Consider the following 54,795-nt stretch of genomic DNA (forward strand, 5'->3'; position numbering starts at 1 on the left):
TGAGCGACATCGAGGGGTGGGCGAACACGACCGACGGCGTCGAACTCCTCGACCAAGACGAGACCGAGGAGGGCGGCGAGTCGGTCTTCAAGCACTACGTGCGCAAGACCCAGTAAGATGAGTACGGACACTCCACAGGGTCCCGACCCCGCGGCGAACGCCGAGGAGGTCGCGGACCTGCAAGCCCGAATCGACGAGTTGGAGGACGAGCTGTCGGCGGTCAAGTCCGACGTGGGCGACGACCAGAAAAAGATGACCATCATCGCCACGAAGGGCACCTTCGACATGGCGTACCCGCCGCTCATCCTCGCCAGCACCGCGGCCGCGTTCGGCTGGGACGTGGTGGTCTTCCACACGTTCTGGGGACTGGACATCCTCCACGAGGAGAAGTCCAAGAACCTCAAGATGAGCGCGGTCGGCAACCCCAGCATGCCGATGCCCAACGCGGTCGCCTCGCTCCCGTTCATGGACTCGATGGCGACCAAGATGATGGAGAAGAAGATAGACGAGCAGGGCACCGCGACCATCGAGGAACTCATCGAGATGTCGCTGGACACGGGCGTAGACTTGCAGGCGTGCCAGATGACGATGGAGTTGATGGAGTACGAGGAAGCCGAGATGTACGACGACGTGACCACCGGCGTCGGGGCGGCCACCGCGCTCGAACACATGGCCGACGCCGACATCCAGTTGCTCATCTGAGCTTGCGGCACGTCTTTTCTCCGGCGACGATGGCGGCGTAGTCTTGCACTGTATTTACACTGGCAACCAGTATTAAGGGCGCGGCGACCCGAGTCAGAGCCATGCCAGCGAACGTGACTCCGCGACGGTTGGCGGACATGCTCGATTCCCGCGAGAAATTCGTTCTCCTCGACACGCGCGGCGAGGAGAGCTACGAGTCGTGGCACGTCCGAGGAGCGAAACACTTCCCCTTCGACGCCGACGAGGAGTTGACCGACGACCGGAAGGCGGACCTCGACGCTATGCTCGACGGCCAGCGCCGGATTCTGACCATCTGCGCGAAGGGCATCACCTCCGACCACTTCGCCGACGAGTTGGCCGACGCGGGCTACGACGACGTGGCGGTCGTCACCGGCGGGATGGAAGCGTGGAGCCAAGTCTACGACGCGGTCCCCGTACCGACCGACGGTGATGCGGAAATCGTCCAAGTCCAGCGTCGCGCGAAGGGGTGTCTGGGGTACGTCGTCGCCGACCCCGCGACCGGGGAGGCCGCGGTCGTGGACCCGACGCGCCACACCTCGGAGTTCCGCGCGGTGGCCGACGACCACGACTGGGACATTACCCGAGTCTTCGATACGCACGTCCACGCCGACCACGTCTCGGGCGGCCGGGACCTCGCCGACGAGGTAGACGCGCCCTACCACCTGAGCGAGGCCGCCGACGAGCGCGACGTGGCCGACGAGTTCACGCCCTTGGCCCGGAACGAAGTAGTCGAGGTCGGCGACGTGCAACTCAAGGCGATTCGCGTGCCGGGCCACACCACCGAGATGGTCAATATTCTGGTGAACGACGAAGCCGTGCTGACCGCCGACACCCTCCACGTCGGCTCCGTCGGTCGGACGGAACTGGAGTTCGGCGACGACGAGGCCGGGAAGGGCGCGACGATGCAGTACGAGTCGCTCCACCGGACCTTGCTGGCGGAACCCGACGACGTGACCGTCCTGCCGGGCCACGTCGATGTCACCAGCGAGGGCGAGTTCGAGCGCGGCGACCCCGGCGAACCGATCTCCTCGACTATCGGCGAGGCGCGAACGCGCTACGAGTTGTTGCAACTGGACGAAGACGCGTTCGTGGACCGACTGACCTCCGGCGACCGCGAGAAACCGCCGAACTTCGAGGAGGTCATCGCCATCAACCGCGGCGCGGACGAGGCGTCGATGGAGGAGGCGACTCGGCTGGAGCTGGGTCCGAACAACTGCTCGGCCTGAGTCGGGACGAGAAGGACGCTCGCTGTTTTCGCGGGTTCGACAGTGCCCGGTACGCCCTCATAAATCTATTATCGCTATACAGAATTTCTTCGCTTCCGTTCTCCGTCGTACTCATCGAACCGCGGATAGAGCGCCCGAGACGGCGGAGAACCGCTTCGGGACGGCTATCGAACTAGCAAATCGAGTTGGTGGGCGCAGTAGACCAGTTCCGCGTCGGCGATCTGCTCGCGCCGTCGGTCGGCCCACGCCGCGACGCGCTCGGCGTCGAGGTTGCCTTCTTTTCGTACTGCTCCGGCGACCATCTCCACGATGCAATCGAGGAAGTACGCCTCGTCGGCGGGGTAGGTACCGTCTTCGGGGTGGACCACCCAGTCGGACCCCGCCGCCGCGAGGAGGTCGCCGGTCGCGCTCGCTTCCGCGAGGAGGTGGCGTCCGGCGCGGCTGTCGCCCCCGTCGTCCAGATGCCGGTGGAACGAGTCGAGCAGTCGCTCCTCGAACTCGGGGTCGGGTACCGGCTCGAAGCTCGTCGCGCCGTCGAAAGTGATGGGACAGTACGCTAGTCCGTCGGGCGCGAGGGCGCGCCGGAACGCCGCGAGCGCCTCGGCGAGGTCCACGAGGTCTACGAAGGCGTGGGCGACCACGAGGTCGAACTCGCGGTCGGTCGCCGCGAGGTAGTCGAAGGCGTCGGCGGTCCGGAATCGGACCTCGGCCCGGCGTTGCCCCCGCGAGAGGACGAACCGGCCGTCCGCGTCCGCGCCACCGGCTCGACTCGCTCGTCGGCTCGCGTCCGCGCGCCGGACTGCGAACCCGCGCGGGGCGGCCCACGCGGGCAGGCGCTCGCGCGCGGCCGCGACGTTGCTCTCCTCGATGTCGAGTGCGGTGTACTCAACTCGGTCGGGGAACCACGGCCGGTCGAGGAGCCTCGTGACCGTCGAGCCGATTCCCGCGCCGACCTCCACGACGCGCAGGGTTCCCTCGCGGTCGCGCAACTCCTCGGCGAGTCGGGCTTCGACGCGCCGGTCGAGCGCGCGGTCGTCCACGCTTCGCTTGGCCGAGAGGTACCGCTGGAAGTTCACGGCGCGACCTCCGTCTGCGGAGCGGACTGCTCGTCGGCGACCGCTTCGAGGAAGCGCCGGGCGGTCGCCATCGACTCGTCCCAGCCGGGGTGGCGCTCGAAGCGTCGGCGGGCGGCGAGGCTCATCGCTCGCAGGGTTGCGCGGTCGTCCCGGAGCGTCCGGACCGACTCGGCCACGGCGGCGGCGTCGCCCGGCACGACGAGGAAGCCCTCCTCGCCGTCCGTGACGAGTTCCGGCGCACCCCCCGCACTGGACGCGAGCGCGGGCAGTCCGAAGCCCATCCCCTCCAAGTAGACGATGCCGTAGCCCTCGAACTGTGAGGGGACCGCGAGGAGGTGGCTCGCCGCGAGGCGGTCGGCGAGCGCGCTATCCGAGAGGCGGCCCTCGAACCGGATTCGGTCGGCGACGCCGCGGTTTCGGGCCTGCTCGCGGACGCGCTCGGCGTAGTCCCGGTCGGTCGCGCTCCCCACGACCGAGAGTCGCCAGTCGCCCGCGACGCGGGCCAGTCCCTCGACGAGGACGTGGAGCCCCTTCCGCGGAATCAGATTCCCGACGAAGACGACCTCGAAGGGGTCGCGCTCGGCGCGCGCGGCGATGGCGTCGTCGGTGAGGTCGGGGTCGAAGCGGTCGCCCGCGGGTCTGGCGACGGTCGCGGGGCGTTCTCCGGCGAGTCGTTCGGCCGCCCGGCGGGTCGCCGCGCTTGCGTAGACGGCGGCGTCGGTCGATTCGAGATAGCGCCGTTCTATCGCGCGGTAGATTCGGTTCTGCCACGCGGGCCACTCCTCGCTCGCGCGGAGGTGGTGGACGACCGCGACTATCGGCGTCTCGACTGCGCGGTTGTGCCCGACCAGCGAGGGGTGACAGAGTTCGTCCTGCACGAGGAGGTCGAACTCGTCGCGGTCGCCGGGGCCGCCGCGGCCACGGTCGCCCCGGAGCGTTCGCCGGACGCGCGGGTCGAGAGCGTCGGCGAGCGCGCGCGGGTAGTCGCGCCACGGCAGGGAGACGACGCTGACGCGGTGGCCCTCCTCGCGGAGCGCGCTCGCCAACTTCCGGTCGTAGAGGAACCCGCCGGTTGTAGCGTCGAGGTCGCCGTACACGACCAGTCCGACGTGCATCGTCAGACCTCGCGGCGGTGAGACGCCCACGCGATGTCGTCCTCCCGTAGCTTCACCGTCACGGCGTCGATTTTGGGCGCGTCGAGGTCCCGCCGAAACCGCTCGCCGAAGATTCGAGCGAAGTGTTCGAGGCTCGGATTCAGTCCCTCGAACGCGGGCCGGTCGTTCAGCGTGGCGTCGCGAAACCGGGCGACCGTGGCGTCGATGCGCTCGTTCAGCGCGTCGATGTCCGCGAGGTAGCCGTGTTCGTTTAGCTCCTCGCCAGCCAACTCGACTTTCGCAGTGTAGTGGTGGGAGTGCAGGTCGCCCTCGGGTCCGGGGTCGGGGACCGTCAGGAAGTGCTGTGCCACGAACTCGCGCTGGACCGTGACGGTGTACATCTACGTAGCGCACGACGGCGACGAGTATGAAAGTCGGGGGCCGGACGGCGGGACGGGGACTCGCTCGAAGAATGCTCTGGGTGTGTTTACATATGATATACAATTCTGTAACGTTGGCAGGGATTTCTCGCCAGCATTGTTCGACAGACCGCGTGGCGCGTGCGGGCGCGGTCGTCGTGAGCGGATGCGAACGACGGCTCGTCGGACGCGGGTTGTCCGACGGTGCCGCCGGGCCGCGCCCATCCGCGCGAGGGACGAGTATCGGAGCGGAACGCAGTGGAGCGAGAAACGCAGTCGGTTGGGGAGGGTGTGGCCTGCCGTCGCGGTGCGGAGCGGTGCGGTGCGAAGCGGTGCCGTGCAGTAACTCCTTTTTATCGGCGATAGTTCGCTGTGCGGTGCTGTCCGGGGGAGTCGGTGCTGTACGGAGTAGCTGGTGCTGGACTGGACACTCCGAAAGCCGTCCGGGACGGTTCCGGTGCCGAGCAGGCCGCCCGCGGTGACTTTCCCTCCTCGTCCCGGCTGGCACACGACTCCGCGAACTCCTCGATTCCCCCCATCGAAATTCTCGATTCCCTCCACCGAACTCCTCGCTTCAGTACTCGAACACCACGCCGAGCGCGTCGCCCGGATTCTCGTCCAGCAGGTCGTACGACTCGCTCGCCTCACCGATTCCGAACTCGTGGGTCACGAACCGCTCGGGGTCCACCTCGCGCAACCAGTCCCACGCCACGTCCATCCGGCGGTCTTTCGACCACCGACCCCGGAGGTCCGGCGCGATGGTGCTGACCTGACTGCTCTCGACGCTGACCCGACTCCGGTGGAACCGCCCGCCGAGGTCCAACTCGGCCGGTTTCGTCCCGTACCACGACCCGACCACGACGCGGCCGTCGTAGCCCGTCGCGGCGATGGCCGAGTCGAGCGCGTCGGGACAGCCCGAGAGTTCGTAGGTCAGGTCCGCGCCCGCGATGTCGTCGTACGGGTCGCTGTCGGTGGTCTCGTCGTTGTCGGTGGTCTCGTCGCTGGCGGCTTCCGTGGCTTCGCTATCGGCGTCCGTGACCTCGCTGTCGGCGTTCGCCCCTCCACCCGCCAACTCGTCGCGGACGCGCTCGCCAGCGTCGCCCTCGGGGTCGAGGGCGGCGTCGGCTCCGAGTTCCCGCGACCGCTCGCGCCGGTCGGGGTAGTAGTCCAGCGTCACCAACTCCGCGAGCGGGAACCGCCCGAGGAGTGCCGTCGTCAGCAACCCGACCACGCCCTGTCCGAAGACGACCGCGCGCTCCCCGAGGCGGGGCGCGCCGTCCTGCACGAGGTTGACCGCCGTCTCGACGTTCGGCAGGAAGGTGGCCTCGGTGGCCGAGCAGTCGTCGGGCACGGCCAGTAGCTCCGCGACGGGCGCGCAGAAGTGGCTCTCGTGGGGGTTGAACCCGAACACGCGCCGGTCGAGCCACGCCGACTCGACGCCCGGCCCGACCGCCTCCACCCGGCCGACCGCGGCGTAGCCGTACTGGAGCGGGAACTCGAAGGTGCCAGCGAGCGCGTCGATGGTCGCGTCGGCGGCCATCCCGGTCGGGACCTCGCCCCGGTAGACCAGTAGCTCCGTGCCGGGGCTGACCGCCGACCGCTCGACCCGGACGCGGACCTCGCCCTCGTCGGGGTCGCGTCGCTCGCGCTCGCGCACCTCCACCGCTCGCGGCTCCGTGAAGTAGAGTGACCGTGGCATGTTCCCCCTGACGGCGCTCGGCCGCCCGACAGTCGTACGGCAGGGTGGATTATCGTTCTTTGGCCCCGCGTCGGCGTTAGGGTCGGGTAATCGGTATTACGACGCGCGGGCGGACGCGTCGTCATCGCAGATTGAACCGCGGTTCGAGTCCCGTTACCACTTTAAGTACTCGTCGCGGAGCCGCCGAAGCTCCCCGCAGAGTCGTTCAAGCAGTGGTTTCGCCACCGGATTCGCGCCGACGCCGAGGTACGCCCGCTGTGGCGAAAACGCCCCCGAGCGCATCCGGAGCGCCAGCGCCACCGCGCGGTGGTTCCCGTCGGCGACGTAGCGCGGGACACACCCCTCCCGCGTCGAGACGACCAGCGGTCCGGCTGGCATCTCATCTACGAAGTCGAGTACCTGTTGTACGTCCACGCCCGTCTCTGCGGCCAGTTCCTCGGGCTTCTCGTTGGCGATGCGGTCGGCCGCGCCGTGGACCGTGCCGTCGGGCGAGAGGTCGCGCCAGCGGAGGTTCGGTGGCCCCTCGACCAGTCTGAGGTCCGCGAACTCCGCCCGGTCGAGGGTCGTCTCGTACCACGTCACCGGCGCGTCGCGCCAGACGAACGCGGCCGCACCGGGTTTCCGGTCCAAGAGTTCGTCCAGCGCCGCCCGCTCGGACAGCGAGTCGATGGGGAACCACTCGACCTCGGGGTGGGTGCGCTCGACTCTGAGCCACTCCCGGAGGACTTCGACCTGCGAGACGCGATGCACCGACGGAGCTACGTGCCGAACACACTCAGTTGTTCTCCTCGTTCGACCGGCGGTCGCGGGTAAGCCCCGATTGTCATCGCGGCAGACGCCGAGACGCACGTTCTCGCGTCACCGGTCGAATCCGATTCTCGACAGCTGGAATTAATAGCGAATTGACGAGAGGGCGCGACGCTCTGCCAACAGACTTTTAGGTCGTTTCGAGCCATGTAACCCACTCGACGGGTGTTAGACGGTCTCTGGGTATTAAGTCGGGAAAATCCTAAGCCTCGCTCCGGTATGGTTTCACCCGACCAATTCGACGCGCTGACGTACTGGACGCTCTGGATAACCGCCGCCGCGATGGCCGTCGGCACCATCATCCTCTACATCAAAGGCCGCGGGATGGACTCCGAGGAGGGCCGCGAACACGCGGTCGTCTCCATCTTCATCCCCGCGATAGCGGCCACGATGTACCTCGCGATGGCGCTGGGCTTCGGCGTCTCCCGAATCACGCTCGTGGACGGTGCGGACCAACTCGTGTTCTGGGGCCGGTACGCCGACTGGATGATAACGACACCGTTGTTGTTGCTCGACCTCGCGCTGTTCGCGGGCGCGGACCGCGAGACAATCGGGACCCTGTTGGGACTCGACGTGTTCATGATAGCGACCGGCTTCTTCGCCGCGAGTTCGGCCCAACCCGTCAACCGCTACGTCTGGTGGGCCGTGAGTTCGGGCGCGTTCGTCGTCATCCTGTACGTCATTTTCGCCAAACTCCCGTCGTTCGCCAACAGCTACGGCACCGACCGCGCGAGCAGTTTCGGCAACCTCCGGAACCTGCTGGCGGTGCTGTGGTTCGTCTACCCTCTGCTGTGGCTGGTCGGCACCGAGGGCGCGAGCGTCGTCCCGCTGGGGGTCGAGACCGTCGGCTACGCCGTCCTCGACATCACCGCGAAGGTCGTGTTCGGCTACGCCTTGCTGAGTAGCGTCGCCAGCCTCGCTCCTCGCCGAACCGAGGCCGAGGCGGGCGCTGGCGTCACGGCGGACGACTGAACTCACCGCGGACGACTGAACTCACCGCGGACGACCGAACTGGGTGGTCACCCGACGAGTCGCGTCTCGCCGCCCGAGTCGTCTTCTGTCGAGCGAGTCGCCGATGGCCCGCCGCCCGTCGGTCGTCGGACCGCCGACCGATAGCTCGCCGCGACCGAACGGCCTTTGAACACCTATTACCAACTCCCGGAAACGAACACGGAACGGACAAGTCGAACTCCGGACCACCCCACCGACATCTATGCCCGATTCGCTCACGTACGTCGAGTTCCTGTCGGTCTTCCTCGCGGTGCCAGTCGCGGCGTTGGCGGTCGCGGTAGCCCGGAAAACCGACGACCCCCGGCGCGTCCTCGCGGGTCTCGCCGCGCTGGTCTGTATCGCGGTCGGCTACACCGCGCCGTGGGACAGTTACCTCGTCGGCCGAGGAGTCTGGACGTACGGCGAGGGCGTCGTCGCGGTCCGGTTCGCCCGCGTCCCCCTCGGCGAGTGGCTCTTCTTCGTCCTCCAGACGACCGCGACCGGCCTGTGGTATCACTTACTCTCGTCGGGCATCGACCCCGCGCTCCCCGGTCGGGACGCGCTCGGCGACTCCGACGGGCAACCCGTGCGAGTGAACGCGACGGAAGTGAACGCGACGGGAGCGACCACCGCGGCGACGCGAACTGCGAGTGCGCGGACCGCGGGTGCGACCGCGTGGCTCGCGCTCGCCGCAGTCGGCGCGCTCCTCGTCGTCGGCCCGCCCCGGACCTACTACCTCGGGATGATTCTGGCGTGGGCCGCGCCGGTCCTCGCCTTTCTCTGGGCGGTCGGCGGGCCGGTCCTCTGGCGGGAGCGCCGCCTCGTCGCCGCCGCGGTCGCGGCCCCCTCGCTGTACCTCTGGGTCGCCGACTGGTACGCCATCCGGACCGGCCTGTGGGCCATCGCGCCGGAGTACAGCACGGGACTGCTCGCGTTCGGGTTGCCGATAGAGGAGGCCGCCTTCTTCCTGCTGACGAACCTCCTCGTCGTGCAGGGACTCGTCCTGTTCGACTGGGTGGTCGCCCGCGCGACAGAGCGCGACCCCCGCTACGCCGTCGCGGGACTCGTGCCGGGCGGCGTCTCCCGGCGCGTGCCCGATTCGGTCGTGCGAGTCGCGGGGTCGCTCGCGGGCAGACTGCCCGGTGTCGCGGAGGTACGCCGCCGATGGTAGTGACCGACGACGGCGAGGCGGCCGGGTCCGAGTCTGCGAGTCCCGAGGCGATGGACTCCGAATCGGCGGATTCGCCCGTGACCGAATCCGCCTCGCCCGAGACGGAGGGAGGCGATACCGAGTTCGCCCGCGCGCTCGTGCGCGTCGCGGGCGCGCCAGCGTGGGCCGCGCTCGCGCTCGTCGCCGCGGTCTTCGGCGTCGGATTAGGGGCCGACCTCCCGGCGAGCGTGCGCTACCTCCCGTTTCTGGCCAGCCTCGTCGTCTTCGGCCTGCCCCACGGCGCGGCCGACCACCTCGCGGTCGCGCGACTGGGCGGGAACCGCCCGCTCGTCGCGGTCGGGGCGACCTACCTCGTCGGCGGCGCGCTCTATCTCGCGGTCTGGTTAGTCGCGCCCCTCCTCGGGTTCGCCTCCTTCGTCCTACTGACGTGGTACCACTGGGGACAGGGCGACTGCTACGTCCTGTTGGCGGTCGGCGACCACCTCCGGACGCGCGGTCAGCGCGCGCTGGCGATAGCGGTCCGCGGCGGGATTCCGATGGTGGTCCCGCTGGTCGCGTTCCCCGAGGTCTACCGGGCGGTCGCGGACGCGACGATTCGGCTGTTCGAGCCCGGTTTCGGACCGTCTCTCGGCATCTTTCGTCCGGAGGTTCGGCTCGCGGCCGGGGCCGGACTCGCGGCGCTCTCGCTCGCGGCGCTCTCGCTCGGAGCGATTCGCGGCGACTGGACCGCTCGCGGCTGGCGCGTGGACGCGCTCGAAACGACCCTGTTGTGGGCGTACTTTTGGGTCGTGCCGCCGATTCTCGCGGTCGGGCTGTACTTCTGTCTCTGGCACTCGGTGCGCCACGTCGTCCGGTTGCTCGCGGTCGAGGAGCGCGCGAGAACTGGCGGCGCGGCGCTCGCGCGCGGCCGACTCGGGAGGGAACTCGCCGGGTTCGCTCGCGACGCGCTCCCGAACACGGTCGGCGCGCTGGTCGTCCTCGGCGGTCTCGCGCTGGTCGCGCCTCCCGACGGGGAACTACTGTCGCTCCTCGGGTTGTATCTGGTGCTGTTGGCGGTGCTGACGCTCCCCCACACCGCCGTCGTGACGTGGATGGACTACCGCGAGGGCGTCTGGTCGGTTCGACCGGCCGCGACCCGCGACTAGCTCGCGGCCTCCTCGTCGCCGACTCCCTCGTCGTCTTTCTGGAGCAACTCGTGGATGTCCTCCTCGTCCAAGAGGTCAACCAGACTCTCGCCGGATTCCCACTGGGCTAGCTCCTCGGCGGTCAGCCAGTTCGACGGTTCGCGGCCCTTCGCGTCCATCAGTTGCGATAGCTTCTCGTCTAAGTCGTCGGGGTCGTACCCTCCCACAGGCATACGTCCACACACGGGGCGCGGTTCCTTGGCTGTTCGGGCGCGGGCGGTCTCGTCGGTACGCCGCCGAGAGCGCCTCTAGGGGCCAAAACCGGCGATTCGGCCGTTTCAAGTCGAGTTTCGGCGACACGCCGCGCGCTCCCTCGACCGTCCGGAGTCGGCCCGCGAATTCTCGCGCTGAGGAGAATTTACTATAGCGATAGGAGATTTATCAGCCCGAGGCGAAACCGACAAACGCCCGGACTCGAAAACGATAGGCGATGGACTGCGACAAATGCGGCCGCGAGTCGGTCATGCACGCGGCGTACTCGGGGTTGCACCTCTGCGAGGAGCACTTCGTCGCCTCCGTGGACAAGCGCGTCCGGCGGCGCATCCGCGAGGACGACCTCGTCCCGAGCGACGCCACGCCGGAGAACCCCCAGACGTGGGTTATCGGTCTCTCGGGCGGGAAAGACAGCGTCGTCCTGACCGACATCCTCCACCGGACCTTCGAGAAGGACCCGCGCATCGAGTTGGTCGCGCTGACGATTCACGAGGGCATCGAGGGCTACCGCGACGAGAGCGTGGACGCCTGCGAGGAGTTGACCGACGAGTTGGGCATCCGCCACGAACTGGTGACCTACGAGGACGAGTTCGACGTGCGGATGGACGACGTGGTGGAGAAAGACCCCGAGGGGATGGCCGCCTGCGCGTACTGCGGCGTGTTCCGCCGGGACCTGCTGTCGAAGTACGCCGAGAAGTTCGAGGCCGACAAACTCCTGACCGGCCACAATCTGGACGACGAGGCCGAGACCGCGCTGATGAACTTCTTGGAGGGCGACGTGTCCCAAATCGCCAAGCACTTCGACGCGAGTCTGGGTAACTTCGAAGAACGCGGCGAACAGGACGACTTCGTACCCCGCGCCAAACCGCTCCGGGACGTGCCCGAGAAGGAGGTCGCGCTCTACGCGCACGTCGAGGACCTCCCGGCTCACATCACGGAGTGTCCCCACGCCGACGAGGCCTACCGCGGCGAGATTCAGGAACTCCTCTATCAACTCGAAGAGAATCATCCGGGCACGCGCCACTCCATCATGTCCGGCTACGAGGAGTTGGCGGCACTCGCGGCCGACGAGTTCGGCGCGCGCGAGGGCGGTTCGACCGACCTCGGCGAGTGCGAGCAGTGCGGTGCCTCGACGACGCGAGATATCTGTCGGAAGTGTTCCCTGCTGGAATCTATCCACGCGGTTTGATTCCCGGCCTCCGACGCCGAAGACCGCGCAGTCGAGACACGAAATAGAACGTCGAAAAACGCGATTCAGTCCCGATTCGGCGGGCGAAACGCCGCTATCGGATTACGTCGAGACCGTTGCTCTTCTCTACCGGGTCCTGTCCGCCGTCGCTCTGGGCACCCCACGAATCCGACGACTGGCCGGTCGCTTCGTGAGACGAGCCGCCGGAGTCGCCGAGGCCGTCGAGACCCTCGACGTTCTGGCTGGCGTCGAACGACTGGGCGTCCACGTCCCGCATCTCTTGGCGGGACTTGTCGGCCTGCTTCTGGGTCGAGGGACCGAGGACCTGCGCGCTCTGGACGCCGGTCATGATGGCCATGACTCGGACCTTGCCCTTGTAGTTGTCCTGAATCCGCGCGCCCCAGATGACGTTCGCGCTGGCTTCGAGGCGTTCGGTGATGTTGCTCGCGATGGACTCGGCCTCCTTGAGCGTGAGGTCCGGGCCGCCCGTGATGTGGACCAGTCCGCCCGACGCGCCCCTGTAGTCCACGTCGAGTAGCGGGTGGTTCATCGCGTCGCGAACGACCTCCTCGGTCTTGTTCTTGTCTTGGGTCTCGCCGACGAGCATCACCGCGACGCCGCCCTGATTCATGATGGATGTCATGTCGGCGTAGTCGAGGTTGATGAGCGACGGCTGGGTGATGGTCTCGCTGATGCCCTTGACCGTCTCGGCGATGATCTGGTCCATCACCGAGAACGCCTTGCCGATGGGCAGGTTCGGGACGTAGTCGAGCAGTCGGTTGTTGTCCAACACGATGATGGAGTCCGCTTCGTTGCGGAGCTTTTCGAGGCCCTCCTCGGCTTTCACCGTGCGGGCGCGCTCGACGTTGAACGGCGTCGAGACCATCCCGACGACGATTGCGCCTTGCTCTTTGGCGATTTTCGAGACGACGGGTGCCGCGCCGGTCCCGGTCCCGCCGCCCATGCCTGCGGTGACGAACACGAGGTCGGCGTCGCCCAGCACCTCCTTGATGGTTCCCTGCGCCATCTCGGTGGCGCGCTCGCCCATCGAGGGGTCGCCGCCAGCGCCGAGACCGTTGGTCAGGCTCTTGCCGACCAGAATCTTCGTGTCGGCCTCGATCATCTTGAGGTGCTGTTTGTCGGTGTTGATGGCCACGGTGTCCGCGCCCTCGACGCCGATGTTGTACAGGCGGTTGACCGTGTTGTTCCCGGCACCGCCACAGCCGACGATGACGATTCGGGGGTCGCCGAACTCGTCGCCCTCGACCGAGGCGTCCATCTCGCGGCTCTCCTCTTCGGCGTTCTCCAACGCGTCCTGAACGATGTCCTGCATTGTCTACACCTTAGCCCACGAGCGTTTGTTGGTCGTCTGCTCGGTCTGGCCGTCTTCGTGTTCGTTCAACATGTCTCGAACCGCGGCCCGAATCGCCTCGCTCCGGTTCGGGAACTCCCCGGTCTCGACCATCTGTTCGACCTCCTCGATCTGCTGTTTCGGAATGCGAAGTGTCACACGCTCCATATTTTGTGATCCCCTGTTGTAGAGTAAGACGGCGCGCAGTTTCTTGCACGTCTTGTCTTACACCGTGTAACCGGTTAACGCGGGCGAGACGCCCGCTTTGCGGTAGAGTGTAAGACGACCGTCTTACGCGGCCATACCCACAAAGTCAAAAGTTAAATAGTTAACGGCCAGTGTAAAACGGCGTCTTACGACCGGTCGAGTACGTCGGCCGCGGGCGTTCGGCGGCCACAGCCGGGGCAAAAGCCCCAGTCCGACCGCACTTCGTCGCCACATTCGCAGAAGACGCGTCGGGACGCCTTCTCGCCGCAGTTGGGACAGTACACGTGGTCGTCCGACAGGTCCTCGCCGCACTGCCCGCAGGCGTTTTCGCGGTCGTCCGCTGGCAGGTCGGCGCGTCCGTCTGACGGTCGAGCGGCGTCGGCCGCGGTCTCATCGGACGTGGGACGAGACTCCTCTCCGTCGGACACGCCGTCGGACGGACCCGCGGACCGTTTCACGTTCGCCCGTCCGGCGTCCGCGTCTGTCCGCGCGGGCGCGTCGCCTTCGAGCGTCACGTTGACGTTCACGTCCTGTGCGCGCTCGGTGGCACGGTTGCGGGCCTCCCACGCGGCGAGTCGCTCGGCGACGAGTTCGTCCACGCGCTCGGCGAGGAGGGCGTCGAGACTGTCGTCGCGGCGGGCGTCGGGTCGGCCGGTGTCGGGCCGAGGTGCGCGCTCCTCGTGAGAGTCGCGCCGGTCGCTCGCGTCGAGGTACTCCCGAAGCGCCTCGCGCATGATCTCGCTCTTGGAGGCGTCGCGGGCCTCGATGCGCTCGACCAACTCCTCGTCCGCGCGGAAGGTTATCTTGCTCATCTGCCGGTTCGGCTCTGACTATCACAGCCATCGTATTTTAATGTTCGGCCACCCGTCTGACATAGAGAAGACAGGTATCGTGGCTGTCTCGTATTACGGCTTATTCGTCGTATTGGGTCCCGAAACGGCGTTTCGTCGGACGGGGTTCGCTCGGCCGACGGCCGCCGCTCGACCAGCGACCCCTGCGGCGTGTCGGACACGTCAACGACACCCTCGCGTTCGAGGAGATACGCGACGACGAACGCGGCGGCTTGGTCAGACCGCGCGCGCTCCTCGCCGCGGTCGGCTTTTCACTCGTCGTAGAGGTCTCGACTGCTTCGCGGTCGGCCCGGAGGTGTCGGTCGTCGACTTCGCGACGTACTCCTCGGGTTCGGTCGCGGTCGGCGTGGCTCTCAGAGAGGACTCCTCGTTCGCCGGTCGGTGTCACGGCCTCGCCGAATAATAACCCTTAAGTCCGGCAGGGCTCCTACGTGAAACTGCGTGCCCGCCCTTAGCTCAGACTGGTAGAGCAGTCGACTGTAGATCGACTTGCCCCCCGTTCAAATCGGGGAGGGCGGACTACTTCTTTCGACGCAACACGAGGGAGCGGAGCGACCGAACTGCGTCGAAAGAATAGCAATCCCCGAGCCGATTTGAGCAGACGAGTCGCAGGCCCGGAACGGGGCGGAGCCCCGCACGCCCGGAACGCCTCGGCGAGTTCAAATCGGGGAGGGCGGACTTCTTCCTCGGTCGTTTCGTAGCTGATAGTTCTTTCTTTGTTCATGGCCTTCTTAGCGGCCAGCGCGCCGTTTTCCGGGTTCGCCGAACACCCCCGAAATTCTGAGTACAACTGGAGTCCAGCCGCGGGTCCGCGCCGTCTCCCGAATTTCATAGCTGAGGTGGTCCACTGATGTCGGTGGACCTCACCGGCTATCGAAGTTACCGGTGCCATCGTCTCGACTGTCGTCACCAATGTCTCCGTCCCGCTGACTCCGAGGAAGTTCTCCGCAAATCTGTGTCAACTGTCTACGAGGGCCCGACGATTCGGAGTCAGGCGTCTTCGACCCGGAGCTATTTACCGAACCTGTCCGTAGCGTGTCGTATGGACTACCAGCAGAACGTCGGCGGCATCGACCGCATCGTCCGGGGCGTCCTCGGCATCTGGCTCGTCGCCGTCGCCATCAGCGCACTCTTCGACGAGAAGCGCGTGACCGCGGCGACTGCGGCCATCGCGGGCGCGGGACTCCTCCGGAACGCCCAAGCACAGCACTGCGGCGGCAACGCGCTGTTGGGCATCGACACGACTTCCGACGAATCGGCGAAGTGAACCGCCGCGGGCGGGTAGTCGAGCGACCCGCCCGTCGGTCAGGGATTTCGGTCCTGAACTTCGACAATCTCGGCGTTGTCCACGTACTCCTCGCCGCCGCCCTTCCGGACCTGAATCGTCTTGCCCGGCAGGTCCTCGTGGCTCTGCTCTCGGGGTCGCGGTCCGGGGACACGTCGCCCTCCGACCGCACCTCGTCGGTGGCCTCGTCGTGCGGGTACTGCTCGAAGTGGACAAGCATGGTCCGGGTTCGGGACGAGTGTGGTTAACTGGCACGGCCGGGGGATTCGATTTTTCCAGTCCGACCCGGCGTCTCACACGCCCCAAATCGCCGCGATGCCGAGCGTCGTGACAACCGTCAACAGGAGTTGCAGGGGCGCGCCGACCCGCACGTAGTCGGTGAACCGGTAGCCGCCGGGGCTGTAGACCATCAGGTTCGTCTGGTAGCCCATCGGCGTCATGAACGCCGTCGAGGCCGCGAACGTCACCCCGAGGGCAAACGCGAAGGCGCTTGCGCCGATGTCGCCCGCCGTGCTGACCGCGATGGGCAGGACCAGCGCCACGCTGGCGACCGGCGTGATGAGGTTCGCGAGGAGTCCCGTCAGCAGGTAGAACAGCGCGAGCGTCGCAATCGGCGGGAGCGCCGTCGAGAGTCCGGTCACGTACGACGCCAGCAGGGCGGCGGCCCCGGTCTGCTCCATCGCGAGTCCGAGCGGGATGACCCCCGCCAGCAGGAAGATGACCTCCCAGTTCACCGCGTCGTAGGCGTCGGCGGGCCGGACGACGTTCCCGACGACCATCGCCACGACGCCGCCGAGCGCCGCGATGGCGATGGGCAGGAGGTCGGCGGCCGCGACGGCGACCACCGAGACGACGATGCCGACCGCGAGACCGACCTCCCGGCGGTCCACGGGGTCGGGTTCGAGGTCGAACTCCCCGCCGACGCGCTCGGTGACCAGCAGGTCGCCGGTGTCTTCGAGGTGGTCGAGACCGGTCTGGGTCGCGTGGACCAGCAGGCCGTCGCCCTCGCTCAGCACCTCGTCGGCCACGTCCTCGACGACGAGTTCGCTCCCGCGCCGGACCGCCAGCACGGTCGCGTCGAAGCGCTCGCCCATCCGCGTCTCGGCGATGGCCTGCCCGAGGAGTCCCGACCCCTCGGGGACGACGACCTCCGCGAGCGTCCCCCGGCCGCTCCCGAGCGCGAGTTCGGCCTCCGTCACCTCCGCGCGGGGGAGTCGGCGCAGTCCCGTCGCGTCCACGAATCGGCGGACCGCCTCGTCGTCGGCCCGGACCGTCAGCACGTCGCCCGCCTCGACCTCGCGGTCGGTCCGGGAGGCGACCAGCGTCTCGTCGCCGCGGACGATTTGCAGAACTTTCACGCCGTTCGTGCGCGCCTCGGCTATCGTCTGGCCCACGAGCGGCGAGGCTGGCGGGACGTAGACTCTGGCGAGCCGTCCCTTCAGGCCGAACTCCTCGGTCAGGTCGTGGGGCGCGATGCGGGCGGGCAGGAGCCACTGGCCGACCGTCAGCAGGTACGCCGACCCGACGAGAAGCACTAGCACGCCGAGGGGCGTGAACTGGAACATCGAGAAGGGCGCGCCCTCGACGTTCAGGTTCGCGGCGACCGAACTCGCCACCAGATTCGTCGCGGTGCCGACCAGCGTCAGCGTCCCGCCGAGCATCGCGGCGTACGAGAGGGGCAACAGTAACTTCGACGGCGAGGTGTGGGTCCGGTCGGCGAGGTCGGTCACCATCGGGATGAACAGCGCGACGACCGGCGTGTTGTTGACGACGCCCGCCAGCGGGCCGGTGATGCCCACCGTCGCGGTCAGGAGTCGCCGGGGGTCCCCGCGAGTCAACCGCGCGACGACGGCCTCCAACTGCCCGACAGCGCCGGTCTCCTCGACGCCCGCGCTCAGGATGTACATCGCCAGAATCGTCACGGTCGCGGGACTGGCGAACCCCGAGATGGCCTCGTCGGCCGAGACGTGGGTGAACTGCTGGAAGACGACCAGCGAGACCAGCACCGCGATAGCGGTCGTGTCGGTCGGAATCGCCTCGGTGACGAACAGCGCCACCGCGGCCGCGACGATGGCGAAGACGACGAGAACGTCGGGCGTCAGCGCCGCGCCTGTCTGAATCATTACGGTGGCTATCGGAGAACAGTCACGTTAGCGTTGCGGTGGTCCGAATTCGCGGGCGAAGTGTCCCTACGCGAAGCCGAAACTCTCGGTCTCGGGGCGACCCAGCACGTCCATCACGGTCTCGTAGAGGTCCCGGACCTGCGGGCGGACCCGGCCGGTCCGGTTCCGGTCGCCGACCCAGCGGTACCGAACCGTCCCGTCGGTGTCCACGAAGAAGCAGGCCGGACGCGCGCGCCGGGCGAAGCCGAACGCCCGGTAGGTGACGCCGTACGACTCGGCGATAGCGAGGTCCCGGTCCGAACAGAAGGGGTAGGTCACGTCGAGATAGTCGGCGAACTCCCGGTTGGTCCGCGGTCTGGCGCGGTTCACGCCGACGACGCGGAGTCGGTCGTCGGCGGTGAACCAGTCGTACTTGCCGAGGGCGTATCGCTCGACGAACGACTCGGGGTCGAAGTCGGTCGGTTGGAAGACGAGCAACACCGCGCCCTCGGCGCGAAGCGACGACAGCGACACCTCCGACACCGACCCGTCGGGGGCCGCCAACGGCGCGGTAAACGCCGGGGCCTGCGAACCGACGGTCGGACCGTCCGAATCTCCCATCGTTCCGAACGATTCGATGAACCGATTTAAATTTTCTTCCGCGCCGCGGGTCGGCGGCGACCGTCCGACTCGCGGACCGCTCTCCGACCCACTTATGTCGTCGGAATCGAAAGGGGGTGGCCGTGAGTTCTCCGCTCGTCGCCGACGCGCTCGTCGTCGTGGCGCTGGTCGGCTTCTACGCAGGTCTGGCGCGGGACCTCGGCGCGACCGCCGATATCGTGGACCCGCGTCTCGGACTGGGCCTGTCGCTCGGCGGCTACGTCGCGGGCGGCGTCGGCGTCCTGTTGGCGGTCGCGACCGTCGCGGTCGAGGCCTCGACCGCGGGGGCGGGCCTCCTCGGCGCGGCCGCGACCGCGGTCGGTCTCGGCCTGCTGTTCGCCGTCGTGTTGGCCCTCTGCGTTCGCTTCGGTGTCGCCGTCTACGCGGTTCTCCTCCGGGCCGGATTCGTGCTGTCGCGGGGGTAGGTCGGCGTCTCCGAACCGCGAGCGCAGCGACGACCGCACCGACGACCACACCAACGACGGCGTGGACGGGTTGCCCCCACGTCAACGTTTAACCCGGCGGATTGCGTGGGTCGGGACATATGCCGACGCGAGTACCCGACAGCGAGTTTCGAGACCGACTCGCCGCCGTGCGCGAGCGAATCGCCGACGCAGACGCCGACGCGGGAGTCTGGTTCGGCGCGACGAGCATCGAGTACCTGACTGGCTTCGGCCACATCCAGACCGAGCGCCCGGTCGTGCTGGCGGTGACCGACGACGGCGTGGCCCTGACGGTGCCGCGCCTCGAAGTCGAGCGGGTCGAGACCAACCCGCGCATCGACGCGGTGCATCACTACTTCGACTACCCCGGCGGGGAGCCAATCGAGACCGCCGCCGGGATGCTCTCGGAGTTGGGCGTCGAGTCGGTCGCGGCCGACGCCGACGGCGCGCCGGGCGTGATGGGCTACGAGGGGCCGAAGCTCTCGAACTTCGTGGACGTGGAGACCCAGAGCTGGGTCGATAGGATGCGGTGGGCCAAGTCCGACGCGGAGGTCGAGTTGGTCCGCGAGTCCGCGCGGTGGGGCAACCTCGCCCACCGCTATCTGGCCGACTACACGGAGGTCGGCGAGCATCCGGCGACCGTGAGCCAGCGCGCCTCGCTGGAGGCCTCGCGCGCGATGCTCGACACCTTGGGCGACGAGTACGTCCCGCGGACCCGCGGCGACGGTCCCGCGATGGCGGGGTTCATCACCGGCGAGCAGACCGCCCTGCCCCACGGCCACACCGCCAACCGGCGCTTGCGGGAGGGCGACGTGCTGGTCACGGGCGCGAGCGCGAACGTGGACGGCTATCGCTCGGAGTTGGAGCGCACGATGCTCCTCGGCGAACCGACCGACGAGCAGGCCCACTACTTCGAACTCATGCTGGAAGCCCAGACCATCGCCATCGACGCGCTCGGGCCGGGCGTCGAGTTGTCCTACGTGGACCAGCAGGTGTGGGACTACTTCGAGGAGCAAGGCGTGACCGACCTCGCCCAACACCACGTCGGGCACAACATCGGGCTGGGCGCGCACGAACCGCCGTACATCGACCGCGGGTGGACGACCCACTGCGCCGAGCAGGACGGCCGCGAGGAGGCCGACGCCGAGATGGAACCGGGCCACATCTACACCATCGAACCGGGCATCTACACCGACGAGTACGGCTATCGCCACTCCGACACCATCGCGGTCACCGAGGAGGGCGTGGACTGGCTGACCTACTTCCCGCGGGACTTGGAGTCGAACACGATTCGCGTGGAGTAGGGTTCTGATTGCTGGTGGATGGGCGTTCTCTGGTTCGCGTGTGCTTCTCTCGACGTTCTTCCCGGCGCGTGCGGGCGCGGCCTCCGGGCCGCGCCCACCGCGCGAGGGATGAGTAGCGCAACGCAGTGAGGCTTGCGAGACGCGAAGCGCCTCGCTGATCTGCGAACGTTGTTCGCAGACAACGCAATCGGATGGGGAGGCGTGTGGCCCGCGGTCGCGGTGCGGGGCGGTGCTGTGCGGAGACTCCGTTTTGTCGCCAACAGTTCGCTGTGCGGTTGCGGTGCGGTTCGCAGTCACGATTGCGGGGCGATTCGCGGTCGCAGTGCGCTTCGCGGTCCGCTTTGTAGCATCGAGAACCGCTCGTCTCGCCGAGTCGCCGGTCGCTCGCCGTCACCGTCACGCCTGCGGTACACCGACGCAGAGATAATTACACATTTCTAAAAAGGATGTCTACATTTTCAAAAGACGTACAGGGGCACTTCACCTCACCTCATCTCACCTCACCCCGAGACCTTCCTTCCACGAACGCAAGCTACGTAAGACATCCCTCCTAATCCGGACACATGACCGACTCGACGCGCCGTCGCTTCCTCCGCCGGGCGACGACGGCCGCCGCGACCGCCTCGCTCGCCAGCCTCGCTGGCTGTTCGGGCCTCCTCGCCGAGGAGTCCGCCCAAACCACGCCGGTAGACTACACGCTCCCCGAGGCGACCCCGAGCGCCGAGGTCCGGATGGGACCGGAGGGCTCGAACCGCTTCGACCCCCTCATCGTCCGCGTCGAGGAGGGCGGCACGGTCACGTGGACCAACGTCTCGCGGAACCACTCGGCGACGGCCTACGCCCCGGCGAACGACTACCCGCGCCGCATTCCCGAGGAGGCCGAGGCGTGGGACACCGGCGTTCTCCTCGGGAGCGACAAATCGGCCTCCCACACCTTCGAGACGCCGGGGGTCTACGACTACTACTGTACGCCTCACGAACCGCTCGGGATGGTCGCCACCGTGGTCGTCGGCGACCCCGACCCGGCGGACCAACCCGGCCTGCGACCGCCGAGCGACGAGCGGTCCGGCAGGGCGGCGTCGGAACTCGAAACGCTGAACGCGAAGGTTCGCTCCGGACTCGAAAAGTAGTGTTTCGGAAGCGCGGTCGGAGACGGGGCGGAGCTATCTTCCGATTCGAGCGATGAAGTCAACCGCACCGCCTCGGCCCGCACCGCGAACTTCCCCGCAACTGCACCGCGAACTTCCCCGCAACTGCACCGCGAACTTCCCCGCAACTGCACCGCGAACTTCCCCGCAACTGCACAGCGGACTATCGCCGACGCCTATCAGACCGCACGGCACCGCCCCGCACCGCGACGGCCACACGCCTCCCCAACCGACTGTGCGTCTCGGTCGTTACTCCCTCCGGTCGTTCTTCCCTGCGATGCTCGTCCCTCGCACGCCACGGCGCGACCACAAGGGTCGCGCCAGCGCGCGCCGAGCGGAAAGCGTATTCTGCTATCGCTTCCACAGCGTATCGACCCACTTCGACCGATTCAAGCCAGTTCGCACGAATCCGGATGCAGTGGCAGTCTCCTTCGACCTCTTCGGGACGCTCGTGGACGCCGACCTCCCCGCCGACCCGGCCAGCGCAATCGCCGAGGAGTTGCGAGCGCGCGACGTGGCGGTCCCCGACGACTGGGCCGCGGCGTATCACGAGACCCACGTCGATGCGCCCGAGGGCGCGGCGGTCCCGCTGATGGCTCACGTCAGCGCCGCCTTGGCGAGTCGCGGCGTCGCGGCACCGGGCAACGCCCCGCGCCGGGCGGTCGTCGCCGCCTTCGACCCCGCGGTCGAGACCCGCGAGGGCGCGGCCGAAGCCGTCGCGGCGGCCAGCGAGCGCGGCCCGGTCGGAATCCTCTCGAACTGCGCGGTGCCCCAACTCGCCCGCAAGACCCTGATTCGCTCGGAACTGGACCGCGAGGAGTTCGACGCTATCGTCACCGGCGTCGCCTGCGGCTGGGAAAAGCCCGACCCGCGGGCGTTCGAGACCTGCGCCGACCGCCTCGGCGCGCCAGTCGCGGACCTCGTTCACGTCGGCGACGACCCGGCGACCGACGGCGGCATCGAGGACTGTGGCGGCGAGGCGGTTCTCCTCGGCGACGTGTCGCTCGCCGAGTTTCCCGCGTGGACCGAGCGTCGCTGAGACCGAGACGGCGACCGCCGACCCCGCGCCGCCCACCGAGCGATTTACGTAGGAGGGCCGAGCGGTAGTAGCCAACCCAACGATGGCTGACGACGAGACCGGCGCGGACCTGCGCTTCGGCGGCAGGCGGATTCGGGCACAGACCGCGGACACGTTCCTCCAGAAGCTGAAGGGCTTGCGGTTCGCCGACTCGGGCCAGATGTTCTTCCGGTTCGGTTCGCCGACCCGGACCACCGTCGATACCATCTTCGTCCGGGACGTGCAGTACCTCTACTTCTTCGACGCCGACCGGACGCTGGTCGAGCAGGCGGAGCTGTCGCCCAACCGGTTCTACCGGCCGGACCACTCGTATCGGTACCTGCTGGAGACGTTCGAGGACCTCGGCGTCGAGACGGGCGACCGACTCGAAATCGTGGACGGGTAGTCCGAAACGGGAGCGAAACAGAAGCGAGAAAAGAGAGAACCGCAAGCGGTGGAGGGCCGAGCGTCGGCGGGGTGGAGAGCCGAGCGTCGGCAGGGTGGAGGGCCGAACGCCAGCGGGGTGGAGGGCCGAGCGTCGGCGGAGAGGAGGGCCGAAGCGTGCGGAGGAAACGGCGGAGACGCCCGCTCAGTCCTGCTGTCCGGCCGGAGCGCCGGTCGGCGACGCGGTCTCCTCGGGCGTCGAGTGGACGTAGCGCGACCAGACCGACAGCAGACTCGGCAGGACGAAGATGCTCACGACGAACGACAGCGACAGCGCGAGGACGACCAGCGCGCCGAAGCTCCGGAGTTGCGGCGAGGGAGCCAACAGGAGCGCGCTGAACGCGCCGGTCGAGGTCAGCGTGCTTCCGAAGAGCGCGCCGCCGGTCCCCGTCACCGCCTCGCGGAGCGCGCGGTAGGCGTCCTTCCCGCGGGACAGTTCGTGGGCGAACCGGTCGCTGACGTGGATGTTGTAGTCGATGCCCAGTCCGATGACCAAGCTCATCAACAGCGACGTGAACAGCGTCAGCGGGATGTCGAGCAGGTACATTCCGCCGACGACGAACGCGGTGACGAGCGCGATGGGGACGACCGTCACCGCGCCGAGCGTGGCGCTCCCCTCCGCGATGCGGTAGACGACCATCAGCATGGCGAACACCGCCAGTAGCGCGACGACCAGCGTCGTCAGGATGCTGTCGGCGGTCTGGGCCGACTCGGCCTCGTTGATGGTCGCGAGGCCGACCGCGGTCGCGGTCAGCGCGTCGCCGTCGCCGCCGTCGCCGCCGACTGCGGCCGCGATGGCGTGCATCTCGTCGGCTTGGGTCTCCAACTTCGCGTCGGGTTGGATGGGGACTATCATCCGGAGCGACCGGAACTCGCCGTCGGTTCGCTCGATAACCCGACTCGCCTGCTGGGGCGCGGCGTCGTAGAGCGCGGCGTACACCGCGTCGAGGTTCCGGTCGGGCACGCCGTCACCGTCGGTGTCGGCCTCGCGGAACGTCTCGGCAAACGCGTCGTTTTGGGCGGCGACCGACTCCATGACTGTCACCGGCGAGACGAACGGCACCGACCCCGACCGCTCGAAGACGGCTCCGCTCTCGGCGGCGCGTTCGCGCCCCGACCGGAGGCGTTCGAGCGTCCGCGGGTCGGTCACGTCGCCCTCCACGAGAACTTGGGAGGTGCGTCGGTCGCTCTCGTCAGGCGACCGATAGCGTTCGTTCACGAACGCGCTGTTGCGGTCGTAGTCGGTGGTCTCCCACGCGAGCGGACCGGGCAAGTCCTGTTTCCACTCGGCGATCTCGTCGTCGCCCTCTTGGAACGCCTTGCGGTCGAGTTCGGTCCACGCGAGACCGCTGGCCGCGCCCGCCACGAGCGCGAGGACGATGACGACCGGCGCGGCCTTGCGCGCGAGGTCGGCACCGCTGGCCAGCAGGGGTTCGAGGAGTCGCGTCTTCCCGAGCGACTGCTTGCGCCGGTCGAACCCGAACCGTTCGAGGAGGCCGTCGGCGCTCACCTTGAGCGCGGGCACGACCGTCACGAAGATGACGAACGCCGAGACGACGCCGAGCGTGATGCCGACCGCGAGGTCCTTGATGAGGTCGAACTCGTTGGTGACGTTCGAGAGGAACCCGACCCCGGTCGTCACCGTGACGAGGCCGACCGCGACCGCCACCGACGACAGCGCGCGGGTCATCGGTTCGCGGATGCCCTCGCCCTCGCCGCGCTCCTCGCGGTAGCGCATGAAGACGTGGAGACCGTAGTCCACGCTCAGGCCGATGATGAGGACCGGGCCGATGACGAGCGTGATTCCGGCCGGAATCTGGAGCCAGCCGAGGATGCCGAACATCCAGACGACCGAGAGGACGACGCCGACGAAGCCGACGATAACGTCCACGAGGTCCCGATAGGAGAACGCGAGGACGGCCAAGATGGCCGCCAGCGCGGCGGGCAGTATCAGCTCGAAGGTGTCCTGCTGGAACTGCTCGTTCGAGACGGTCCGAGCGTGGGGACCGATGGTGAAGTGGGTCCCGTCGTCGGTGGCCTGCTCGTAGAGCGCCCGCGTCGCGGGCGTGCCGTCGAATCGGCGACTGCTCGCGCCGTCACCGTCCTCGCCCGCGGACTGGGGCTGGAACTGGAACACCATCCGGCGACTGGTCGCGCTCGCGGTGCCGGGTTCGTACTCCTTGGGCAGAAGGTCGAGGAGGGCCGACCCCTCCGAGAGCGTCCGGGTCACGGTCGCCTCGACCTCGCTCTCGCTGGCCGATTCGAGCGCCGAAATCTGGTCGTTCAACGACGCCTCGCGGCTCCCGGCCAACTGCGTGCCGACGAGGGTCGAGACGCCGACGACGCCTCCTCGGTCGGGGAGCGCGGCGGCGACCGACTCGTTCTCTCGGACCGCCCGCTGGTAGCGAAGCGAGTCGAGCAGCGACTGCTTCGAGAGGACGTTCCCGTCCGGGTCCCTGACGTAGACCGCCGCTGGCCGCCCGCCGCTGTCGTTCTGCTCGGCGTAGTGGCTCTGGATGTAGCTCTGCTTCTGTGCGACGGTGGTGTCGCCCACGGCGTCGCCGCCGCCCGCCGTACTCCCCATCTGGAGTTGGGTCACGCCCGACCCGACTCCGGCGGTCAGTAGGAGCATGACGAGGACGACGATTCGGTTGTGGTCGGTGACGAACCGGGCCGACTTCTCGAAGAGGTCCTTCATCGTCCTCCTCGCTCGCTCCCGTCGGTCGCGGGTCGATACTCGTCGGTCGCAGGTCGATGTTCGCCGGTCGCGGGTCGATGCGCGTTCCGCCCGCCGTCTCCGCGGGGCGGGTCGGTCTCGCGTCGTTCGCAGTGTCTCATCGGTACACCGAACACTGGAGCCCCACACACCGTATAAAAACACCCACAGTTGCCAGCGGCGCAACTGCGGCGAAGATTTATATACTACGACGAGTCGAACTGCGTCAGATGCTCGACCTCGCTCGGGTCGGTCTCGTCGAAGGCGTCTCTGGCGATGACTCGCTTGTGAACCTCATCCGCGCCGTCGATGATGCGGAACTGCCGGACGTTCTCGTAGAAGTCCGCGAGCGGCAGGTCCTTGCCGATGCCGTTGCCGCCGCAGATCTGGACGGCGGTGTCGATGGCCTCCTGCGTGACGTTCGCGGTGAACGTCTTACTCATCGCCACTTCGACGCGGGCCTCCTCGCCCGCGGCTATCTGCCGGGCGGCGTGTCGCACCATCGACCGCGCGGCGTGCAGGCGAGTCTCGGTCTCGGCGATTTCGAATCGGAGCGCCTGCTTGTCCGCGAGTCGCCCGTCGAACGCTCGGCGCTCGGCGGCGTAGGCCTTCGCCACGTCGAGGGCACGCTCGGCCATCCCCGAGAAGCGCATGCAGTGGGTCAGGCGCGCGGGACCGAGGCGCTGTTGGGCGACGGCGAACCCGGCGTTCTCCTCGCCCAGCAGGTTCTCCTCGGGGACGCGAACGCCGTCGTAGCGAATCTCGGCGTGACTCGTCCCGGCGAGACCGCCGCCGAGGTGCGGGATGTCGCGCACGATTTCGACGCCGGGCGCGTCGGCGGGCACGAGGAGGATGGAACAGCCTCGATACGGGTGGGCCTCGTCGTCGGTCCGGGCCATCACCAGTAGCACGTCGGCCTCGCTCCCCTGCGTGGTCCACCACTTGTGGCCGTCGATGACCCACTCGTCGCCGTCCTTCTCCGCGGTCGTCCGTATCATCTTGGGGTCCGAGCCAGCGCCCGGATTGGGTTCGGTCATCGAGAACCCCGACTTGGCGTCGCCCGCCGCGAGCGGGCGGAGCCACCGCTCTTTCTGCTCGTCGGTGCCCACCAGTTCGAGCGTGTGCATGTTGCCCTCGTCGGGCGCGCCGACGCGGAGGGCCGCCGGACCGAGGAGGCTCCGACCGGCCGCCTCGAAGACCGGAAGCATCTCCCGAAAGTCCAGCCCGAGTCCGCCGTACTCCTCGGAGAGCTGGGGCGCGTACACGTCCCGCTCGCGGGCCAGCTCCTGTAGTTCCCGGACGGTTTCGTCGGGCACCGGTCCCTCGCCGAGGTGGTCGCGTTCGACCGGGACGACCTCCTCGCGAACGAAGGTCTCGACCCGGTCGGCTACCTCCCGGCCCCGCTGGGGGTCGTCGTAGTTCATATCCAAACCTCCGTGCAACGATGTAAAAGTATTTCCCCGATTTTGTTTCGCTCGTAAGTTCTATACGGCAGCTATCCGTACAATCGACGCAGAAGGCGAACGATGCGGCGAACGTGACGGTCTCGCGGCGGTCGAACCACGGTCGCGCGCCGGACCGCCGGTGGCGGACGAATGTGCGAGGACGAACACATGACAGACGACCGAGACTACTTCGAACGACTGGTGGACCGGAACGCGCTCGAAACGTACCTCGCGGACCGACTCGGCGCGGTCGAGGAGTACGCCGTCCGACACCACGCGGCGGGCCACTCGAACGAGACGCTGTTCGTGACGTGGGGAGACCGGGAACTGGTCGTCCGGCGGCCGCCGCCCGGCGAGACGGCCGACACCGCCCACGACGTACTCCGGGAGTACCGGGTGATGGACGCGCTTCAGGACACCGCGGTCCCGCTTCCGGGGACCGTGCTGGCCTGCGAGGACCGCGGCGTCCTCGGGAGCGACTTCTACGTGATGGAGCGGGTCGAAGGCGACGTACTCCGCGAGAGCGAACCCGACCGATTCGGAACCGCCGACGCCCGCCGCTGCGTCGGCGAACAGTTGGTCGATACGCTCGCGGCGATTCACGCCGTCGATTACGAGGCGGTGGGACTCGGGGAGTTCGGCCGCCCGGCGGGGTACACCGAGCGGCAGGTCGAGCGGTGGACCAAGCAACTCGACTGGGCGTTCGGGCGGACCGCCGACGAGCGAGCGGTGCCGGAGCTACGGGAGGTCGGCGACTGGCTCGCCGACGAGTGCCCGAGCGACCACGAACGCGCGCTGGTCCACGGCGACTACAAACTCGACAACGTGTTGTTCGCGCCGGGGACGCCCCCGGAACTGGCCGCGGTGTTCGACTGGGAGATGGCGACGCTCGGCGACCCGCTGGCTGACCTCGGGTGGATGCTGTCGTACTGGCGCGACCCCGACGACCCCGACCCCGCGACGCCCGACCTAACCGCGACGTTCATGGAGGCGGAGGGCTACCCCACCCGGCGGGAACTGGTCGCGCGCTACGAGCGCGCGACCGGCATCGAGTACGAGAACGACCGGTTCTACCGGGCGCTCGCGGTGTACAAACTCGCCGCGCTGGGCGAGATGTTCTACCGCCGGTACCTCGAAGGCAACAGCGACGACCCGCTGTACCCGAAGATGGAGCAACGAGTCCCGGACCTCGCCGAGCGCGCGAAGCGAATCATCGACGGCGACGAACCGCTCTGAGACGCCTCCGTTCGTCGTCTTCCTCTGTCGGGAGTCCGAGGAGAGCTACCCGCTCTCGTACCCGCCGTCCACGACCAGTCCGTGGCCGGTCACGTACGACGCGTGGTCCGACAGGAGGAACGCCACGCAGTCGGCGACCTCCTCGGGGTCGCCCAGTCGCTTGAGGGGGTACTGGTCGGCCATCTCCTCGCGGGCGCGCTCGGGGTCGTCCCGGCCGCCGAAGTACGTCTCGGTCATCGGCGTATCCACGAAGCCCGGACAGACCGCGTTCACCCGGACGCCGTGGGGTCCGGCCTCCTGTGCGGCCGCGCGCGTGAAGTTCAGTACGGCACCCTTCGTCAGCGAGTAGACCGACTGACCGGGGAGTCCGAGTTTGCCCGCGACCGAGGACATGTTCACTATCGAGCCGTGACCCTGCTCTTTCAGGAGCGGCAGGGCGGCGTGACAGCAGTTCCAGACGCCGTTGACGTTCACGTCCATCACGAAGTCCCGGACGCTCTCGTCTACCTCCTCGATGGACTGGCCGGGGTGGCCCACGCCAGCGTTGTTGAACAGTCCGTCCAGCCCGTACTCCTCGTGGGCGGCGTCGACGACGCTGGTCACCTGTGCCGGTTCGGTCACGTCGAGTTCGTGGGCCTCCGCCTCGCCTCCGCCCTCGCGGATTGCTTCGGCGACCTCCTCCGCGCCCGGCTCGTTCACGTCCGTGACGAGTACTCGCGCCCCGTACTCGGCACACCGTTTCGCGGTCGATTCGCCGATTCCCGACGCGGCACCCGTGACGAGGAGCGTCTTGTCATCGAGTCGCATATCTTGCCTACGCACCTCTGCGGTATAAATTTGGAACCCGTCGGCGTCGGCGCTCGGTCGGGCGTCGAGGAGCGAGCTACTCCGAGCGTCGTAAACCGCCCACTCCGAGTCGTCGTGAGTCGGCCTACTCCGGGCCGTCGCCGTTCAATCCCTCGAAAATCTCGGGGTCGGTGCCGAACTTCAACACGTTGTGGACGACCGAGTTGCGGATGTTCGCTATCACGTCGCCGTGTTCCTTGTAACACTCGTGAATCCAGCGCGACTCGGCCTCTCGGGTGGGAAACATCATCACCGTCTTCCACTGGTACTCGCCGTCCGAGAGGAAATAAAAGAGGGTGTGGGGGTCGTCGCGGATGTACTCCATCGCCTCGCGCCACCCCTCCGCGAAGTTCTCGGCGTCGAACTTGAACTCGAACAGCCCGAAGATATAGTACTCCTCGTTGGGGATGATGGCCTCCCGGAAGACGCCCTCCTCGCGCATCTCGCGGACGGACTCGCTCACGGTGACGTGAGAGACCTCGATGTCGTACTCGTCGGCGAGAATGGTCGTGAGGTCCCGCGACGAGAGTTGCGGGTCGCGGGTCAGTTCCCGCAGAATCGCGATGTCGCGGTCCTTGAACTCCCACGTCGGCGAGTCCGTTCGGTCGGTCATGGTGGTGGCTTTCAGCGACCGGGTTATGAGGATTCCCCTTCGGCGAGGAGCGAATCGGGTCGGTCGCCCTCACTCGCGTCGGCGGCCGGGCCGGTCACTCGGCCGCCTCCGTCGTCTCGCGCTCCCGGAGTTCGAACTTCTGGACCTTGCCCGTGGTCGTCCGCGGTAGCTCCTCGACGAACGCGACCTCGCGGGGGTGTTTGTACTCCGCGAGGTTGTCCAGACAGAACTGCCGTAGCTCGTCGGGGGTCACGTCGGCGTCCGGCACCGGCACGACGAACGCCTTCACGGTCTCGCCCCGGCGGTCGTCCGGAATCCCGACCACGGCCACGTCCGCTACGGCCTCGTGTTCGAAGAGGAGTTCCTCGACCTCGCGGGGATAGACGTTGTACCCGGCCGTGTTTATCATGTGTTTCTTGCGGTCCACGACGTAGAAGAAGCCCTCGTCGTCCCAGTAGCCGATGTCGCCGGTGTGGAACCACCGCGTCCCCTCGCGCTCGGTGAACGCCTCCTCGTTGGCCGCGGACAGTCCGGCGTACCCCTTCATCACGTTCGGCCCGGCGACGACCAACTCGCCCGTTATCTCGTCCAAGTCGGTTTCCTCCTCGTCCACCGGTCCCTCCTCGACCGGCGGGCGCTCCTCGAACTCCCCGTCCACGATTTTCGCCTCGACGCCGGGGAGCGTCTTCCCGATACTGCCGACCCGGCGACCCTGTTCGGGGTTGTTGAAGTGGGTCACGGGACTGGTCTCGGTCAGCCCGTACCCCTCGTACACCGTCACCTCGTATAGCTCCTCGAACCGCCGGAGGACTTCGACGGGGATGCCCGACCCGCCCACGCCCGCGAGGCGGAGCGACGAGAGGTCGAACTCCTCGGCGTTCGGTTGGTTGATAACGTCGTTGTACATCGCCGGAACGCCGTGCATCAGCGTGAGCTGTTCGTCTTCTACGAGCGAGACGGCCTCTTGGGCGTCCCACTCCGGGAGCGGGTAGTACGCCCCGCCGTTGAACAGCGTCGAGTTCATCACCACCGTCATACCGTAGATGTGGAACAGCGGGAGGACGCCCAGTTGCTTGTCTTCGGTTCGGATGCCGTCGGGCACGAGGTCCGCCGCCATTTCGGCGTTCGACGCGAGGTTTCGGTGGGTCAACTGCACGCCCTTCGGTCGCCCCGTCGTCCCGCTGGTGTAGGGTTGGACCGCCACGTCGTCGTCCGCGCGGTCCACGACCGCGGAATCGTCGGCGCGGTCAACGAGGGGGAACTCGGGGTCGTCGGCGAGGAACGCCTCGAAGTCGGTTCCGGCGTCGGTCTCGTCGCCGACGGTGACGACGCGTTCGAGGTCGGTGTCCTCGCGGACCTCTTCGACGAACGGCACGAGGTCCGAGAGCGTCACGACGACGCGCGCGCCGCTGTCGGACAGCAGGTGGCTTATCTCCCGCGATTTGTACTGGGGGTTCATCGGAACCACGACGCCGCCCGCCCGGAGCGTCCCGTGGAACGCGGTCACGAACTGGGGCACGTTCGGCAGGTAGACCGCCACGCGGTCGCCCTCGCCGATACCCCGGTCGGCCAGTCCCGCCGCGAACTGACCGGTTCGCGCCCAGAACTCGCCGTACGTTACGTCCCGTCCCCGGAAGGAGAGCGCAACCGCGTCCGGTTGCTCCGCCGCGACCGAGCCAATATTCGTGGCAAGGTTTGCCATGTACTTGGGTATCGTATTTCATCCTCTAAAGAGTTACCCTCGACAAAACCAATGTTTCCATTAGTCGCGGTATTATCTAACAGTCGTTGGCATATCTACCGGAATCCTTACGGTGGAAGGGGAACCGCGCTACCCGCCGACGGACGCGCCGCGGAACGCCGTTTGTTTCGCACGTACAGCTTTTTCACACATCGGGCACAACCCCGATTCGATGGTCGAGGCGTTCGCAGTCGCGAGTGGCAAAGGCGGGACCGGCAAGACCACGACCACGGTGGCGCTCGGGATGGCGCTTGCCGACGAGTACGACGTGACCGTCGTGGACGCCGACACCGGGATGGCGAACCTCCTCTTTCACACCGGCCTGACCGACGCCGACACCACGCTCCACGACCTGCTGGTCGCCGACCGCGACCCGGACGTGAGCGTCGCGGACGCCGTGTACGACCGCTTCGGCATGTCGGTAGTCCCCTGTGGCACCAGCCTCGCCGCGTTCGAGGAGGCCGACCCCGACCGACTCCGGGAGGTCGTCGCCGAACTCGCGGCCGACACCGACGTTCTCCTGTTGGACTCGCCCGCCGCGCTCGGCTCGAAGAGCGCGGTCCTGCCCGTCGTGCTGGCCGACCGCGTGGTCGTCGTCCTCCAACCGACGATTCCCGCGCTCAGCGACGGTCTCAAAGTACAGGAGTACGCCCACTCCTACGGCACCGACACCGCGGGTGTCGTCTTCAACAAGGTCCACGACCCCGACGAGGCCGCCGGGGTCGCCGAGAAGACCGACCGCTACTTCGACGGGCCGACGCTGGCGAGCGTCCCCGACTCGGACGCCGCCCGCGCGGCCCGCCGCGAGGGGGTGCCCCTCCTCGCGCACGCCCCCGACAGCGACGCGGCGCGCGCCTACCGCGAGGCCGCCCGAAAACTGGACGTGCGGTCGGGCGAATCGGACGCCGTGGCCGACCGCTTCCGGAGTGCGGTGATTCCTGACTCGCCATGACGACCGACAGCTCTCTCGATTCGGGCCGGTCCGACCCGCTCGACCGCTCGGATTTGCCGGACGGGACGCTCGTCCGCTCGCGGGTCGAATCGAACCCGGCCGCGCCGCTCGCCGCGGCGCTCGACCGCGAGTTGACGGGCTACGCCGTCTTCGAGCCGCAAGACGCGCTCTTGCTGGACGCCGAGGGGTCGGGCGTGGTCGCCTTCGAGGAGGGCGTGCCGCGCTTCGCGTACCACACCGGCACGGGCCGGGGCGGCCCCGCGGCGCTGGCCGACCTCGCGGTGCCCGGTCCCTACGACGTTGCGCTCCGGGAGACCGAGGAGGTCCCCGTGGCCTTCGCGTCGGCCGACCGGGCGGACGTGCGGGTCCCGCCGGGGCAGGTGGCCGAACGACTCGCTGGCGACCCGGACCTCGCCGAGCGAACGCGAGAGGTCGCGCCGCCGACGCGGGACGCCCCCGACGGCGATAGTGGCGAAGCGGGCGACCGGTCCGATGAGGGCTCGGCGGACGCGGGCGACGCGTCGCCGAGCGCCGTCGAGGAGTTCCTCGAAGACGAGGAGAAGATCGACGCCATCCAGCGGCGCGCCCGCGAGGAGGCCCGAGAGCGGGCCAGCGAGTGGGGGCTGGACGGGGAACTGGAGTGAGAGCGGACGGCCCGCCGGGGACGCTTCTCGTCGAGGCTCCCCGACGACCGGCGACGCCCCGCCAGCACTTCCCTCATCGAATTCGGACGGTCGGCGTGACGAACGACGCGCTAGGCGGGAGAGCCGAACCTCGAACGTCCGAGTGGTAGTTTGGCAGTCTTTCCGGATTGGTCGCCCCGCCGCTTCGTTCGTCGCTCCGTTCAGGACCGTCAAACTATCAGCGAGGAGTCCCGCAACGCGGACACACCGGCGGTCCGTCGTCCGAGAGCGCCAGCCCGCAGGTCGGGCACTCCTCGTCGCCGTCGGGCGCTGTCATCTCCTCGACGACAGCTTCCGTGCCGTCCCGAACCGAGGAGATAGTCCCGACGCCGTCGGGAACCCCCACGGATTGCCCGTCGCCCGCCAGTACGCGTCGCGCGAAGCGTACCCGGTCGGTCGCGAACGACGGGAGTTCGTCGTCCTCCGCGTCGATTTCGGCGAGTTCGGGGATCGCCTCGACGTGAGCGTCCGACTCCCCGACGAGGGCCAGCGCCTCCGCCGCCCGGCCCCTAACGTACGGACTGTCGTCCGCCAGTCGCTCCCGGAGAGCGTCGTCCGCGTCGGCCAGCTTCCGGGGATGCTCACAGCCGACGACGACCAGCGACGTACAGAGGTGATAGCGGACGAGTTCCCGCTCGTCGTCGAGGTGGTCGGCCAGCGACGAGACCTGATGTCGGAGGCGACCGGGGTTCCCGAGTGCGACGAACGCCAGCGCCTTCGCTAACTTCTCTCTGACCTCGGGTTCGTCGAACGAGAGTCCGACGCGGAAGTCCGCCAGAATATCGGGGTCGCCGACCGTCTCGGGGGATTCGAGCGCGACGTAGCCCAGCGCCTCGGCGCACCGCGCCCGGACGTAGTAGAACTCGTCGTCGTCGGCCAGCCTATCGGCGAGGGACGCGACGACCGGGCGGACGACGCCCGGTTCCGCTCGGGCTACCGTGAGCAACAGTTTGGCGGTCGTCAGCCTGACCGCGCGGTCGTCGTCGGCGAGGAACGCCGCGAGCGGGCCAGCGAGTCCGTCGAGGACATTCGGGCGCTCGTCGGCGACGCTCCGGACCGACTGGAGGGCACGCTTACGCGTGGCAGTCTCGGCCGCGCCGAGTCGGTCGAGACACGACGCCGCCTCCTCGTAGCTCGCCGCTTCGAGGAGGTCGGGCAAGCGGTCGGGGGATGGCGACTGGTCGGGGTCCGTCATCGGGGCGTTCGCTACGTGGCTGTCTCTCACTACCAATAGTTCAATCCCGCGGTTCGGTACCGGCGACCGGACCGACACGAAGCCTTCGTACGCTCGTTCGGTATCGAGACGACGGGAAACCCGCGACGACGGAAAATTATTTGGGTTACCGAAGGAAGCAAGCGGTATGGACGCCCCCGAACTCGTCGAGACGCTGGAACGCTACGGGCTATCGCCGTATCAGGCCGCGGCGTACGTCACCGTGGTCGAGCGCGGGACGATGGCCGCCCAAGAGGTCGCCGACGCCAGTTCCGTCCCGCAACCCCGCGTGTACGACATCCTCCGAGACTTGGAGTCGGAGGGGTTCGTCACGACGTTCGAGCAGGACAAACTCTACGTGCAGGCGGTGGACCCCGAGGAGGCCCTCGACAGCCTCCGGGAGCGCGCCGCGGAACTCGAAGCCGCGGCCGACGAAATCACCGACCGGTGGCAACAGCCAGCGGTCAAAGAACACACGGTCAGTCTGGTCCAGCGCGGCCGGACCGTCTTCGAGAAGGCCCGCGACGAACTCGACCGCGCGGCCGACCACGCCCAACTGGTCTGCAAGACCGACCACCTCGAATCGCTCTGGCCGACGCTCGCGGCCGCCCACGAGCGCGGCGTGTTCGTGGACGTGACGCTGTACGACGTGGCCGACGACGAATCGCTGGACGAGTTCGACTTCTCGGAGATCTGCACGCACGCTCGCGTCCTCCGGCGGCCGCTCCGGTCGGAACCGTTCGGCGCGGTCGTGGACCGCCAGCGGGCCTGCTACTCGTGGCACCCCTCGACCGACGACGGCTACGGCATCTACGTCGACGACAGCGCCCACGAGAACATGGTGTGGAACTACATAATGAACCTCCGCCACGCCGCCGACGTTCACTACGTCGCCACGCCCTACGACCCGCCGTTGCGGTTCGGCGCGCTCCGGGACTGTCTCCACGTCGTGGAACCGCTCGTACGGGAGGGACGAACGCTCACCGCCGAAATCGAGGGCACGTGGGTCGAGAGCGGTCGGCGCTGTGAGATTTCGGGTACCGTCCTCTCCATCGACTATCCGGGCTTCGAGGAGGGCGAGTCGGCCACGCCCCTCCAGATGTTCACCGACGCCCGCCTCACCATCGACACCGGCGACGAGACCTACAGCGTCGGCGGGTTCGACGCCATCATCGAGGACGTGGAGGCGACGCGGGTCGTGATTACGGGCATCGAGTGAACAGGTGTCGCCGCTCACCGAACCGTTCGCTCGCTTTTCCGACGGCGGTTTCTCACAGTCGGCGAGCGGAAAGAGCGTCAGAACCAGTCCGGACACGGCCACTCCGACATCCCGAGCCGGGGCCGTCTCACCCGATTTGCCTGACGACCAACGTCAGCGCCATCTCCGCGTCGTCGGTCGTCACGCGCACGTCGAACGCGACCGCCAGCACATGCGTCTCGCCCGCGCGCTCCTGCACGACGACCCCCTGCTTCGCCTCACACGCGCCGAACTGCCGGTTCGGCCCGACGGGACAGTTCGCGTCGCTCCACGACGCCGCGGCCGATTGGTTGTACCCCACCTGATAGACGGTGCCCGACTCGACGCGCGAGGAGCGGAGCGCCGCTACCCTCGGCTCTAACTCGTCGCGCACTGCGGCCGCGGCCGCAGTGCGCTCGTCCCACGCGAACGCGCCGGTCGTCTCGCCCGCGGCGTCGTGGACCGCCCGCGAGAGGAGTCGCTCGGCGTTCCGGTCTGGCGCGTCGAACTCCTCGCTGGCGCTCACGTCCGCGTGGTAGCCCAGTTGCAGGTACGCGACCACGACCGGGGCGAGCGCCACCGCGACCAGCGCGGCGGCCGCGAGGACCAACTGGGCGCGCTCGCGGGGCACGGAATCGCTAGTATCCCGACCAGCGCCCGTCACGCGTACCACACCCAAATCGCCACGTCGCCGTGGCGGGTCGTCACGCTCGCGGCCCCGACGGCCACGCTGGCGGGTTTCCGGAACCCGACCGCGCCGTGGGGCGTCCGAACCCGGAACATGAGGTTGTCCGGGAGGATGCGCTCGACGCGCCGACGCAGGGCGTCGCGCTCGCGGTCGAACGCGTCGGGCGAGCGGACGACCTCCGAGAGCCGCGTCGCGCCGCCGTGGCGCGGCGGTTCACCGGCGAGGACCGTCGCGGCGTCCTCGGCGTAGAGGTCCAACTGCGCGGCCCGCTCGTCCGGCGGGGCGACCCCGAGCGCGAACCCCATCGCGACCGCGAGAATCAACACGACGCCGACGCCCGCCTCGACGACCGACAGCGAGAGTTGTGCCCTCCCGATTTGGTGATTGCTGTTACTCATCGACCGTCACCGCCAGCACCGCCTTGCTCGTCTCGGCGGGGTAGTAGGTCAGTTCGACGCTCCCGGTCGGGAGCGGCCCGTCGGTCTCGAAGGTCAGCGTCGTCGTCTCGAACCGCGAGAGGCGGACCTCGAAGCGCCCTCTCAGTCCGGACTCGTTCCGTAGAACAACCTTTTCATTTGCTTTCACAACCTCTACCTTGCTGTCTGTTGGCGGCGAGAGGTCGATTTCGACCCGCGACGAGCGACGGGGAATCGTCACGGCCGGGTCGTTCGCCGAGAGGTCCGGCATCAGCGTCGCCGCGGTCCGGCTCTCGACCAGCACGATGCGCCGAATCGTCGTCCCGCCGGTCGGGTCGCCCGCGCTCGCAAGCGTCCGGTCGCCGAGTCGGACCGTCACGTCGTAGCCGTCGGTGACGGGGAACAGCGTCCGGAGTCGAGAGGAGTTCAGACTCTCAATCGCGTCGTCGTCGAGGACGTTCGCCCGCGTCGTGACCGGCGACTCGGCCGCGACGAGTCGCTCCGAGAGCGCGACCGCGACCCGGCGCTGGTCGGCGTCGCGGTCGGCGCTCAGGTACGCGCGGTCGGCGAGGCCCAGACTCACGACCGTCACCGAGGTCACGACGAGGAGCGCCACCGCCAGCGCGGGCAGGTTCATCTGGCCGCGGGTCCGCTCGGCGCGGGTCATCGGGTCGGTCCCTCCTCGGCGGACTCCAATCTGACCGCGAGGCCGCCGGTCTCGTCGGTCCCGCGGACGACGACGACCGCTCGCTCGCCGCTCGACCACTCGCCCGACACCGATTCGACCGTCTCGGGGAGCGCGAGCGCGACCCGGCCCCCGACGCGCTCGTCGGGGTGGGCCAACACGAGCGACCGATTGTCGGTCCGGACCGCGTAGCGCGCTCCTTTGATGGTTCTGGGGAGCGACACCTCGGCGCGGACGCGGACCGCCCGAGCGTCGGTCGGCACCGCCTGCTGGACCCGCTCGGCCGACTGGGCCAGCACGCGCTCGCCGACTTCCGCCCCCGCCGCGGTCCGGTACTCCGGGACGACGCCGCCGTAGAGCGTCGCCGACAGGAGACCGACGTAGAGGACGACGATGCTCGCCTCCAGCGCCTTGCCGACGACGGGCGAGACGGCGCGGTCAGAACGACCGCGCCGCCCGCCTTTCGGCGGACGGCGCTCGCTATCCATTCCGCACCTCCACGTCCATCTCGTGGACGACCAGATAGGCCACGCGCTCGCCGGGGTAGGCCGCGACCACGCTCGTCACGCCGTCGCCGTCGAAGTCCCGCGTCGTCACGCTGGCGTTCCGGCGCTCGAAGTGTCGCCGCCACGCCTCGGGCGTCGCGGTCTCGATTGCGACCCGGTAAGTGCCGTTGCCGAGGAGACTCCGGCGGTGGGAGACCTCGGTCCGGAGCGCGACCGACGCGCCCCCCGACCCCGAGACGGCGACCGACCCGTTCAGCGCGGGCGCGCCGACGACGAGGACGCCCGGCGGGTCGGCGTCGTCCGCGTTGCTCGCGTCCGTCGCAGGAGCGTTCCGCGAGAGCGTAATCGGCGGTGGCGTCCGGACCTTGGCGTTGTCCGGCGGCCCGCGGACGATAGCGCCCGCGAGGAACGCGACCCGGCGGTCGCCCGCGGTGAAGACGAGCGCGTCGGTGCGCACCGTCCGGAGCGTGCCGGACTCGTTCAGCACCCGGAGGTCGCGCTCTTTGGTCTGCAACTCGCCGTCGGTAAAGGAGACCCGACCGCGGTGGACGCCGGTCGCCTCCACGGGGTCGAGCGCCGCGTCGAAGTCGGCGGCGACGCGCGCCGAGTCGGCCGCCGCGGCGTTCTCCTCGACTATCACGCCGATGCCCGCGGTCAGCGACCCGAGCGCGACGACGACCACGCCGAGGAGGATGGCGACGCCGACGACGTTCGACTGTGCATAATTAATAAAAATATAATATAATTCAATACACACAAAAGAAAACAAAAAAGTTATGCGCTATTAGCGAGTTTTGGATATATGGATAAATATAGAACCAATATAATAGCCGGAACTGTCATTTCAATTGCCTTGTTCCCTTTTTCGGGTCACGCTTTGATTGCTGCCGCTATATCTGGATATTTGCAAGACGAGAGTCATTCCAAGAGTTTTATTCAAGGATTTATAGTTGGAATAAATACAATAGTTTTTCTTCTCATATCTTCGATAATTGTGGAGTACCTTCAAGGGAGCATTTCTGATTTTTGGCTGATAATACATCCAATATTAAACACTTCTGGGCCAATTCTCGTATTTGGCGGCCTAGGCGGTTCCATTGGAAAATATATTAAAGATAATAAATAATTCCACAAAATAAAACAAAAGATATAAATTTACACAATATAACTTTTTGGTGGATGAGTAAAAATAACTCTACCCAGAGGCGGAAAGTACTCAAATCAATCGGTAGTGGCCTTGCTGTTGCCGGATTTGGTGCGTCAGGAACTGTAACAGCAGAAGAAAAAAGCCTTGAAGAGATATATAAACAGGCAAGAAAAATTCGTCAGAAAACTGGTGAACAGGAACAATTTGTTGAACATCTTCAAAAACATTGCACCGGAGTAGAAGTGACAACAAGCGAATTTACAACGAAGGCCCGTACGTCAGACGATGGGTCGGATGTTTCAACAGATAGAGTAAAAAAGCGACATATGGAAGGCCAATTGGTCTTAGGGGGAGACTATACCCATACAGTTGCTGACTACAGAGTAGACCTTGATGGTGGGTATGGAACAGGAGAAGGAAATGAAGATGCAGTGAGCATTTCGTGGAAGCCGAAAGATTACGACATGAATAACAGTGGAACACACACGGATAATGCATCCAATGTCTTGTTAAAACAATCTGGATTTAACGGAGCACTCTGGACTTTTGACGATTGGAACGCTTGTCACTACGGATGTGACGGTCTTTGGTTCTCTGTCGGTACAAGAATGAAACGACTTACAACGGACACGCCACGAAAGGTTCAGGCAACATATCAATCTGTATGGAGTGATACCACTGCTGTCACTGGAATGTCTGTTAGTGGAGACGGCACTGTCACAATGAGTGTTAGCACTACTTCAGAAGCCGATTACGAGCAAATACACCGAGAGGTAGATAGAGAATCATTCGAGACCAATCTATAAAATCTCGACTAATTCTCGTTCTTTGACGGTGTCCCGACGCGCCCGACGAACCGCGAGAGGGCGGCCGCTTGCAGGTCGCCGCCCCGCGTGGTCAGGTTGGCGTTGAACGCCAAGTCCGCCACGTCGTCGTCCAGCGCACCGAGGTCCACGTCGCTGGCGACGCGCTCTACCGCCTCCGGGAACGGGCGACCGAGGCTGACGTGGCCCGAGACGGCGTGAACGAAGTCCGTTATCTCGCGGTCCTTCGCGTCGTCCAGATTCGCCCGCCGGAGCGCGACGAGACCGACCGGCAAGGCACCCGCGACGTAGCCCAACAGTACGACGTTGACCGGCCGATAGCCGAACGTCCAGAGCGCGGCGGCGAACGCGACCGCCAGCGGCGCGAACACGACCAGCGCGCTCGCGGGATTCCGGAGCGCGCCGGTCAGGACCGCGAGCGCGCCGTCCGGTCGCTCGTAGGTCCGTCCCGACTGGTCGGGCGGCCGGAGCGTCGCCACAACCGCGGCCGCGAGGCCCCCGACGACGAGGATGAACGCCGCGCTCCCGTAGACCAACAGCCCCCGGACCGAAATCGAGCCGAGTGGCGTCCCAATCGTCCGGCTCAGGCCGGGCGCGAGGACGCTCATCACGGTCACGACGATGACCAACAGCGCCGGAAGCACCAGCAGGACGACGAACAGTTCCGCCAGCAGTTCGAGGAAGTCGCTGGCCTGCTCGCGGTCTCTGGCCTGCCGGTTCGAGAGCATCCGACTCTCCATCTGGAGGTACTGGGCGAGCGCGTCCGGTCCCTGCTCGGCGTGTTCGCGGAACTTCACGAGGAAGGGAGCCAGCGCGTCCCGCGAGGGCGTGTCGCGGGCCACGACGCGCAGGCCCTCGCCCAGACTCCCGGTCAGCGTCGCCTTGTTGAGCGCCTTCCGGAACGCCACCGCGGTCTCGCCGTAGGCTTCCTCCCGGTCGGCGACCTTCCGGAGCATCGCCGCGCCCTCCTCGTTGCCCGACGAGAGCGCGTGGAGGTACCGGACCGCGCCCGGTAGGGTTCGCTCGATGTTCGACCGCCGGGCGCTCGCGGTCCACTTCAGGTAGCGCCCGCCCAAGGCGACGGTCCCCCGCTTGCCCGCGAGACCGACGCCGACCCCCGCGGCGGCCGCCGCGCCGGTCCGCGAGACGGCCGGGATTCCGACCGCTTCGAGACCGGGCACCCCGCGCTGGAGGAACTGGGCGGCGGCCGCCAGCGTGGCGTCGGGGAGCGCGACCACGACGACGAACGTCCAACTCGCCAACAACGCGAAGGCGAGCCACGACAGGCCGTAGGTCCGCGAGAGGAGAACGTCGAAGCTCGCGGTCACGCCGGTCGCCCGGTAGTGTTTCCGGTCGGCGTCGTGGCGGGACCGGTCGGCGTGTCGGGAGAACAGCGCGTAGAGCGCCCGGTCGAACACCGAGAGCGTTCGGGTGCCGGTCGCGGTCCCTTTAGCGTCGGTAGTCTCGACGGTCACGCCGGTCGAATCGACTGATTTCGCTCCTTCGGGGTCGATGCCTCCGACCTGCTCGCCCCCGTCAGCGGCTCTCGTCACCGAAGCGTCCTCCTCGAAGCGCGTTCATGGGCGCTCCTCTATTCGTTCTGGTATTTAAACTCTAGTAATACAGTTACTCTCAGCGTGAATCAAACGGACTCGACTGGGGTACTCGTCGGCGGTGTCACCGTTCGTCCCGTCAGGCCTCCCGTTTCACGCGCTCGACAGTCGCGGCCTCGTCGTTGCGCAGGTCTGCGAGGAACGCGAACAGTTCTTGGAAGTCGTCCATCTCCTCGCGGGCCATGTACTGGACGTACCGGTGCTTGCGCTGGAACTCGGCCTCGACCTCCTCGACAGGCCGGTCGGTCCGCTCCGCGAGTCTGTCGAGGAACCGGAAGCGGCGGGCGTCCCCTGCCGCATCTCCGTTCTCCCCCGCATCGTTCGTCCCGCCCGCGAGGTGGAACTCGCCCTCGGTGTCGCGCCACGCGACCGTGTTCCAGTAGACCGTCGTCTCGTCTTTCTCGATTGCACCACACCGCGCTCGTTCGGTGTCGAGGTCGGCGAACTCCGGCTCGGTGAGGAGTTCCACGACTTCGCCCACGTAGCGTTCGCCGTCCACGTTCCGGGGGAAGACCACGAGGTCCAACTCCCGCAGGAGGTAGGGCGGGAGTCCCTGCTCGATGACGCGGTTCACCAACTTCTCCACGTCCTCTGCGTGGGTGGTCCCGATGATGCCGTGACCGGTGTTCAGACTCTCCGCGAAGGTCTGGAAGCTCGCTGGCGTGTTGATTTCGGCGATGACCTCCACGTCCGGATTGAGATAGTTGCACTCGGTCATCAGGTCGGCCATCGTCACGCGCTTGTAGTCGCTCTCGTGGTCCCGCGTCGTCAGCGAGACGCCGGTCTCGTGCGGAAGTCTGACCTCCCGCGACCCCTCGTCGATAGAAATCGGCCTGTCTCGGTACGGAATAAATGGCATATGCGAGTTCATGAGCGTCGTCTTGCCCGTACCGGTCGGCCCGGAGAACAGGACGACGCCGTGATGCTCGTAGGCCTGCCACAGCAACGTCACGATTTCGGTCGAGAGGCTGTCCGAGTCGAGCAAATCGACGGGCGTCATCGCCTCGGGGGCCTGCTTCCGGATGGAGATGTGCGGGCCGTCCTCGCTGATGACCCCGAGCGCGACCGCGGCGCGAATCGTCACCTCGTCGGGGACGCCCTCTGGCTGGAGATTCACCTTCGCGCTCGGGTTCGAGGCGTTCAGTTCCGTGCCGTCGCTGGCGGCCATCTGCGTGACGACGTTGGCGAAGGTCTCCTCGTCCTCGAAGGTGAGATTCGTGGGCGCGCGCTCGCCGTGGCCGATTTCCCGGCCTCTCGGCACCACCTTGATGCGCTCGCCGACCCGATTCGCTTCGATGTCCTCCAGCAGGTCGTCGCGGATGGGAACGGTCAGCTTTCCGTGGCCGACGAAATCCCGCATCACGTAGTACACCAAGTCCGAGAGGCGGTCGGTCGAAAAGCGGTGGTCCACGGGCGGCACCGCCAAGTCGTACTCCGCCAAGGCGGTCCGGACGCGATAAGTGGCGGCGTCGAACCACGCCCGCGTGTTCCGCGCCGTGAGTCGCCGCGAGAGGAACGTTCGGGCGCGCTCGCGGACGAATCCCGCGCGGTCCTCGACCACGCCCTCGACGTTGGTCTCCCAGATGCGGTCCTTGCACTCCTGAATTAGCTCCTCGTCGCCCGGCAGGAGGTCCGGTTCCAGCACGGCGTACTTCGTCGTAAAGGAGTCGTTGGCCAGCAGATGCTCGCGGTAGACGACGACCGGGACCTGAAACTCCCGGAAATCGACGGTGTGGGTCTCGACGCGCTCGCTGGCGAACCGCTCCAGAAACCGGGCGTCGGCCGGGCAGTCGGTGTCGGCGGGCGCGTAGTCGTCGGTGTGGACGACCAGATACTCGCCCGCGGTGTCGGCCACGTCGATGCCCTCGTCCAACGCCAGTGGCGTCAACTCGCCGAGACACCGCAGGTCCCGGAGCGCGTGGTACTCGACGCGCCGCCGGGCCTCGGGCGGCAGGTCGGTCAGGCGGTCCACGATGCGGCGGTACTTCGGGTCGAAGCCCGCGGCCATCCGCTCTTGGGCGGCCTCGCGGGTCAGCGGCCGCGCGAGGTTCGCGTCGGCGAAGTGGTCGAAGATGGCGTCGAGAGCGTCCCCGCCCGCGGGCGAGAGGTCGGGTTCCCGGACGCGGTAGTAGAATCCGGTGTCGGTCTCCTCGATGGTGGCGACGACGCCGGGGTGGAGTTCGTACTGCGAGCGGACCTCGGGCGCGTACCACGCGTCGGAGTCGTCGGGCGGTTTCGGCGACGGGACGCGACCCGACGGAGGGTCGTCGGTCGGCGAGTCGTCGGTCGGCGACTCGGCAGTCAGCGAGTCGTCGGTTGGCGGGTCGCCGGTCCCGTCGCCGTCGGCGGTTCGGCCCTGCGAGTCGGTCATACGACTGCTTCGTCACGCGATATAATTTAAAACTTAGTAATCGGAATACGGAATTTGTTGCGTGGACGACGCATAGGGACTGTGCGCTCCACACCGTAGAACCGTGCAGTCGGTTTCCTCCCAAAATTATCGTATTCCGGCACTTCGACCGTGAAATAGATGGACGAGTCGCTACTCGCCGACTGGGTGCGCCGGTCGCCGTCCCTCGACGCGATTCTCGATTCGAGCGCCCGGACCGCGATTTCCGACGACTTCGTACCCGACGACCTCCTCGCGGAGTGGCGCGACGTATTCGACGCCGACGCCGACTTCCGGGACCGACTCCGATTCGCGGACTGGACTCCCGAGGAGACTTGCGACCGGCCGAACCCTTCCGAAATAATATAAATACTATGGTTCAAAAACTTAAATTCGTTTAAGATATTTCAACAGATATACGTCTCGCGGCGAGCCGAAATACGTTCACAATGCCACGGCAATCCCGCCGTCGATTCGTACGGACCGCGAGCGTATCGCTACTGAGTGCCGCGGGACTCGGCGCGGCGACCGGCGCGAGCGTCGCCCAGTCGGCCAACGGTGAGTTCACCGCCGTCGAGGAGTCCCCGACCGAAAAGACGTTGTTCGGCGCGGTCACGACCGAGGGCGGTCCCGTCGCCGTCGGCGCGGGCGGCGATGTCCTCCTCCGAGGAGAGAACGGGTGGTCGAAAATAGTCGAGTACGGCCCTCAAGCCCGGAGTCGGCCGCTTCGCGGGGTCGCCGTCACCACCGACGGGAAGGGCGTCTGGTTCGTCGGCGGGTCGGGGGTCATCGGCGAGTACCGAATCGATACGCGGACGCTGACGAACTACTCGGCACCGAACGGGAAGACGAGTACGTGGGAGGACGTGGCGGTCGTCGGCGAGGCCGGGTCGAGCGAACGGCTCTACTTCGTCAACGGGTCGGGCGAACTCCTCGTCGGCGTCCGACAGGAGTCGGGCGCGATACAGTACGAGGAGGTGACCAAACCCGGCGGCGGCTCGACCATCCCCGGTATCGACTTCTACGGTCGAACGTCCGGCCACGTCGCCAGCACCAGCCAACTCGTCGCCGAGACGGGAGACGGCGGCACGAACTGGTCTCGAATCGGCATCGACTTCGCGGGCGGCGCGTTCTACGACGTGGCGAGCGTCGCGCCCGACGACGTGAACGTCGCTGGCGGCGACGGCATCGTCTACCGGTACGACGGCGCGCGCTGGACGCCGCACGTCGTGGACGACGACCGGCAGGCGATTCGCGCGCTCGACCGCGACGGCGAGGGCGGCGTCGCGGCCGGAGCCGACGGGAAGGTCTACGAACGCCAGTCCGCCGGAGAGTGGACGCGCTACCAGACGCCGACCGACGCCAAACTCAACGGCGTCGCCAGCGGTCCGAACTACGATGTCGCGGTCGGCAACACCGGTGCCATCGTGGAGCGCGTCGACGGCACCGACGACGGCGGCGACGGTGGCGACGGTGGCGACGGTGGCGACGGTGACGACGGACTGTTCCCCATCCTGACGAGTTCGACGACCGGTTCGCTGGTGACCTCGACGTTCGACACCACGACGACCGACTCGCTTCTGGACGGGGACCTCGACTCCGAGTTCCCCGTCGCCTACGACCCCGAGGCGGTCGAACACGTCGAGGAGGGCGAGTGGCTCGTCGGCGAGTAGTCGGTCCCCGTCTCAGTCCAGCGTCACCCACGCCAGAAAGCCGATGGCCAGCGTCTCCAAGACGTGGAACAGCAACATCGCTTGCCACGCGGGGTCGGGGACCTTCGTGCCGAACCAGACCGACAGGACCGGGTCGAGTTGGTAGAAGTAGAGCGCGAACCCGTTCTCGGCGAACAGGAGCGCGGCGAACACGACCATCCCGAGGGTGTGTTTCGACCGGACGCGCCGGTAGTTTCGAACCCAGACGCTGGCCAGCAGCGCGAGCAACAGCAGATTGAGTCCCGTGGCGACCCGCGCGAGGTCGATCCAGATGCTCATCGGTTCGACCTCCGGGTCGGTCGGGCGGGGCTGTCGTGGTCGCTCGGGTGTCGGGTCATGGTCATTCGAGTTGGGTGATGATGTCCTCGACGGTGTCCCAGTGGTCGCGGGTCGCCTCCGAGGGGAGGTAGACCGCGCCGTAGTCGTCGCCGCTGGACTCCACGAGGTCGTTCTCGACCAGCACGTCGAGGTGGTGTCGAATCGTGTCGTAGTTGAGGTCCAGTTCCTCTGCGAGCTGGTTGGGGTTCCGGGGACGCTCGTCTATCGCCCGGAGGAGCCGCGCGCGGTTGACGCCCCCGCGAGTCCCCGCCAGCACGTACCAGAGGACCTTCTCCATCACGCCTCACAACTCAAACCCGGTACGTAAGGCCACCGAAGCGGACCGACGCTCCTCGGCGGACCCGGCAGACTGACACTCCCGGCGGACCGACGAGACGACCGGCGGGCTACTGTTGGACGATGAACTGTCCGGCGATTTCCTTCACTTCGGCCATCGTCTTCGGTTCGTCCACGGCCTTCGGGAACGGCGACGAGAGGTTCAACTCGTTCAGGAAGCTGGCGTGGCGGGCCTCGACGCTGTGGATGCCGATGGCGGCCGAGAACACCTCGTCGTTCGAGACGGTCGGCGCGGCACCCTTGTACGCGGCGACGCCGGTGTTTTCGAGGGCCTTGGCGACCCCGAGGAATTCGGAGGGCGTCTCGTAGCCGAAGTCGTACTCGGCCTCCTCGACCGGGGTGCCGCCCAACTTCTCGACGGTCGCGGCGAGCGCGTCGACGTGGGCCGCTTCGTGGTCGCCGACGGTCTGCAAGTGACCGGGCACCTTCATCCGCACGTCGTCGGCGAACGACGAGAGGGCGTCGGCACCCATCAGTTCGTCGTCGCTGAACTCCTCCATCCCCTCGCGGTAGAAGGCGTTTTCGAGGTGTTCGAGCGTCAGCGCGTAGTTCAGCACGTCCACGTCGCTGGTGTCGTCGTCGGCCTTCCGGTCGGGCGTCGCGCGCTCCTCGGGCGGGTTCGTCTCGTAGACGCTCGGGTCCACCTCGCTGGTGACGAACTGGCCCGCGATTTCGAGGACCTTCTCGACCGACTTGGCCTCGTCCACCGCGTTCGGGTACGGGGAGTCCGAGTTCACGAAGTTCAGGAAACTGGCGTGGCGGGCCTCGACGCTGTGGATGCCCGCGGCCGCCGCCAGCACGTCGTTGCTCACGACTTTCGGGGCCGCGCCAGCGTACGCCGCGACGCCGGTGTTTTCGAGGGCCTTCGCGGTCGCGAGGAACTCGGAGGGCGTCTCGTAGCCGAAGTCGTACTCGCCTTCCGGCACGGGGTCGCCGCCCAACTCCTCGACGGTGGCGGTGATGGCCTCGACGTGGGCGGCCTCGTGGTCGCCGACCGTCTGCAGGTACGCGGGCACGTCCATCCGGACCTCCTCGCCGAACGACGAGAGGGCGTCGGCACCCATCAGTTCGTCGTCGGCGAACTCGTTCAGGCCCTCGCGGTAGAAGGCGTTTTCGAGGTGTTCGAGCGTCAGCGCGTAGTTCAGGACGGGCACGTCGGGGTCGGTCGGTGCCTCGGTGGTGGTCTCGTCGGTCGTCGTCTCCTCGGCGGTGGTCGTCATCATTTCGGTCATCGTCTCGGTTGCGGTCGTCTCGCTTCCGGTGTCGTCGCCGCCGCCGGTACAGCCAGCGAGCGCGACTGCGCCGAGCGCGGAGGCTCCTCCGAGGAACGCGCGCCGCGAGCGAGTCGAGTCGGTGTCGGACGAGTCGTCGGCCGAGGTCGGGTCGTTTCGGGTCATTGCTTCGCTTACGTCTACCCGCGACACGCTCATGAGTATTTTCGCAACTTTGACATAATTCCGTCCGAGGAGTCCCGGAGGTCCGTCCGAACTCTCTCCCAATTTCGTCCGAAATCGAACGCCGGGAGTCGATTCGGCGGTCGGGACGAGCGCGACGAGTTCGGTTCGACCGATTGCGACGAGGGAAATGTTTGAATAGGGGGAGGGTGAGAGAGGGGTATGCCGGACGAAGCGGCCGCGATAGAACGCTGTGCCTACTGTCGAGGGTACGTCCCCGTGACGCACGTCGATATCCCCGACCGACCGACGGACGCGCCGCTCCGGGCGCGAGTCGCAATCTGCGAAAAATGCCTCGGAGACGGTCTGTAGCGATGGTTCCGACGACCGAGGAGTCCCGGTCGCGGTCCGTCGGAAAATCGGTCCGTCGAAACGTCGCTCCCTCGGGACGCCCGGCCGTGCGGTGGCCGTCCTTCCGCTACTGAACCGCTTCCAACTCGTCGGTCAGGTACTTGCCTTCCCACTCGCGGCGGGCGTCGAGTTCTCGCTCGCCGCGGTTGTTCAGCGCGTAGAAGTTCGTTCGGCGGTCGCGCTGGCCCTTCTCGACGAACCCCTTGTCCACGAGCGTATCGAGGTTCGGGTAGAGGCGGCCGTGATGTATCTCTTTCTCGTAGTACGATTCGAGTTCGTCCTTGATGGCGAGGCCGTGCGGTTCGTCCAATCCGGCGATGACGTACAGGAGGTCGCGCTGGAATCCGGTCAAATCGTGCATAAATCTCTCCCCTCTCCTTCAAAGATATTCCGTAATCTAATAAGTGTTCGGGCGATTATGAAATAATACCGCTCTATTCGGTCCGAAACAAGTGTCAGACAATCGTCTGTGAATCGTCATTTATAGCTTCGAACTGTCCATTCTCGGCGTACGCTCGCGCTCGTCGTCCGGTAATCTCCCCGATAGCGTCTTCTCAAAAATACTATACGGTGTCGTGTCGATGAGCCAACCATGCCAGCAATCGAGACCGAAGGGCTGACCAAGCGCTTCGGGAGCGTCGTCGCGGTCGAGGAGTTGAACCTCACCGTCGAGGAGGGCGAGGTGTTCGGCTTCCTCGGCCCGAACGGTGCGGGCAAGTCCACGACCATCAACGTCCTCCTCGACTACATCAGGCCGACGGAGGGCACCGCGACCGTCTTGGGCCACGACGCCCAAGACGAGACCCGCCAGATTCACGAGCGAATCGGCATCCTTCCGGAGGGGTTCGACCTCTACGACCGCCTCACGGGGCGCAAGCACATCGAGTTCGCGGTGGACTCGAAGGGGACCGACGACGACCCCGCCGAGATTCTCGACCGCGTGGGACTCGAACCGGAGGCCGCCGACCGCAAGGCCGGAGGCTACTCGACCGGGATGAGCCAGCGACTCGCGCTGGGGATGGCGCTGGTCGGGGACCCCGACCTGCTGATTCTGGACGAACCGTCGTCGGGTCTGGACCCCAACGGCGCGCGCCAGATGCGCGAGTTGGTCCGCGACGAGGCGTCGCGCGGGACGACCATCTTCTTCTCCAGCCACATCCTCGGGCAGGTCGAGGCGGTCTGTGACCGTGTGGGCATCATGAACGACGGTCGCCTCGTCGCTGAGGACACCATCGAGGGCCTGCGGGAGTCGGTCGGGTCGGGTTCGACGCTCGAACTCACGGTGGACCGCGTGCCCGACGACCTCGACCTCGGCGGCATCGAGGCGGTCAACGACGTGACCGCCAGCGGGACCTCGATTCGCGTGACGGTCTCGGATTCGAGCGCCAAGTCCGCAATCATCAACCGCGTCGAGGAGCAGGGCGCAACCGTCACCGACATCTCGACCGCGCAGGCCTCGCTAGAGGACCTGTTCGCGGCCTACACAACCGAGGAGGCGACGGCATGAGTTGGCTCGTCGTCGCTCGGAAGGACTTCGAGGACGCGGTGCGCTCGCGGCTGCTGTGGGCCATCACCGCCATCTTCCTGCTGTTCACCGCGGGCGCGGTGTACGTCCGGAAGGCAGTCCTCCCGGACGCGCCCGGTCTCCCGAGCGCCACGCAGTTCCTGACCGCGCCGTCGTCGCTCGTCATCCCGCTGGCCGCGCTCGTCGTGGCCTACCTCGCCATCGCGGGCGAGCGCGAGTCGGGGAGCATCAAGATTCTGCTGGGCCTGCCCCACAGCCGCGCCGACGTGGTGTTGGGCAAGCTAATCGGCCGGACCGCGGTCGTCACCGCGGGCATCGTCGTCGCGTTCGCGGGCGCGGCCGTCACCCTGCTGGCGCTGTTCGGCGAGTTGCCGGTCGTGGACTTCGCGCTGTTGACCCTCGTCACCGTCCTGTTCGGACTCACCTACGTCGGCATCGCCATCGGAGCCTCGTCGTTCGCGGCCACTCGCTCGCGGGCGATGGCGCTTGCCATCAGCGCGTTCTTCCTGTTTCAGGTCCTCTGGGACATCGTACCCTTCGGCGTCTACTATCTCGTCGAGGGGAGCCTCCCGAACCCGACGAGCGCGCTTCCCGCGTGGTACTACTTCGCCCAAATCGTCAACCCGAACACCGCCTACACTCGCGCGGCCGAAATCGTGTTCTCGGGCGTCGGGCCGTACGTCCCGGCGGAGACGCTGGCCGGGTCCGGAACCCCCTTCTACGTCCAGAACTGGTTCGGACTCGTGGTGTTGCTCGTCTGGCTGGTCGTCCCGGTCGCGCTCGGCTACTGGCAGTTCCAGCGAGCAGATATCGGATAGTCGAATCTAAATTTTTCTCTTTCGTCAAAATCATTAAACCGTGCCCCGACCACTGTCGAGTCATCCATGCGCCCGACGCTCCTCGCCGACTGTGCGGCCCGGTCGCGGCCGCTGACCGCGACGCTCGACCCGACCACCGATGGCTCGCTCCCGCCGGAGTTCGACCCCGACGACCTCCTCGCGACGTGGCGCGACATCTTCGACGGGGACGACGAGTTTCGGGAACGACTCGACCTCGCCGACGAGAGCGTCGAGAGCGTCGAGAGTGTCCGCGAGCATCTTCGTGACGCTGGCTCGGGTTCCGGGACGCCCGACTCCGACGACTCGATTCCCGCGGCGCTCCGGACCGCCGAGGAGGTCGCGGACCGTGCGGTCGAACTCGACGCCGAGGCGGTCCGACCGCTCCGCGAGCGCCACGCCGACGCGCCGTTCGTGGACCTCCTCGGGCCGCTGGCCGCCGCGGTGTGCGAGTCGGTGTCGCTCGACGCCGACCACGACCCCGCGGCCGTCGAGTCGCTGGAAGATTGGCTGTTCGAGCGACTGACGACCACGTTCCAGCATCCCCTGTTCATCCTGTTCAAAACTCACCAACAGCGCGAGTACCCCGACACCGACTTCTCGGCGGCGACCGATTTGACCGCGGTCTACGACGAGTTCGTCGCCGACGTTCGGAACGCCGACTACGAACCCGTCTTCGAGGAGTACCCCGTCCTGCTGGAACTGCTCGGGGTCGTCGCCGACCAGTGGCGCGGGATGGTCCGCCGACTCGACGACCGACTCGCGGCCGACCGGGACCTCCTCTCGCGGACGTTCGGCGAGGGCGACGACGATGGCGACGACAGCGACGGCGAACCACTCGGCCGACTGCGCGACGTGGCGACCTTCTCGGACGACCCCCACGGCGAGGGCGAAATCGTCCTCCGACTCGACTTCGAGTCCCGCTCGGTCGTCTACAAGCCCCGGTCGGTCGGCGGCGAGGCGGCCTTCGGCGACCTCCTCGACTGGACGAACCGCCACGCCGACGTTCCGGACCTGTACGCGCCGACCGCGCTCGACCGGGGTGACTACGGCTGGATGGAACACGTCTCCCACCGCCCCTGCGACTCGGCGGCCGCGGTCGGCCGATACTACGAGCGGATGGGCGCGCTGACCGCGCTGGCGTTTCTCCTCGGTTCGACCGACCTGCACCACGACAACCTCGTGGCGATGGGCGAACACCCCGTCATCGTGGACCAAGAGACCGTCCTCTCCCCGCGAGTCGGCTCCTCGAACAAGCCGGTCTCGCCCGCGATGGACTCGCTGTTGGGCGAGTCGGTGCTGAACACCGTCCTCATTCCCTTCACCGGCGAGACTGGCGGCCCGGAGGACGACCAGACGACCGGCGGGCTGACCGACCTCGCCGACGAACAGCGCCGGGAGAAGCGGCCGAACTTCCATCACCCAAACACCGACGCGATGGAGTTGACTTTCGACAAGCCCTACCGACCCGGCGGCCGGAACCTCCCGCGGTTCGACGGCGAGGTCAGAGGAGTCTCCTCGAATCTCGCCGAACTGAAGCGGGGGTTCCGGGCGGTGACCGACGCGATACTCGCCGACCGCGAACGGTTCCTCGCTCCGGACGGACCGCTCGCCGCCTTCGAGGAGTGCCCGATACGCTACCTGCCGCGGCCGACCAGCCACTACGCCTCGAAGCTCTCGGAGAGCCTCTACTCGTCGCAGTTGCGCTCGGGGACCGCCCGGTCGCTCGCGCTGGAGTCGCTGTACGCGATATTCGTCCCGCGCGCCGACGACGAGGCCAATCTCTGGAAGCTCGTCTCGACCGAGAAAGACGCCGTCCGGCGGCTCACGATTCCGCGGTTCACGGTTCCGGCGACCGGCCGCGAACTGCGCGACGGGCGCGGGAACCCGCAGGGCGTGACCGTCGCGGAGTCGCCGCTCGACCACGCTCGCCGCCGCGTCTCGGAGTTGGACGACCACCGCGTCGAAACTCAGCTTCGACTCGTGGACCTCGCGTTCACCGGGGCGACGGTCTCGGACCCCGTGGCCGCGCCCGACGACGACGAGAACTCGATAGTCGCCGCGGACTCGCCCCGAGAGGTCGTCTCGAACGTCGTGGCCCGGATAGACGACGCGACCACGCGCTACCCCGACGGGAGCCTCCGGTGGGCGGAGCTGGCGCGGTCGTCGCCGACCGGTCAGTTCAGCGTCCGGGAACCGACGCTCGACCTCTATCGGGGCCACGTCGGCGTCGGTCTCTTTCTCGCGGCGGTCGCCGCGGTCCGCGACGACGACGACCTCGCCGACCGGAGTCGGCGAATCCTGCGACCGGTCCGGTCGGCGGTCGAGGAGAGCGGCGACGGGACGGACGGGAGCGACGACGATGCCGAGGAGGTCGCCCGGTTGGGCCTCGGCGGGATGGACGGCCGGGGGTCGGTCGCCTACGGTCTCCTCGTCGCGGGCGACCTGCTGGACGACGACGACCTCGTGGCGAGCGCCCGGACTGCCGCGGGGCTGACGACCCGCGAGGAGATAGCCGACGACCGAACGCTCGACGTGATGGCCGGGTCCGCGGGCGAACTGCTGGCGCAGTTGGCGGTCCACGAGCGAACCGGCGACGAGGCCGCCCTCGACCGCGCGCGGTGGTGTGGCGACCACCTGCTGGACGCCGCCGTCGAGACCGACGCGGGCTACCGCGTGCCGACTGCCGGGGACGGCGACGACGCCGACCGTCGGTTCGCCTTCGCGCACGGCGTCGGCGGCGTCGGCTACGCGCTCGTGAAACTCGCAGAAGTCACCGGCGAGGAGACCTACGCCGAGGTCGGACGCGACGCGCTCGCACTCGACGCCGAGTTGTGGCGACGCGACGGGAATCGCGCCGGGAGCGACGAGAATGCGACGATTTGGGGCTGGTGCAACGGCGCGGTCGGCGTCGGTACCGGTCGCGTGGCAGTGGCCGACGCGATGGCCGACGAGGACGGTGCTGTCGGCGAGGAGGACGCGGTTGGCGAAGGGGGCGCGGTCGGCGACTTGGGAGACCTCTCGGTCGTCCGCGAGGACCTGCGACCCGACCCGAGCCGCGAGGACTCGCTGTGCTGTGGGTCGGCGGGTCGGGCGCTGTTCCTGCTGGACGCGGGCGAGGTAGTCGGCGACTCGTCGCTCGCGGCCCGCGGCGAAGCCCTGTTCCGGCGGACCTTGGACCGCGGCCAGCGCGAGGGTCGGCTCCGACTGTCGAACCACCTGCCGATGCTCCCCCGCCTCGGACTGTTCACGGGTATCGCGGGCGTCGGCTACGTCGCGCTTCAGTTGGAAGCGCGCGAGGCGGACGTAGACGTGCGACTGCCGAACGTGACGCGACTGGAGTGAGAAACGGCTTCGTCGTGGTCTCGGCGAGTCGAGGGGGAGCGAACCGAGGAGAACTCCTCGGCGGTTCGACCGCGGCTCAGAACTCCATCTCGTCGTCTTCGCCCGAACTGCCACAGATGGGGTCGGTCGAGAGGTAGCAGTTGGTCTCGCCGATGACGGCGCGGTCGTCGGTTTCGGTGTGGGACGGTTCGTACTGCGATTCGAGCGACTGGCTGATGTCTCGTGCCATTGCGTCTCAATATTGAGGTATGTTATCAATAAAAGTTTTTGCTAGCTATCTAGATTAAAATATCTTGTCGAGGGAGAGAACCCATCCGCGTCGCTCGCACGGACTCCGATTTCCCCCGCGGCGTCGCCCCCGCCGATTCGGACTACCGCAAACACCAGTTATTACCGCGTGTAGCGCCACTCGAACCGCATGAACGACCGACGAGACTACCGTTCTCCGGGAGGCCACCGACCGTGACCGACCGAATCCGCGTCGGCGCGGACGTGGGCGGCACCTTCACCGACGTTGCGTTGTTGACCGCCGACGAGCGCCTCGTCACCGCGAAAGTCCCCTCGACCGACGACCAGAGCGAGGGCGTCCTCGACGGCATCCGGAAGGCCTGCGAGACGGCCGACCTCGACCCCGCCGCCATCGACGACTTCTCGCACGCGATGACGGTCTCGACCAACGCGCTGCTGGAGTCCGACGGCGCGCGGACCGCGCTCGTCACGACCGAGGGATTCCGCGATGTGCTGGAAATCGGCCGACAGGACCGCCCCGCCCTCTACGATTTGGACGCCGAGAAGCCCGACCCGCTGGTCCCGCGCCGCCGACGCTTCGAGGTCGAGGAGCGCGCGACGCCCGAGGGAATCGACCGCGTTCCCGACCCGCAGGACGTGCGCGACCTCGCGGACCGAATCCGCGAGACCGACGCCGAGAGCGTCGCGGTCTCCCTGCTCCACGCCTACGCCGACCCCGGCAACGAGGAGACCGTCGCCCGAATCCTGCGCGACGAGTTGGACGCGCCGGTCTCGGCCTCCCACGAACTCCTCGCGGCGTTCCGGGAGTACGAGCGCACCGCGACGACCGTCGTGGACGCCTACGTGACGCCGAAAATCGACGCCTACCTCGGTCGATTGGTCGAGCGCGCCGAGTCGGCGGGTCTCCCCGCACCGCTCGTGATGCAGTCGAACGGCGGCATCGCCGACGCCGCGACCGTCCGCGAACACGCCGTGACGACCTGTCTGTCGGGTCCCGCCGCGGGCGTGGTTGGCGCGGACGTAACCGCGAGGCGAGCGGCCGCGAGAGACGACAG

At 67.4% G+C, this 54,795-nt stretch carries 56 protein-coding genes, 1 tRNA gene and 1 pseudogene (2 of these 58 cut by a window edge); 27 read left to right on the plus strand and 31 right to left on the minus strand.

All coding sequences use genetic code 11. The features are described 5' to 3' along the window. The 3 genes from EPL00_RS02180 to EPL00_RS02190 all read left to right on the plus strand — a co-directional run. On the plus strand, positions 1-116 hold the 3' portion of the coding sequence (locus tag EPL00_RS02180; protein WP_135852047.1) for a sulfurtransferase TusA family protein. Its footprint begins 142 nt before the window's first position; 116 of the gene's 258 nt are visible here — the last part of the coding sequence; its start codon lies off the left edge, out of view; the stop codon is at positions 114-116. A gap of 1 nt (position 117) precedes the next feature. Continuing rightward, a complete protein-coding gene (locus EPL00_RS02185) occupies positions 118-702 on the plus strand; it encodes a DsrE/DsrF/DrsH-like family protein (protein WP_135852046.1) in 585 nt (194 codons plus the stop codon). A 101-nt stretch (positions 703-803) separates the two neighbouring features. Then, positions 804-1,949 (plus strand): MBL fold metallo-hydrolase, encoded by a 1,146-nt coding sequence (locus tag EPL00_RS02190; RefSeq protein WP_135852045.1) that lies wholly within the window; start codon positions 804-806, stop codon positions 1,947-1,949. A gap of 164 nt (positions 1,950-2,113) precedes the next feature. On the opposite strand, the gene EPL00_RS02195 is transcribed toward EPL00_RS02190, so the two are convergent. The 5 genes from EPL00_RS02195 to EPL00_RS02215 all read right to left on the minus strand — a co-directional run bounded on the left by EPL00_RS02195 (position 2,114) and on the right by EPL00_RS02215 (position 6,987). Next, positions 2,114-3,025, minus strand: coding sequence for a methyltransferase domain-containing protein (locus tag EPL00_RS02195; protein ID WP_135852044.1), 912 nt, complete (start codon positions 3,023-3,025; stop codon positions 2,114-2,116). Then, on the minus strand, positions 3,022-4,140 hold the full coding sequence (locus EPL00_RS02200) for a glycosyltransferase family 4 protein (protein WP_135852043.1): 1,119 nt from the start codon (positions 4,138-4,140) through the stop codon (positions 3,022-3,024). The genes EPL00_RS02195 and EPL00_RS02200 overlap by 4 nt, the downstream gene beginning before the upstream one ends. A 2-nt stretch (positions 4,141-4,142) precedes the next feature. After that, entirely contained in the window at positions 4,143-4,520 is a 378-nt protein-coding gene (locus tag EPL00_RS02205) for a 6-pyruvoyl trahydropterin synthase family protein (RefSeq protein ID WP_135852042.1), read from the minus strand. Positions 4,521-5,112: 592 nt separating this feature from the next. Continuing rightward, complete coding sequence (locus tag EPL00_RS02210) at positions 5,113-6,237, minus strand: MDR/zinc-dependent alcohol dehydrogenase-like family protein (RefSeq protein ID WP_135852041.1); 1,125 nt, start codon at positions 6,235-6,237, stop codon at positions 5,113-5,115. A 153-nt stretch (positions 6,238-6,390) separates the two neighbouring features. Continuing rightward, complete coding sequence (locus EPL00_RS02215) at positions 6,391-6,987, minus strand: hypothetical protein (RefSeq protein ID WP_135852040.1); 597 nt, start codon at positions 6,985-6,987, stop codon at positions 6,391-6,393. Positions 6,988-7,263: 276 nt separating this feature from the next. Here EPL00_RS02215 and EPL00_RS02220 point away from each other — a divergent pair, with 276 nt between their 5' ends. Then, on the plus strand, positions 7,264-8,016 hold the full coding sequence (locus EPL00_RS02220) for a bacteriorhodopsin (RefSeq protein ID WP_135852039.1): 753 nt from the start codon (positions 7,264-7,266) through the stop codon (positions 8,014-8,016). Between the two features lie 47 nt (positions 8,017-8,063). On the opposite strand, the gene EPL00_RS23985 is transcribed toward EPL00_RS02220, so the two are convergent. After that, entirely contained in the window at positions 8,064-8,189 is a 126-nt protein-coding gene (locus EPL00_RS23985; RefSeq protein WP_274380981.1) for a hypothetical protein, read from the minus strand. Between the two features lie 68 nt (positions 8,190-8,257). Between EPL00_RS23985 and EPL00_RS02225 the strand changes: the two genes are divergently transcribed. Beyond that, the gene (locus EPL00_RS02225) at positions 8,258-9,205 is read left to right on the plus strand and encodes a lycopene cyclase domain-containing protein (RefSeq protein WP_135852038.1); all 948 of its coding nucleotides are present in this window, start codon (positions 8,258-8,260) and stop codon (positions 9,203-9,205) included. Next, the gene (locus tag EPL00_RS02230; protein WP_238398104.1) at positions 9,199-10,350 is read left to right on the plus strand and encodes a Brp/Blh family beta-carotene 15,15'-dioxygenase; all 1,152 of its coding nucleotides are present in this window, start codon (positions 9,199-9,201) and stop codon (positions 10,348-10,350) included. Before EPL00_RS02225 ends, EPL00_RS02230 begins: the two co-directional genes overlap by 7 nt. Here the strand turns inward: EPL00_RS02230 and EPL00_RS02235 are convergent. Then, positions 10,347-10,556, minus strand: coding sequence for a hypothetical protein (locus EPL00_RS02235; protein WP_394352075.1), 210 nt, complete (start codon positions 10,554-10,556; stop codon positions 10,347-10,349). The two genes, EPL00_RS02230 and EPL00_RS02235, sit on opposite strands and share 4 nt — an antisense overlap. Positions 10,557-10,819: 263 nt before the next feature. Between EPL00_RS02235 and ncsA the strand changes: the two genes are divergently transcribed. After that, on the plus strand, positions 10,820-11,791 hold the full coding sequence (gene ncsA, locus EPL00_RS02240) for a tRNA 2-thiolation protein NcsA (protein WP_135852036.1): 972 nt from the start codon (positions 10,820-10,822) through the stop codon (positions 11,789-11,791). A gap of 94 nt (positions 11,792-11,885) precedes the next feature. Here ncsA and ftsZ read toward each other — a convergent pair whose 3' ends face one another. The 3 genes from ftsZ to EPL00_RS02255 form a co-directional block, all read right to left on the minus strand. Beyond that, on the minus strand, positions 11,886-13,124 hold the full coding sequence (ftsZ, locus tag EPL00_RS02245; protein WP_135852035.1) for a cell division protein FtsZ: 1,239 nt from the start codon (positions 13,122-13,124) through the stop codon (positions 11,886-11,888). 3 nt (positions 13,125-13,127) lie between these two features. Next, positions 13,128-13,310: a ribbon-helix-helix domain-containing protein gene (locus EPL00_RS02250; protein WP_135852034.1), complete on the minus strand. Its 183-nt coding sequence runs from the start codon at positions 13,308-13,310 to the stop codon at positions 13,128-13,130. A 185-nt stretch (positions 13,311-13,495) separates the two neighbouring features. Continuing rightward, positions 13,496-14,161, minus strand: a complete 666-nt coding sequence (locus tag EPL00_RS02255; RefSeq protein ID WP_135852033.1) for a double zinc ribbon domain-containing protein — start codon at positions 14,159-14,161, stop codon at positions 13,496-13,498. A gap of 484 nt (positions 14,162-14,645) precedes the next feature. Between EPL00_RS02255 and EPL00_RS02260 the strand changes: the two genes are divergently transcribed. Continuing rightward, a tRNA-Tyr gene (locus EPL00_RS02260) sits at positions 14,646-14,719 on the plus strand. 523 nt (positions 14,720-15,242) lie between these two features. Then, the gene (locus EPL00_RS02265; protein ID WP_135852032.1) at positions 15,243-15,467 is read left to right on the plus strand and encodes a YgaP family membrane protein; all 225 of its coding nucleotides are present in this window, start codon (positions 15,243-15,245) and stop codon (positions 15,465-15,467) included. A gap of 311 nt (positions 15,468-15,778) precedes the next feature. On the opposite strand, the gene EPL00_RS02270 is transcribed toward EPL00_RS02265, so the two are convergent. Together EPL00_RS02270 and EPL00_RS02275 are read right to left on the minus strand one after the other, a co-directional pair. Next, on the minus strand, positions 15,779-17,608 hold the full coding sequence (locus tag EPL00_RS02270) for an SLC13 family permease (RefSeq protein ID WP_135852031.1): 1,830 nt from the start codon (positions 17,606-17,608) through the stop codon (positions 15,779-15,781). Between the two features lie 66 nt (positions 17,609-17,674). Beyond that, positions 17,675-18,208: a redoxin domain-containing protein gene (locus EPL00_RS02275; RefSeq protein ID WP_135852030.1), complete on the minus strand. Its 534-nt coding sequence runs from the start codon at positions 18,206-18,208 to the stop codon at positions 17,675-17,677. 122 nt (positions 18,209-18,330) lie between these two features. On the opposite strand from EPL00_RS02275, the gene EPL00_RS02280 reads away from it, so the two are divergent. The 5 genes from EPL00_RS02280 to EPL00_RS02300 all read left to right on the plus strand — a co-directional run bounded on the left by EPL00_RS02280 (position 18,331) and on the right by EPL00_RS02300 (position 22,605). Continuing rightward, positions 18,331-18,672, plus strand: coding sequence for a hypothetical protein (locus EPL00_RS02280; RefSeq protein ID WP_135852029.1), 342 nt, complete (start codon positions 18,331-18,333; stop codon positions 18,670-18,672). 119 nt (positions 18,673-18,791) lie between these two features. After that, positions 18,792-19,994: a M24 family metallopeptidase gene (locus EPL00_RS02285; RefSeq protein ID WP_135852028.1), complete on the plus strand. Its 1,203-nt coding sequence runs from the start codon at positions 18,792-18,794 to the stop codon at positions 19,992-19,994. A gap of 563 nt (positions 19,995-20,557) precedes the next feature. Then, complete coding sequence (locus EPL00_RS02290; protein ID WP_135852027.1) at positions 20,558-21,124, plus strand: plastocyanin/azurin family copper-binding protein; 567 nt, start codon at positions 20,558-20,560, stop codon at positions 21,122-21,124. Positions 21,125-21,560: 436 nt separating this feature from the next. After that, entirely contained in the window at positions 21,561-22,181 is a 621-nt protein-coding gene (locus EPL00_RS02295) for an HAD family hydrolase (protein WP_135852026.1), read from the plus strand. Between the two features lie 82 nt (positions 22,182-22,263). Then, on the plus strand, positions 22,264-22,605 hold the full coding sequence (locus EPL00_RS02300) for a DUF192 domain-containing protein (protein ID WP_135852025.1): 342 nt from the start codon (positions 22,264-22,266) through the stop codon (positions 22,603-22,605). A 183-nt stretch (positions 22,606-22,788) separates the two neighbouring features. Here EPL00_RS02300 and EPL00_RS02305 read toward each other — a convergent pair whose 3' ends face one another. The 3 genes from EPL00_RS02305 to EPL00_RS02315 all read right to left on the minus strand — a co-directional run bounded on the left by EPL00_RS02305 (position 22,789) and on the right by EPL00_RS02315 (position 26,783). Next, a complete protein-coding gene (locus EPL00_RS02305; protein WP_135852024.1) occupies positions 22,789-25,341 on the minus strand; it encodes an efflux RND transporter permease subunit in 2,553 nt (850 codons plus the stop codon). After that, positions 25,338-25,481 (minus strand): hypothetical protein, encoded by a 144-nt coding sequence (locus EPL00_RS02310; protein ID WP_162224127.1) that lies wholly within the window; start codon positions 25,479-25,481, stop codon positions 25,338-25,340. Before EPL00_RS02310 ends, EPL00_RS02305 begins: the two co-directional genes overlap by 4 nt. Positions 25,482-25,565: 84 nt before the next feature. Next, positions 25,566-26,783: an acyl-CoA dehydrogenase family protein gene (locus EPL00_RS02315; RefSeq protein ID WP_135852023.1), complete on the minus strand. Its 1,218-nt coding sequence runs from the start codon at positions 26,781-26,783 to the stop codon at positions 25,566-25,568. Between the two features lie 189 nt (positions 26,784-26,972). Here EPL00_RS02315 and EPL00_RS02320 point away from each other — a divergent pair, with 189 nt between their 5' ends. Continuing rightward, positions 26,973-28,040, plus strand: a complete 1,068-nt coding sequence (locus EPL00_RS02320; protein ID WP_135852022.1) for a phosphotransferase family protein — start codon at positions 26,973-26,975, stop codon at positions 28,038-28,040. Positions 28,041-28,085: 45 nt separating this feature from the next. Here the strand turns inward: EPL00_RS02320 and EPL00_RS02325 are convergent, their stop codons facing one another. The 3 genes from EPL00_RS02325 to EPL00_RS02335 form a co-directional block, all read right to left on the minus strand. Then, a complete protein-coding gene (locus tag EPL00_RS02325; RefSeq protein ID WP_135852021.1) occupies positions 28,086-28,847 on the minus strand; it encodes an SDR family NAD(P)-dependent oxidoreductase in 762 nt (253 codons plus the stop codon). A gap of 124 nt (positions 28,848-28,971) precedes the next feature. Then, entirely contained in the window at positions 28,972-29,499 is a 528-nt protein-coding gene (locus tag EPL00_RS02330) for an Lrp/AsnC family transcriptional regulator (RefSeq protein ID WP_135852020.1), read from the minus strand. Between the two features lie 94 nt (positions 29,500-29,593). Next, on the minus strand, positions 29,594-31,201 hold the full coding sequence (locus EPL00_RS02335) for a long-chain-fatty-acid--CoA ligase (RefSeq protein ID WP_135852019.1): 1,608 nt from the start codon (positions 31,199-31,201) through the stop codon (positions 29,594-29,596). Positions 31,202-31,412: 211 nt separating this feature from the next. On the opposite strand from EPL00_RS02335, the gene EPL00_RS02340 reads away from it, so the two are divergent. Continuing rightward, positions 31,413-32,192: a nucleotide-binding protein gene (locus EPL00_RS02340; protein ID WP_135852018.1), complete on the plus strand. Its 780-nt coding sequence runs from the start codon at positions 31,413-31,415 to the stop codon at positions 32,190-32,192. Beyond that, on the plus strand, positions 32,189-32,836 hold the full coding sequence (locus EPL00_RS02345; protein ID WP_135852017.1) for a hypothetical protein: 648 nt from the start codon (positions 32,189-32,191) through the stop codon (positions 32,834-32,836). The genes EPL00_RS02340 and EPL00_RS02345 overlap by 4 nt, the downstream gene beginning before the upstream one ends. Before the next feature lie 217 nt (positions 32,837-33,053). Here EPL00_RS02345 and EPL00_RS02350 read toward each other — a convergent pair whose 3' ends face one another. After that, entirely contained in the window at positions 33,054-34,070 is a 1,017-nt protein-coding gene (locus EPL00_RS02350; protein ID WP_135852485.1) for a HEAT repeat domain-containing protein, read from the minus strand. A gap of 166 nt (positions 34,071-34,236) precedes the next feature. Between EPL00_RS02350 and EPL00_RS02355 the strand changes: the two genes are divergently transcribed. Further along, on the plus strand, positions 34,237-35,307 hold the full coding sequence (locus EPL00_RS02355; RefSeq protein ID WP_135852016.1) for a TrmB family transcriptional regulator: 1,071 nt from the start codon (positions 34,237-34,239) through the stop codon (positions 35,305-35,307). Between the two features lie 127 nt (positions 35,308-35,434). Here EPL00_RS02355 and EPL00_RS02360 read toward each other — a convergent pair whose 3' ends face one another. From EPL00_RS02360 to EPL00_RS02380, 5 genes are read right to left on the minus strand one after another with little or no spacing between them, the layout of a single operon-like run. Then, on the minus strand, positions 35,435-35,998 hold the full coding sequence (locus EPL00_RS02360) for a DUF7261 family protein (RefSeq protein WP_238398106.1): 564 nt from the start codon (positions 35,996-35,998) through the stop codon (positions 35,435-35,437). Then, entirely contained in the window at positions 35,986-36,411 is a 426-nt protein-coding gene (locus EPL00_RS02365) for a DUF7262 family protein (protein WP_238398107.1), read from the minus strand. The genes EPL00_RS02360 and EPL00_RS02365 overlap by 13 nt, the downstream gene beginning before the upstream one ends. Next, positions 36,404-37,096, minus strand: a complete 693-nt coding sequence (locus EPL00_RS02370; RefSeq protein WP_135852015.1) for a DUF7263 family protein — start codon at positions 37,094-37,096, stop codon at positions 36,404-36,406. Before EPL00_RS02370 ends, EPL00_RS02365 begins: the two co-directional genes overlap by 8 nt. Beyond that, positions 37,093-37,602, minus strand: a complete 510-nt coding sequence (locus EPL00_RS02375) for a DUF7266 family protein (RefSeq protein ID WP_135852014.1) — start codon at positions 37,600-37,602, stop codon at positions 37,093-37,095. Before EPL00_RS02375 ends, EPL00_RS02370 begins: the two co-directional genes overlap by 4 nt. After that, a complete protein-coding gene (locus EPL00_RS02380) occupies positions 37,595-38,377 on the minus strand; it encodes a DUF7289 family protein (protein WP_135852013.1) in 783 nt (260 codons plus the stop codon). The genes EPL00_RS02375 and EPL00_RS02380 overlap by 8 nt, the downstream gene beginning before the upstream one ends. A gap of 45 nt (positions 38,378-38,422) precedes the next feature. On the opposite strand from EPL00_RS02380, the gene EPL00_RS02385 reads away from it, so the two are divergent. Both EPL00_RS02385 and EPL00_RS02390 read left to right on the plus strand, forming a co-directional pair. Continuing rightward, positions 38,423-38,746, plus strand: coding sequence for a DUF5518 domain-containing protein (locus EPL00_RS02385; RefSeq protein WP_135852012.1), 324 nt, complete (start codon positions 38,423-38,425; stop codon positions 38,744-38,746). 53 nt (positions 38,747-38,799) lie between these two features. Next, the gene (locus EPL00_RS02390; RefSeq protein ID WP_135852011.1) at positions 38,800-39,573 is read left to right on the plus strand and encodes a hypothetical protein; all 774 of its coding nucleotides are present in this window, start codon (positions 38,800-38,802) and stop codon (positions 39,571-39,573) included. Between the two features lie 26 nt (positions 39,574-39,599). Here EPL00_RS02390 and EPL00_RS02395 read toward each other — a convergent pair. Both EPL00_RS02395 and EPL00_RS02400 read right to left on the minus strand, forming a co-directional pair. Next, positions 39,600-41,066 (minus strand): annotated as a pseudogene (locus tag EPL00_RS02395) (type II secretion system F family protein); the annotation flags it as partial. 217 nt (positions 41,067-41,283) lie between these two features. Continuing rightward, a complete protein-coding gene (locus tag EPL00_RS02400) occupies positions 41,284-43,575 on the minus strand; it encodes a type II/IV secretion system ATPase subunit (RefSeq protein WP_135852010.1) in 2,292 nt (763 codons plus the stop codon). Positions 43,576-43,734: 159 nt separating this feature from the next. Between EPL00_RS02400 and EPL00_RS02405 the strand changes: the two genes are divergently transcribed. Both EPL00_RS02405 and EPL00_RS02410 read left to right on the plus strand, forming a co-directional pair. Further along, positions 43,735-43,962: a hypothetical protein gene (locus tag EPL00_RS02405; protein WP_135852009.1), complete on the plus strand. Its 228-nt coding sequence runs from the start codon at positions 43,735-43,737 to the stop codon at positions 43,960-43,962. 80 nt (positions 43,963-44,042) lie between these two features. Beyond that, entirely contained in the window at positions 44,043-45,266 is a 1,224-nt protein-coding gene (locus EPL00_RS02410; protein ID WP_135852008.1) for a sialidase family protein, read from the plus strand. A 12-nt stretch (positions 45,267-45,278) separates the two neighbouring features. Here EPL00_RS02410 and EPL00_RS02415 read toward each other — a convergent pair whose 3' ends face one another. The 3 genes from EPL00_RS02415 to EPL00_RS02425 form a co-directional block, all read right to left on the minus strand. After that, positions 45,279-45,584: a hypothetical protein gene (locus EPL00_RS02415; RefSeq protein ID WP_135852007.1), complete on the minus strand. Its 306-nt coding sequence runs from the start codon at positions 45,582-45,584 to the stop codon at positions 45,279-45,281. Between the two features lie 61 nt (positions 45,585-45,645). Further along, positions 45,646-45,921 carry an ArsR/SmtB family transcription factor gene (locus tag EPL00_RS02420; protein WP_135852006.1) on the minus strand — a complete coding sequence of 92 codons (276 nt, stop codon included), beginning with the start codon at positions 45,919-45,921 and terminating at the stop codon, positions 45,646-45,648. Between the two features lie 109 nt (positions 45,922-46,030). Beyond that, positions 46,031-47,377: a ferritin-like domain-containing protein gene (locus EPL00_RS02425; protein WP_135852005.1), complete on the minus strand. Its 1,347-nt coding sequence runs from the start codon at positions 47,375-47,377 to the stop codon at positions 46,031-46,033. Between the two features lie 219 nt (positions 47,378-47,596). Here EPL00_RS02425 and EPL00_RS02430 point away from each other — a divergent pair, with 219 nt between their 5' ends. Next, positions 47,597-47,746 (plus strand): hypothetical protein, encoded by a 150-nt coding sequence (locus EPL00_RS02430; protein ID WP_162224128.1) that lies wholly within the window; start codon positions 47,597-47,599, stop codon positions 47,744-47,746. A 106-nt stretch (positions 47,747-47,852) separates the two neighbouring features. Here the strand turns inward: EPL00_RS02430 and EPL00_RS02435 are convergent, their stop codons facing one another. Next, positions 47,853-48,146 (minus strand): PadR family transcriptional regulator, encoded by a 294-nt coding sequence (locus EPL00_RS02435; protein ID WP_135852004.1) that lies wholly within the window; start codon positions 48,144-48,146, stop codon positions 47,853-47,855. Between the two features lie 231 nt (positions 48,147-48,377). On the opposite strand from EPL00_RS02435, the gene EPL00_RS02440 reads away from it, so the two are divergent. From EPL00_RS02440 to EPL00_RS02450, 3 genes are all read left to right on the plus strand, one after another. Next, positions 48,378-49,292 (plus strand): ABC transporter ATP-binding protein, encoded by a 915-nt coding sequence (locus EPL00_RS02440; protein ID WP_135852003.1) that lies wholly within the window; start codon positions 48,378-48,380, stop codon positions 49,290-49,292. After that, a complete protein-coding gene (locus EPL00_RS02445; RefSeq protein ID WP_135852002.1) occupies positions 49,289-50,128 on the plus strand; it encodes an ABC transporter permease in 840 nt (279 codons plus the stop codon). The genes EPL00_RS02440 and EPL00_RS02445 overlap by 4 nt, the downstream gene beginning before the upstream one ends. Positions 50,129-50,194: 66 nt before the next feature. Continuing rightward, complete coding sequence (locus EPL00_RS02450; RefSeq protein ID WP_135852001.1) at positions 50,195-53,491, plus strand: type 2 lanthipeptide synthetase LanM family protein; 3,297 nt, start codon at positions 50,195-50,197, stop codon at positions 53,489-53,491. A 76-nt stretch (positions 53,492-53,567) separates the two neighbouring features. Here the strand turns inward: EPL00_RS02450 and EPL00_RS02455 are convergent, their stop codons facing one another. After that, positions 53,568-53,720 carry a hypothetical protein gene (locus tag EPL00_RS02455; protein WP_162224129.1) on the minus strand — a complete coding sequence of 51 codons (153 nt, stop codon included), beginning with the start codon at positions 53,718-53,720 and terminating at the stop codon, positions 53,568-53,570. A 233-nt stretch (positions 53,721-53,953) separates the two neighbouring features. Here EPL00_RS02455 and EPL00_RS02460 point away from each other — a divergent pair, with 233 nt between their 5' ends. Continuing rightward, a protein-coding gene (locus EPL00_RS02460) for a hydantoinase/oxoprolinase family protein (protein WP_135852000.1) crosses the window boundary here: on the plus strand, positions 53,954-54,795 show its start. 1,210 nt of this gene lie beyond the right edge of the window; the window shows 842 of its 2,052 coding nt (coding positions 1-842); its start codon is at positions 53,954-53,956; its stop codon lies off the right edge, out of view.

This window comes from Halorussus salinus (assembly GCF_004765815.2).
GTDB lineage: Archaea > Halobacteriota > Halobacteria > Halobacteriales > Haladaptataceae > Halorussus > Halorussus salinus.

Excerpts from the sequence above, each read along its gene's own strand:
- EPL00_RS02430 (WP_162224128.1), top strand. The coding sequence starts at position 47,597 with ATGCCGGACGAAGCGGCCGCGATAGAACGCTGTGCCTACTGTCGAGGG.
- EPL00_RS02325 (WP_135852021.1), bottom strand. The coding sequence starts at position 28,847 with ATGCGACTCGATGACAAGACGCTCCTCGTCACGGGTGCCGCGTCGGGA.
- EPL00_RS02405 (WP_135852009.1), top strand. The coding sequence starts at position 43,735 with ATGGACGAGTCGCTACTCGCCGACTGGGTGCGCCGGTCGCCGTCCCTC.
- EPL00_RS02290 (WP_135852027.1), top strand. The coding sequence starts at position 20,558 with ATGACCGACTCGACGCGCCGTCGCTTCCTCCGCCGGGCGACGACGGCC.
- EPL00_RS02185 (WP_135852046.1), top strand. The coding sequence starts at position 118 with ATGAGTACGGACACTCCACAGGGTCCCGACCCCGCGGCGAACGCCGAG.
- EPL00_RS02275 (WP_135852030.1), bottom strand. The coding sequence starts at position 18,208 with ATGGGAGATTCGGACGGTCCGACCGTCGGTTCGCAGGCCCCGGCGTTT.
- EPL00_RS02265 (WP_135852032.1), top strand. The coding sequence starts at position 15,243 with ATGGACTACCAGCAGAACGTCGGCGGCATCGACCGCATCGTCCGGGGC.
- EPL00_RS02335 (WP_135852019.1), bottom strand. The coding sequence starts at position 31,201 with ATGGCAAACCTTGCCACGAATATTGGCTCGGTCGCGGCGGAGCAACCG.
- EPL00_RS02425 (WP_135852005.1), bottom strand. The coding sequence starts at position 47,377 with ATGACCCGAAACGACCCGACCTCGGCCGACGACTCGTCCGACACCGAC.
- EPL00_RS02390 (WP_135852011.1), top strand. The coding sequence starts at position 38,800 with ATGAGTAAAAATAACTCTACCCAGAGGCGGAAAGTACTCAAATCAATC.
- EPL00_RS02305 (WP_135852024.1), bottom strand. The coding sequence starts at position 25,341 with ATGAAGGACCTCTTCGAGAAGTCGGCCCGGTTCGTCACCGACCACAAC.
- EPL00_RS02420 (WP_135852006.1), bottom strand. The coding sequence starts at position 45,921 with ATGGAGAAGGTCCTCTGGTACGTGCTGGCGGGGACTCGCGGGGGCGTC.
- EPL00_RS02370 (WP_135852015.1), bottom strand. The coding sequence starts at position 37,096 with ATGACCCGCGCCGAGCGGACCCGCGGCCAGATGAACCTGCCCGCGCTG.
- EPL00_RS02330 (WP_135852020.1), bottom strand. The coding sequence starts at position 29,499 with ATGACCGACCGAACGGACTCGCCGACGTGGGAGTTCAAGGACCGCGAC.
- EPL00_RS02365 (WP_238398107.1), bottom strand. The coding sequence starts at position 36,411 with ATGAGTAACAGCAATCACCAAATCGGGAGGGCACAACTCTCGCTGTCG.
- EPL00_RS02375 (WP_135852014.1), bottom strand. The coding sequence starts at position 37,602 with ATGGATAGCGAGCGCCGTCCGCCGAAAGGCGGGCGGCGCGGTCGTTCT.
- EPL00_RS02450 (WP_135852001.1), top strand. The coding sequence starts at position 50,195 with ATGCGCCCGACGCTCCTCGCCGACTGTGCGGCCCGGTCGCGGCCGCTG.
- EPL00_RS02415 (WP_135852007.1), bottom strand. The coding sequence starts at position 45,584 with ATGAGCATCTGGATCGACCTCGCGCGGGTCGCCACGGGACTCAATCTG.
- EPL00_RS02340 (WP_135852018.1), top strand. The coding sequence starts at position 31,413 with ATGGTCGAGGCGTTCGCAGTCGCGAGTGGCAAAGGCGGGACCGGCAAG.
- EPL00_RS02190 (WP_135852045.1), top strand. The coding sequence starts at position 804 with ATGCCAGCGAACGTGACTCCGCGACGGTTGGCGGACATGCTCGATTCC.
- EPL00_RS02220 (WP_135852039.1), top strand. The coding sequence starts at position 7,264 with ATGGTTTCACCCGACCAATTCGACGCGCTGACGTACTGGACGCTCTGG.
- EPL00_RS02315 (WP_135852023.1), bottom strand. The coding sequence starts at position 26,783 with ATGAACTACGACGACCCCCAGCGGGGCCGGGAGGTAGCCGACCGGGTC.
- EPL00_RS02440 (WP_135852003.1), top strand. The coding sequence starts at position 48,378 with ATGCCAGCAATCGAGACCGAAGGGCTGACCAAGCGCTTCGGGAGCGTC.
- EPL00_RS02225 (WP_135852038.1), top strand. The coding sequence starts at position 8,258 with ATGCCCGATTCGCTCACGTACGTCGAGTTCCTGTCGGTCTTCCTCGCG.
- EPL00_RS02385 (WP_135852012.1), top strand. The coding sequence starts at position 38,423 with ATGGATAAATATAGAACCAATATAATAGCCGGAACTGTCATTTCAATT.
- EPL00_RS02300 (WP_135852025.1), top strand. The coding sequence starts at position 22,264 with ATGGCTGACGACGAGACCGGCGCGGACCTGCGCTTCGGCGGCAGGCGG.
- EPL00_RS02350 (WP_135852485.1), bottom strand. The coding sequence starts at position 34,070 with ATGACGGACCCCGACCAGTCGCCATCCCCCGACCGCTTGCCCGACCTC.
- ncsA (WP_135852036.1), top strand. The coding sequence starts at position 10,820 with ATGGACTGCGACAAATGCGGCCGCGAGTCGGTCATGCACGCGGCGTAC.
- EPL00_RS02435 (WP_135852004.1), bottom strand. The coding sequence starts at position 48,146 with ATGCACGATTTGACCGGATTCCAGCGCGACCTCCTGTACGTCATCGCC.
- EPL00_RS02345 (WP_135852017.1), top strand. The coding sequence starts at position 32,189 with ATGACGACCGACAGCTCTCTCGATTCGGGCCGGTCCGACCCGCTCGAC.
- EPL00_RS02400 (WP_135852010.1), bottom strand. The coding sequence starts at position 43,575 with ATGACCGACTCGCAGGGCCGAACCGCCGACGGCGACGGGACCGGCGAC.
- EPL00_RS02310 (WP_162224127.1), bottom strand. The coding sequence starts at position 25,481 with ATGAGACACTGCGAACGACGCGAGACCGACCCGCCCCGCGGAGACGGC.
- EPL00_RS02250 (WP_135852034.1), bottom strand. The coding sequence starts at position 13,310 with ATGGAGCGTGTGACACTTCGCATTCCGAAACAGCAGATCGAGGAGGTC.
- EPL00_RS02320 (WP_135852022.1), top strand. The coding sequence starts at position 26,973 with ATGACAGACGACCGAGACTACTTCGAACGACTGGTGGACCGGAACGCG.
- EPL00_RS02285 (WP_135852028.1), top strand. The coding sequence starts at position 18,792 with ATGCCGACGCGAGTACCCGACAGCGAGTTTCGAGACCGACTCGCCGCC.
- EPL00_RS02455 (WP_162224129.1), bottom strand. The coding sequence starts at position 53,720 with ATGGCACGAGACATCAGCCAGTCGCTCGAATCGCAGTACGAACCGTCC.
- EPL00_RS02210 (WP_135852041.1), bottom strand. The coding sequence starts at position 6,237 with ATGCCACGGTCACTCTACTTCACGGAGCCGCGAGCGGTGGAGGTGCGC.
- EPL00_RS02445 (WP_135852002.1), top strand. The coding sequence starts at position 49,289 with ATGAGTTGGCTCGTCGTCGCTCGGAAGGACTTCGAGGACGCGGTGCGC.
- EPL00_RS02205 (WP_135852042.1), bottom strand. The coding sequence starts at position 4,520 with ATGTACACCGTCACGGTCCAGCGCGAGTTCGTGGCACAGCACTTCCTG.
- EPL00_RS02200 (WP_135852043.1), bottom strand. The coding sequence starts at position 4,140 with ATGCACGTCGGACTGGTCGTGTACGGCGACCTCGACGCTACAACCGGC.
- EPL00_RS02355 (WP_135852016.1), top strand. The coding sequence starts at position 34,237 with ATGGACGCCCCCGAACTCGTCGAGACGCTGGAACGCTACGGGCTATCG.
- EPL00_RS02230 (WP_238398104.1), top strand. The coding sequence starts at position 9,199 with ATGGTAGTGACCGACGACGGCGAGGCGGCCGGGTCCGAGTCTGCGAGT.
- EPL00_RS02410 (WP_135852008.1), top strand. The coding sequence starts at position 44,043 with ATGCCACGGCAATCCCGCCGTCGATTCGTACGGACCGCGAGCGTATCG.
- EPL00_RS02270 (WP_135852031.1), bottom strand. The coding sequence starts at position 17,608 with ATGATTCAGACAGGCGCGGCGCTGACGCCCGACGTTCTCGTCGTCTTC.
- EPL00_RS02255 (WP_135852033.1), bottom strand. The coding sequence starts at position 14,161 with ATGAGCAAGATAACCTTCCGCGCGGACGAGGAGTTGGTCGAGCGCATC.
- ftsZ (WP_135852035.1), bottom strand. The coding sequence starts at position 13,124 with ATGCAGGACATCGTTCAGGACGCGTTGGAGAACGCCGAAGAGGAGAGC.